The organism is Nonomuraea sp. NPDC049625, from assembly GCF_040675285.1.
Lineage (GTDB): Bacteria > Actinomycetota > Actinomycetes > Streptosporangiales > Streptosporangiaceae > Nonomuraea > Nonomuraea angiospora_A.
Map to the genome: position 1 here is coordinate 1 of NZ_JBFAOQ010000034.1, position 55,123 is coordinate 55,123.

Genomic DNA, 55,123 nt, shown 5'->3' on the forward strand with positions numbered 1-55,123 from the left:
CCTTCATCGACGGCAAGCTCGTCGAACGTCCCGCAGACTCGCCCGTCCCCACAGCCGCCTAGGAACTCACGATCCACAGGTCTTGACTATTGCTCGGAAGTTGCGGGCGGACTGAGTGGTCCACTGGCCTGTGGGATGAGCGGTGACGCCGAGCAGGTGGGCGCGGCGACTGCCGTGCTCGATCATGACCAGGGCATACAGGCGTTTGAGGTTGATGGTGTCCACATGCAGGAAGTCGACGGCGACGATGTGCTCGGCCTGGGCGGTCAGGAACTGCTTCCAGGTTGACCCGCTACGGCGCGGGGCGGGGTCGATCCCGGCCTGGTTCAGAATGTTCCACACACTGGAAGCAGCGACCGTGTGACCGAGGCGGGTCAACTCGTCGTGGATACGTCGGTGGCTCCAGGCGGGATTGTCGGCGGCCAGTCGGCGGCCATACGCAGAACAAGGCCTTACCGCCGTTGCAGTCGGAGGCCGGCCGGGGCAGCGACGCCGACTGTAGTCCCACTTCCTCGCCACGAGCTTGCGGTGCCAGGCCAGCAGCGTGGCCAGAGTGACTGAGAAGATCTTCGCCCAGCGATGGCGGGGTATCAGATGCGAGAGCGCCTATGCCGTGCCAAAACTCGCACACTGGCTCCCACCTGGTGTTTCACAAGATCCCTAGGCTGCTCTCCGGTACTCGTTTATCAACCCTCCGACAGCCTGTCGGCGCTGAATCGGAGCAGTCAGGTCGATCACCGGGCCGACTTCATTCATCGGCGGCTTCTGGTCCAAGGCCTGATGAGGGCGATGATCGTTATAATGCCGCTCATACTCAGCCAGGACAGCGCGCAGGTGCCGTTCGCCAAAGACCAGCAGTCGGTCGAGGCACTCTGCGCCTGCCGAAAATCACGTCCATGCACGTCAGGCAGACCATGCATCGCATCCGAGGTCCGCTGCGAGCCATCCTGCCTGTGGACGCAAATGACCAGGCGATGGCTGCTCGGTGGTTGCTCGCACACGTTCGATCCGCCGTAAAGTTCGAGTTCACCACGCAAGCCTGGCCCCAGACAGCCGCGCCGAGACGGGGGCAAATGGCACATTGCGCCGATGGTCAAGAACGCATGATTGCTCGGTGGTTGCTCGCGTGTACGCGATACAGCACGGCACGCGTCGGCACAGACCGACACGACGACGGGGATAATCCAGCCACGACAATACAGAACAGCACTTCATGACACTGAGCGACATCAACCGAGGATTCTCATAATCCGTGGGTCGTGGGTTCAAGTCCCACCCGCCCTACTCTTCAATACCGCGTTCGACCTGGGGTTTCTCGGCTCTCATCGGCCTCTGGATCTCGATTTTGGTCATGCGCCCGTGTGCCCAACCCTCCGGCCACCACCACCAGGCTGATCTCGGCACGTGACACGACCTCGTGGGATAGCGTGCCCGGGTGGTGAAAGTGAGGGTCACCGGCGTCGTCGTCGAAGACGATCGGATCTTGCTCCTTGACCAGGACACCGACACCGGCCGCTCGTGGTCGCTGCCCGGCGGGAAGGTCGAGGAGGGTGAGAGCCTCGCCGACGCCCTCGCCCGGGCGATGCGCGAGGAGACCGGCATCCAGGTTCAGGTCGGCCGGCTGCTGTACGTGTGCGACCACCTGCCCGGTGGCGGAACCCACGTCGTGCACCTGACGTTCGAGGCCACCCGGACCGGCGGCAGAGTCGGCGCGGTCGCCGAGGGCGCCGAGGGCGCCGACACCACGCCGATCCGCGGCGTGCGGTTCGTGCCGCTGGCCGACCTGCCGGCGACCGGTTTCTCCTCGCGTTTCGTCGAGCTGGCACGGGCCGGATGGCCCGGCGCAGGCTCCTATATGGGCGCCAAGTCCAACATCGGCCTGTGACCGTGTGAACGGGCCAGCAGGTCGACCGGCATCGGACGGTCCGGATCGTCCGCGATGAGGCGGATGCCGACGCCGCGGGAGCGCCAGGAAGTTGGGGTTGTCAGGCCAGTGCGTATCGCGCATCTCCAGGTGGATGGCGCTGCGAGTGGTGGCCGTGAGCAGCTCAGGGAACGGTGGGATCTTCTGCTTCGAGTTCGAGGAGCTTCTCCAGGACGAGTCTTCTCATGCGACGCGGAATGCGAACCCCTGACTCCCCTGAAGAGATCCCACTGCTTGCTTGCAGTTGCGCAAGGTCGTCAGGGTCGGTGATCGTCTCCCCGACAAAAGCCAGATCACCGGTTTCCTCGTCCAGCTGCATGGCCGGGCAGTGGCCGCCGTCGGTTTGGGGGTCGATCACAAGGAAGTGTAGCCGCATGAGCCCTCCCAGCCGCCTGGTGTGCCGGACCGTGGCACACACAGCGGAAGCCTGAACGCGGGCACGGAAAGCGTCAAGGGAAGCAATCCCCATGGTCCCGGTCACGCGCTAAAAGTCGTCTTGGCTGCGCTTCGCGGCTCGCTCCCGTCGGAGCTGCATTGCTCCCGCGATCCGTTGACCGAGGGGAACGATCTCCAGAATCTCTACCTTCAGCATGTCTTCGGGCTTGCAGCGCATGACGGCGCGACATGTCCACGCCTGTGGGCTTGTCTCGGGCCCAGACCCGCATGCCGGGCGCACCTGAGTCAGGGAATGATGAGCGGGGTAACGTGGCTGTATGAGAGGTGGGTCTAGATAGTTGGGGATGTGCGCTCCAGCCCCTCAACCGCTCCGTTGATTTCCCGAAAGGAGCGAATCCATGATCTTCCCGTACTACATGTCCGCTGCGAGGATCTTGCCCGTGGCCATAGAACCTCCTTGGCCAGGGCCGCGGCTGAGGCCGAGGAGGAGGGACGGCGGTGGCAGCAGCCGCCGTTCCATCCGCCGTCGTCGCCGTTGAGCGAGGATTGGATTGGCACGGGTTTCACTCCCGCGGGTCCCAGCATGTCGACCTGGTCACCTGGCGTGGTGGCCAGGTTCGTGCTTTAAGGCGTGTCGCAAAAAGTAGTTGAGCAGGCATCTTCCGCGTATGGGTGGGGCGTTACGGGCTGACCTTTTGTGGGTGGGACGTTCACTGGGCTGCGGATGAGCCGGTTTCCAGCGACTGCTGCGAGGGGTGCAGGAGCAAACCGGTGAACGCACTCGTCACCTCGCCGACGGCGACCACCGAGAGTCGCTCGTGGCTGACCCCGTCGGCAGGGCGCCCGAGCGTGTTCGGCAGTATCGAGATCGACGATCCCGTCGATGCGGCGTTCCCGGCGCGGCCTCGCTGGAGGAGTACCTCAAGTCCATCCGCGACGCTTCCGACTTCGTCCTGGAAGAGCGTCAGAGAGTGGCGGCCGGCGGCGGTGCGCCCGGCTATGTGCTGCGTAGTTCCTACGTCGAATATGCCTCCGACATGGAAAGCTTCCCCACTGGCGAAACCGTGCTGTTCGTTGTCACGGGACATGGTCAGCTGCTCAAGGTGCGCTACATCTGCGCACTGGTTTTGAGGAAGCCGCCATCTGCTCTGTCATGAAGTCGGTGGTGCCGATGTGACCGCGCATCCCCCGCTCGAAGGACTGGCCAGAACGACGATCACGCCCGGACTGCTGGTCTAGGGAGTGCCGGCCTCCGCGAGGAAGAAGTCGATGAACTCGTCCTCATGCAGTCCGGCAAGACACGCAAGGTCTGCCACTGCCAGCTGCCGCTCCTGCTGCAGATGCCGAATCAAGGCCGGGATCAGGGCCGGTTTCTCCGGCGGAAAAGTCTGGGGTTCCGCCGTGCGGTATCCGAGTGTGGACAGCTCGATGGTCAGCTGGCGGTGACGCCAGCCACTTACTGCCCCCAGGGTCTGGGCGCGTCGGAGGAGTGTCGCCATCGACACCCGCCAAACTTTCTTCAGCTCGTAGAGGCGATCAAGATCGATATGAGTCCTGAGGTCGGATTCGATGTCACGGGCGGGCAGCAAGAACTCTGCGGCGAATTGGTCCGCCTGCTGCTCTTGGAGGCCGTTCGGAACGACGTGCATTGCCACATGTCCGAGTTCGTGACTGAGCGTAAAACGCTGACGGTCGGCAGGTGCAAGGGCGTTGACGATGAAGATCGGATTTTCTCCCTCAGGCCACTGACTTACCGCGTCGAGCTCACGCCCTGCCAGTGGACGCCGAATAACCAGACCTCCGGCTGACTCGATGGCGCCGACAACGGATTCGATCGGGCCGGGAGGAAGATCCCACCTGGCGCGGAGCGTCTGCGCCGCATCTTCGGCGGTCTCGCGGTCATCCACCTCGATGCGCTCGAACAGGACGGCAGGACGTACCTCTACTGCCTGCAGAAGATTACGGAGTTGCAGCCGAACCAGATTGAGTTGAGCATGAACGGTCCGCAGCGAGGTCGTGGCGAGCGAGGCCTTCTTGCGGTGGTGAATGAGTCCGACACCCGCACCCTCGGCATCACCGTCGAAGCAGAGGAGGTGGGGCGTGTAGCGGAGAGCTTGCGCGTAGAGCGCGAGCCGGTCGCCGAACACTGCCAGGCGGCCTGACTCCGCCTTACTCACGTAACCCTGGCTTACCACTCCCTCGCCATCAAGAGCCTTCGTCATAGCTTCGGCAACGTCCGCCTGCGTCATGGCCCGCGACTCACGAGCCAGAACGAGCATGGATGGACGTGCGCTCTCCGTATCAACGCCCATGACACCACCTCCATCCATGCCTCAAACCACCACGAAACTGCGGATGTGTTCTGGATCGTCTCTGTTGGGCCCCTCGACGACACCGTTGCGCCTAGAGATCGCCCTGCGTTCTCAACCGCCGACCTGACAGCCGCCGACGTGTCGCCCGCTCGTACGAATCGATTGCCGAGGTGAATCCCCTCGAGATTGGCCCTGCGATCAGCGCGATTGATCAGGCTCTACGGGCTGCTCATTGCTCGGCGTGGCAACTTGGGCTGGGGCTGTGCCTGCAGCCAGTCGCATCGAAACCATCGAGCCTATCGTGAGGCGGTCAAGGTAAGCATCGCACTCGACGTTAGTTTCCCAGGTCAGCGCGTAGAAACCTGGCTGCGTCGCGAGCTGTTCGATTGCCCTGCCGACGGGCCGGGACGTACGTCGGTGGGGTTGGTGGCCGCCCGTTCTCGGGTGCTGGACCAAGCAGGCACCCGAATACGGACTGCCCCAGCGGCTCACGACAAGGGCGGGAGGCGGCCTCACCTCCCAGTACCGGCGCCCGATCAGCGCGATCGGGCAGGGCGGCGCCGGCTGGTGGCGCCGCCCTGCCCGTACTCCCCAGAACTAACCGCCCGCGCCGCGCTCGTCCGGTGCGCATGACTTGCACCGTCCGTAGATGACCAGCTGGCGCACGTCGGCGGCGAACTGACAATCTCTGAGCATCGCCGCGAACGCGGAGTCCAGCAGGTGCGGGTCGGCCTCGTAGATGACGGCGCAGTCTCGGCACACGAGATGCACATGATCGTCATAGCCGCCTATGTGGTAGGTGGCGTTGTGCCCGACGTGCGTGTGGTGGACGAGCCCGATCTTCTCCAGCAGATCGAGCACTCGGTAGACGGTGGACAGGCTCACTCCGGCGGCGTCGGGCAGGACCTGCGAGACCTGGTCGGGAGTGGCGTGGCCGAGGCGTTCCAGCGCGTAGTAGATCTGCTCGCGCTGGAAGGTCAGCCGGTATCCGAGCGCTCGGATACTGCCGATCCCGTTGGGGGGTTCCATGGGTTGAGCTTCCTTCCTTACCGGGGTGGCTACACAGGCAGCCCCTGCCGATGCAGCTCACGCCGTATCGAGGTCCAATCGGCGTCCCCCGCCTGCCACGTCCCTTGCCCGACGTTCTTGTCCTTGAATCCGCTCGAAGTACACAAACAGACGATTGGCCCATCAAACCGGGCACCGGACGCGATCATCTGGCGCAGTCCGGCGACGCCGGCGGACGCGGACAGTTCCTGCCACATCCCCGCGCGGGCCAGCTCCCGCTGCGCCACCGCCATCTCCTCGTCCGTGACCCGGATCGCCTGGCCGCCGCTGTCCCGCACCGCGACCGTCGAGCGGTAACCGCTGACCGTGGTGCCGATGGCGTAGGCGGAGGTGTCGGCGCTGGCGACTGTGGTGGCGGGCAGTCCCAGGTCGAGCGCCCTCGCCAAGGGGGCTCGCGCGGCGGGCTCGCACGCGTACATCCGTGGCAGCCTTGAGGTGAGGCCGAGTTCGCGAAGCTCGGCGAAGCCCTTGTGGACGCCGTACAGCAGCTCACCGTACCCGGTCGGCACGAACACCGCCTCGGGCGCGGTGCGGTCGAGCTGGAGGAACAGCTCGTAGGCGATGGTCTTGTAGCCCTCCACGCCGAACGGGTGCCCGGTGTGCGTCGTCGTCAGGTTGCTCACGGGGTGGTAGTGGAGCCTGCTGACGATGGCTCGGAGCACCTGCCAGCGTGCCTCGCGTTCGACGACGATCACCGCGGCCCCGTACGCGGCGAGGAACGAGCCGATCGCCGGGGGCATGCCTGTGGAGGTGATGACCACGCACGGCAGGCCGAGGCGAGCCGATAGCGCGGCGGCCGAAGCGCCGTGGTTGCCCGAGGAGGCCACGACCACTCCGGGTGCTCCGGTCAGGGCGGCGGCGCTGATCGTGCAGAGGTTGAGCCGGTCCTTGTGGCTCCAGGTCAGGTTGCGGCTCTCGTCCTTCAACAGGGTGCCGGCGCCCGTGAACCGGTCGATCGAGGGAACCGACAGCAACGGGGTGTCACCGATGCCGAGGTCCAACCGGTCATCGAGCGGCGGCAGCAAGGGCGCCCAGCCGTGCGGGCCCGCGGACGGCCGTTCCCGCTGGAACAGGTCAAGCGGGACGGCCTCGTAGTCGTAGGTCACCTCGACCGGGAAGCTCACGGCTTTGGTGCTGGTCTTGGGGCAGCCGGACGTCAGCGGCGGCCACAGGGGGTACTCGATCGCGGGATCGCCCATCGAACGCTGGGCGATCGCCGCGGACGCGACGGCCGTCATTTGAGCGACACGTAGAAGGTGAGCACCGGCTCCTCCGGTCGGTCGGACCAGATGGTGTGCGGGATCCCGGCCTCGATGACGAAGGCCTGACCGGCGGCGACCTCCAGCCGTTCGGTCGGCGTACGGACCACGCCGGTGCCCTGCGCGACGTAGTAGAACTCGGCGCGCGCGTGCCCCTCCCCGAGCAGGTCGGCCGAGGGCTCGTCGACCGGCGCGCGGTACTTGTAGGCGACGAGACCGGCGACGGCGCCGAGGTGCGCGCCGCAGGTTTCGGGGGTCAGCAGCCGCCAGATCCTCCTGGCGTCGGTGTCGTGCGGCACCACGTCTTCTGAGCTGAGTACGGTGGGCATGTCGTCCTCCTCGTGACTAGGCGGGGGAAACGGGCAATGATCTGTTCGCCGGGAACCAGCACGCGGCCGCGTGCGTGCCTGGCGACAGGGCGGGCAGGTCGTGGTGGCAGCGTTCCCGGGCCAGGTGACAGCGTTCGTGGAAGGCGCATCCGCGAGGGCGGTCGAGCGCGGACGGCGGCTCGCCCGGCAGCAGGACCCTCGCGCGGCGCGCCGACGGGTCGGGGGAAGGGACGGCGTCGAGCAGGGCTCGGGTGTAGGGGTGCCGGGGATGTTCCAGCACCTCGTGAGCCGGCCCGGTCTCGACGAGCCGTCCCAGATACATGATCCCGATGCGGTCGCAGACCTGCCGGAGCACGGACAGGTCGTGGGAGACCAGGATGACCGCGACCCGCGTCTCCTCGGCGAGACGCCGCAGCAGGCGGACGATCTCCCCGCCGGTGGACCGGTCGAGCATCGACACCGGCTCGTCGGCGAGCAGCACGCGCGGCTGGAGCACCAGCGCTCGTGCGATCGCCACTCGCTGCCTCTCGCCGCCGCTGAGCTCGTGGGGGTGGCGCCCGGCGTACCTCTCCGCGGGCCTGAGCTCGGCGGCTTCCAGGGCCGCCGTCACCCTGCGCTCCACCTCGTCCGCGGGCAGCCGCAGCTGGGCCAGGAGCGGCTCGGCGACCTCGCGGCGCACGGTGAAGCGAGGATTCAGGGACTGGTACGGGTCCTGGAACACCAGCTGGACCTGTGATCGCAGCGGGCGCCAGTCCGGGTCTCCGGCGCCGAGCGTCGTCCGGCCGATCCGGACGTCGCCGCCGGAGATCCCCGCCAGGCCCACCAGGGCCGAGACCAGGGAGCTCTTGCCACAGCCGCTCTCGCCGGCCAGCCCCATGATCTCGCCCTCGCGTACCAGCATCGACACGTCGTCGACGGCGGCCACCTGACGGGTTCCGCGCAGCGCGGCCAGGCCGCGGCCCGTCGCGTAGCGCACCCGCAGCCGGTCCAGGCTGACCGCGACAGGTATGGTCTCGGCCTCCTGCCGGCCGGGCTCGCTCCGGCGGGCCGCCGTTTCGTCCAGGAGCCGCCGGGTGTAGGCGTGCCGCGGCGTGCCGAAGACGGCCGCGGTGGATCCTGCCTCGACGGCGACTCCGTCCTTGAGCACGATCACCCGGTCGCAGATCTCGGCGGCCACTCCGAGGTCATGGGTGACGAGCAGCATGGACAGGCCCAGCTCGCGCCGCGCGTCGGCGAGCAGCGCCATGATCCGGTCCTGCACGATCACGTCCAGCCCGGTGGTCGGCTCGTCGGCGACCAGCAGGTCCGGTTTGAGCAGGGTCGCCATGGCGATCAGGGCGCGCTGCCGCATACCGCCGCTGTACTGGTGCGGGTACGCCGCGGCCCGGTCGGCCGGGATCCCGACCCGGTCCAGGGCCTCCCTCGCCAGCGCCATGGCCTGCTTGCGCGGAGTCCGCCGATGGATCCGGATCACCTCCGCGAGCTGCCGGTCGACCCGCTGGACCGGGTCCAGGCAGTTCATCGCCGCCTGCGGGACCAGGGACAGCCGCTCCCACCTGAGCCTGCGCAACCGCTTCTCCGGTACGGCGGCCAGGTCGGTGCCGTCGAAGTCGACCTGTCCGGATACCCGGGTGCCCCTCGGGAGCAGCCTCAGGATCGCCTTGGCGGCGGTGGTCTTGCCCGAGCCTGACTCCCCGATCAGGCCGAGCACCTCACCCGCGCCGATGGAGAACGACAGATCGCGCAGGGCGGCCCCCTGACCGGCGGGGTATTCCACCGACAGGCCGCGCACGTCCAGGATCGAGCTCACGGCATGACCTCCAGGCGACGTCGTTGCACGGACTCGTGGGCGCGGCCGAGGAGCGAGAGGGCGAAGACGAACAGCATGATCGCCAGGCCCGGGAACAGGGGCCACCACCAGGCGCGGCGCATCTCCTGCGAGGTGAAGGCATCGAACATGATCGTCCCCCAGGAGACCGCGTTCGGCGGGGCCATGCCCAGGAAGCTGAGGCTCGCCTCGGCGAGCACGGCCTCGGCGACCAGCAGCATCCCGTAGAGGAGCGCGAGCGCGGCGACGTTCGGTGCGATGTGGACGTAGAGGACACGCCTCCGGGAGGCCCCGCTGACCACCGCTGCCTTGACGAACGAACGCTCCTTCAAGGTCAGAACCTGGGAGCGCACCACCCGGGCGGTGGTCCGCCAGAAGAGGGCGGCGATGGCCAGGACCAGTACGGTGTCGGAGCGGCCGAAGATGCCGACGAGCACCAGCGCGAGGGGCAGGAACGGGATGGCGTAGGCGCTGTCGGCCAGTCGCATGAGGACCGCGTCCACCTTGCCGCCGAGGTAGCCGGCGATCAGGCCCACGTTGAGCCCGATCAGCGCGGTGGCGAGGGCCGCGATCCCGGCGATCGTGAGTGTCCTGCGGGTGCCCCAGACCACCTGGCTGAAGACGTCCCGGCCGAAGTTGGTGGTCCCGAACGGGTGGGCCGCGCTGGGTGGCAGCAGCCGGGCGAGACCTCCCTGCGGGCCGCGAACGCGCTCCAGCGGACCGTACATGGAGATCACCGGGGCGAGCGCGGCGATCAGCAGGAACGCGCCGACGATGACCACGGCCACCCGGCCACTGGGGGTCGACCACAGCGTGCGGCCCATCTGCAGTGCTCCCGCGGCGACCCTGCCCCGCCGCATGGAGCCGCGCACCGGCACGGACGGGCTGATCATGCCAGCCTCACTCGTGGGTCGAGATACGCGTACAGGACGTCGATGACGGCGTTGACGGCGACGGCCATGAGCGCCGTCAGCAGGAAGACGCCCTGCATCATCGGGTAGTCGAAGGTGTTGACCGCGTCCACGATGGTCCGTCCCATGCCCGGCCAGGAGAAGATGGTCTCAATGATCACTTGACCTCCGATGATCACTCCGGTGAGCGCCGGCATCAGGCTGACGACCGGGAGCAGGGCGTTGCGCGCCGCGTGCAGGTACGTGGTCCGCGCGCCGGACATGCCCTGCGCGCGCTCCAGCGAGATGAAGTCCTCGTGCATGACGTCGGCCATCGCGGTTCTCATGGTCAGCAGTGGCTCCGGCACGAGGTAGAGGGTCATGACGGTGAGCGGCAGCAGCAGGTGCCACCAGAAGTCCGGCGAGGCGAACAGGGCCGGCCCGGTGTCGGCGGATCCCTGGCCGGGCGTGGACATGCCGATCGACGGCACCCATTCGAGGCGGTAGCTGAACAGCAGCAGGCCCAGGGTCGCGGTCCAGAAGACGGGCGACGCCTTGGCGACGAACGCCCCGTTGCGCAGCAGCGCGTCGAACGGCCCCCGCCGCCTGGCGGCGACCGCGCCGAGCGCCGCCCCCAGCACCAGGGCCAGCGTGATGGCGGGCACGACCAGCACGGCCGTGTTGAACAGCTTGCCGAGCAGGATGCCGCTGACGGGCTGCTTGTACTGGAAGGACATGCCGAGGTCCCCCTGCAGCAGGCTGCCCAGATACCGGGTGAACTGGACGGCGAGCGGCTGGTCCACGCCGTAGCGCTCGCGCAGGGTCTCGGCGACGGACGGGTCGAGGTCCGGCCCGACCACGGCGGCGCTGGGATCGCCCGGCACGGCCCGGAAGAGCAGGAAGGTCAGCGGGACGATGATCACGATGGTGATCGCCATCTGCGCGATTCGCCTGATGGAGAAGTGCAGCAGCGCCATGGGGGCTCCCTTGCCGAGCGGCCGTTCAGCCGGCGACGTCGTTGTCGCGCAGCCGCTTGTCGGCGTCCGCCTTGGGGTAGTACAGGGCGCCGGCGCGGTCGAACGCGTAGCCCGCTTGGCGTAGCTCGTTCATCGCCGCCTGAAGGTCGTAGGGGAACGGCTTGAGCGAGGGGTCGTACCACTTGGTCAGCGTGGGCGCGATCGCCGATCCCGCCGGCTTGCCCTGACCGTCGAGCACCACGTCGATGATGTCCTGCACGGGGACGAGGTAGGACAGGGCACGCCGGAAGTGCCGGTCGTCGAACGGCGCCTGCCGCATGTTGTAGTGCAGCCCGGCCCAGCCGAAGCTCTCCACCGGGATCACGGTGATCCCGGCCTTGCCCTGCAGCGAGCCCAGCTGGGCGACGCTCTGGATGTCGCCGAGCATGTCGATGTCTCCCTGGGCCAGGCCGCCGACCTCGGCATCGAAGCTGCCGAGCACGGTCATCACGAGGCCGTCGACTTTCGGGGCCGAGAAATGCCCCTTGTTCGGGGCGAATCGCATCTCCGCGCCGAGCTTGCGGCCGGCGAAGGTGAAGGGCCCGGACCCGACCGGGGCGTCGTTGGTGAACTTCGCCGGGTCGTCCACGTCCTTCCAGATGTGCTCGGGAAGGATCGGCATCTGAGCCAGCACGGTGGGCACGAAGCTCGACGACGAGTCGGCCAGCGTGAACTCGACCGTTTCACCCTTGGCCCGCACCTCCCGCACGCCGGCGAGCTTGGGGCCGAACAGGGGCGACTTCTTGTCGATCAGGTAGTTGACGGTGAACGCCACGTCGGCCGCGCTGACCGGCTCCCCGTCACTGAACCGCATTCCTGGCCGCAGGGTCGCGGTCACGCGGTCTCCGCTGACCTTGATCGATGTCGCGGCCCAGTCACGCAGCTCGCCGTCCGGTCCGATCCGCACCAGGCTGTCGTAGATGTGTGACAGCGGCAGCTGCGCCTCGGTGGTCTCCAGGGTGACCGGGTTCAGCGTGGGCGGCTCGTAGATGGTGCCGACGACCAGCGTGCGCTTGTCGGTCTTCGGTGCGGCGTTGATCGAGTTCCAGATGTTGAACACCGGGTAGCCCAAGGCGCCGCGGATGCCGTCCCACCTGTCCGACCGGTACGCGCCGCCGACGATGACATGGGCGAACGGCCGGACGGGCTGCTGCTCGTACAGCAGGGCCTGGGCCTTCTTCACCGCGTCGACGCGATCGGCCTCGTTCGTGGCGAGCTGCTGGGCCTTGTACAGCGCGTCGTACTCGCTGTTGCGGTAGCCGGAGACGTTGGAGCCCGCGGTCCCTCCGCTGGCCGAGGTGAACCTCGCCAGGAGGTTGTCCGGGTCGAGCCGGTCGGGAGTGGGGTCGTAGACGACGAGGTAGGCGTCGAAGTCCTTGCTGGTGAAGGCCCGGCGGGTCACCTCCGCGCCGCGGACGGCGAGCAACTCGGCCGGGATGCCCGCCTGCTGCCATGCTTCTACGATCAGGCGGGCCTGCTCGTAGCGCCGCGGATCCTCGGCCGAGGTCTTGGTCAGTAACTTCACGGCCGGCACCCGCGTGCGGCCGGACACGTCGTCGGCGATCGGCTGGTATTTCGCCGCACCGGGGTCGCCCGCACCTTGAGCGCCGCTGGTGCACGCACCACAGGCCAGTGCCAGCGAGCCCGCCAGGGCCAGGCTCAGCATTCTTCGGAATGGGCGCACTTCGACTCCTCTCGCGTGGGGGCGCGATAGGCGGTGGGGGCACCTGTGTTGAGGGAACGCGGGACGGCATGACTTCATCAGCCGAACCACAAATACAATTGTCGGGGAAATGAATGAATCATGGCGGCGATACCGCCGCACCCGAAGACCTTCTACTCAACGTAGATTGCACGCGAATCGCATGTCAACATAGGGTCTTAAGATGGGAACGGTTCCCAACTGCGAGGAGCGCGCCGTTTAACTCCATATTTCATCCGGATGACAGAGAGACTACCTCGGCGATATCCCACACGGGGCCCATCTGGCAGGGTCGTGCGCACTGGAGAGGACCTGCCCACCGGTAGCGGGCTCGAGCATGCAGGTGCCCCCACCAGGGCAGGACGAGGTCACCCGAGAGTCGATATGTCAGGAGATCTTGATCGGGTAAGCGATATTACCCTATGACATGCTGCATATCGGGACAAAATCAGAGCTTTCTCGCGCGTGTTTCCTGCTCGACGAAGGCCCATGAACGCTGGATGCATCTCGCATCTGCCTCCAGCTCCCTTCTCGCATCAAGACGCTCTTGCGATGGCTGCGCAACTGTACACTGCACGCAGATGCCGCCTATTCCGATTTAACTGTATTGATTATCGAACCCTTGCGCGTTCCACAAAAGTTGAGCTTAACTCCAGACATAGGCGCGTTTACGCTGACTGGAGGAATACAGATAATGCCCGAACGTGTGCTGCTTATTGGCGTGTACGGGATGGAACTGGTGGAGTGCGGAGGAGCCCTGGCGGCCAACGTCGCCGCGGGCGGCCAGTCGTTCGCCACGCTCATGCTGTGCCGCGAGCGCATGCGCGCGGATGTGAGCAGGGCGGCGGACGTGCTCGGCGTCGAGGTCGACTTCCTGGGGTTCCGCAACGGGTTCGTGGCGGTGGACGAGGAACACAAGCGCGCCCTGGTCCGCGCGATCCGCACAGTCCGCCCGACGATCGTCATCACCCAGGACCCCGAGCACTCCCTGGCCGATCTCGACCCTGACCGGCGACCCGCGATGACACTCATCCTCGAGGCTCTGGGGCTGGCCTCCAGGAACTTCGCCGAGGACGACGGCCTGAAGCCGCATCCGGTTCCGACCATCTACTACATGACCCCTTCGCGTCCCAACTGTGTGGTCGACATCGCCCCTCACTGGCAGCAGAAGGTGGCCGCGATGGGCATGCTCGAGTCGCAGATGGAGTTCTCCGGGCGCCACTGGACCGAGCAGCTCACCCCTGCCGACCTCGAAGCCCTGGTGCCCGGCTTCGCCGCGTTGGACAGCGACCTCGAGCGCGGGCGAGCTGTCCATCAGGCCCTGGACAAAGCGGTGCACATCTACCACGGCATCGGTCATCACGGACGTTACGCCTTCGCGGAGCCCTACCGCCGGGAAGGCGACTTCCACCTGCCCACCTTGGTCCGCTGACGGCGATCGGACATCTCCATGACGCAACAAGACCAGCATTCAGCGCGCGAGCACGACCGCGACCACGGACACGAGACCGGACACGGACACGGACATGGCCACGCCCACGAGACCGAACATGGGCACGGGCATGGGCACGGACATGGGCACGGGGCCGGCCGGGGCCTCTGGTCGGGGGTGCGGCACCTCTTCACCCCTCATTCCCACGACGCTTCGGATTCTCTGGACGACGCGCTGGAGGCCAGCGGCGAAGGCATCCGTGCGCTGAAGATCAGCCTGATCGGGCTCGGCGTCACCGCCATCCTGCAGGTGGTGATCGTCGCGATCAGCGGATCGGTGGCCCTGCTGGCCGACACCGTACACAACTTCGCCGACGCCCTCACGGCGGTGCCGCTGTGGTTCGCCTTCGTCCTGGGGCGGCGTGCCGCCAACCGCCGCTACACCTACGGCTACGGCAGAGCCGAGGACATCGCCGGGATCTTCATCGTGCTGACCATCGCGGCGTCGGCCGCCCTGGCCGGCTACGAGTCGATCAAGAGGCTCTTCGATCCACAGGAAATCACCAACGTGGGCTGGGTCTTCGCCGCGGGTCTGATCGGCTTCGCGGGCAACGAGCTCGTAGCCGTCTACCGGATCCGGGTCGGCCGTCGCATCGGCTCGGCCGCCTTGGTGGCCGACGGCCTCCATGCCCGTACCGACGGGCTCACCTCCCTGGCGGTGGTGTTCAGCGCGGCCGGCGTCGCGCTGGGGTTCCCGCTGGCAGACCCCATCGTCGGGCTGATCATCTGCGCCGCCATCGTCATGGTCCTGGTCACCGCCGCCAAGGAGATCTATCGGAGGCTGATGGATGGCGTGGATCCGGCGCTGATCTCCCGCGCCGAGGAGGTCCTCTCCTCCGTGCCCGAGGTCACCGCGGTGCACACCATCCGCATGCGGTGGGTCGGGCACCGGCTGCGCTCGGAGGTGTCCATCCAGGCCACCGAGAGCCTCTCCTTCGCCGAAGCTCATCAGGTCGCCGATCAGGCGAGAGATGCCCTGCTCCACGGCGTACCGAAACTGGTCGATGCCCTGGTCCACGTCAGCCCTGCCACTCCTCCGCCGCCCGTCATGGCCGACGACACCGCAGCCCTCCGCCTGTGAGGCCCGTCCCGCCTCGCAGGCGGGACAGCCGGCCGCTCATCAACGCTCGGGCTGCCACCGGCGGCCGTTGAATCGTGCGCGATCTGCTGCCGCGCCGCCCGAGCGAGTCCAGCCGGTGACCGCAGAGCCGGAGCCGGCCACTACCGTCCGGTCGTACCGTCGATCTGTTCCCGCAGGATGTCGGCATGGCCGGCATGCCGGACGGTCTCGCTGGTCATGTGGGCAACGACCCACCGAACCGAGTGGAACGTGCCCTCGACCGCTATCGCGACAGGCTCGCCGAGGTCGCCGACAGACCGGATCGCGGCGTCGCTGGCCGCGATCGCCGTGCGGTAGTCGGCCAGGACCTGCTCGGACGCGCGACCGGCCGATACGTCCATGCCGACGTCCCCAGGATCGTCCGACTCCCGGCCGGCGACGTGATACCCGAACCAGAGCCGTTCGGCGAGAGTCAGGTGATGGACCAGGCCCAGCAGCGTGGTCCCCGATTCCACCAGGACCCGGCGCAACTGCTCCTCGGTCATGCCGTCGGTCTTCTTCATCACGCATTCCCTGGCGAACGACAGGAAAGCCATCGCGGTGTCCAGCTCACCGCCATCATTGCGGGGCACCGGGCGGCGCTGGGTCTCGGCCATACATGGGAATCTAGCGGCACCCCGCCGGCACCGCGTTGAGTTACAAGGCGCATGAACACGGCGTATGGTCCTGAACACAGTGTTCCGAATCCCGGAGGCCTTGATGCCGACGGCAGCAACGGACCGCAGGGTGCGGTGGGTCGAGGAAAGAGGAGCGATGTCGCGACGGAAGCTGGGACAGCTCGAGGCCGAGGTGCTGGCCGTGCTCGCCGGCGCCGACGGCTTTCTGCCGCCTCAGGAGATCTGTGATCGGCTGGACGGCGATCCCGCCTACACCACCGTCAACACGATCTTGTTCCGGCTGCTCGACAAACGCCTGGTGGAGCGGACCAAGCAGGGGCGGGCCTATGCCTACCGGCTGACCGCCGACGAGTCCGGGCTCGCCGCGGAGCGCATGTTCGGTCACCTCCGCCTGGCGCATAACCCGTCCGCAGTGCTCAGCCAGTTCGTCCACGGTCTGAGTCCGCAGGAGGAGGCGGCCCTGCGCGCACTGCTCGAAGGATCCGGAAACGACACGTGAATCTGGAGATCTACCTTCCCGTCGCGCTGCTGGCCCTGACCAACATGCTCATGGCCTGGCGGCAGCCGCGCATGCACCCGGCCTGGCACGCGCGGGTGCTGGTCGTGCTCACCGGCGCCACGGCGCTGACCGTGCTCGCCGTACTGGTGTTCGTCATCATGATCGCGGCGGGCACGCTGAAGGCGGCCGATGCCACCGTGATGGGCAACGTCCTCATCGACCACGGGCAAGTGCCCGCGCCCGTGGGCGGCGTCGCGATCGCGGCACTCCTCCTCATCACCGCCGCCGTCGTCCACGCGATCGTGCGCTGGCGCGGGGAGTTGAGGAAGGCAAGGGCTCTCGGCACGGGCGTCGTAGCCGACGAACACCCCTTCGCCGTCGCGGTGCCCGGAAGAGAAGGCGGAGTGGTCCTCTCCAAGGGCCTGATGACCCTGCTCTCACGGCGTGAGCTGGAGGTGGTGCTTCGGCACGAGGCCGCGCATCTCAAGCACCGCCATCACCTCTACCTGATGGCCGGCGCCCTCGCCACGAGGATCTTCCCGGCTCTCGTCTATCCATACCGGACGCTGGCCTACGCTCTGGAGCGCTGGGCCGATGAGGACGCCGCCAAGGCCGTCGGGGACCGGGTCCTGGTGGCACGTACGATCGCGCGAGTCGCCCTGGCGCAACCGGCGTCGTCCCCCAGCGCGTACCCGGCTCTCACCGGCTCGCACGTCACCCGCCGGGTCGAGGCCCTGCTCGGACAGACCCCACCGGACAACCGCTTCACGGGCCCGGCACTCCTCGGCGGCGCCTGGATGGCCACGGGAACCGCCATCTCACCCACCCTCACACACCACGCCACTTTCCTGGTGCTGCTGCTGTGAGCACCTCAGAAGGAGGCCACGAAGGTCGAGGCGGCGTACATGACCAGGATGAGGCCGACGATCACCAACACCGCGACGCCGACCCATTCGCACAAGCCGTACCATCACAGGTTGAGATCATGCACGGCCTGCTGTGCCGCCTGTCGCTCGGCAGGCGGGAAGAAGTCCCTGCGGGCGATCCGCCGCAACGTGACGCGGAGCTGACCCGCGGTACGCGCCCGCCGTGCCGCTCCGGCCTCATGAACGGCCGAGGCCCTTGGCGATGACCCTCTGATACTTGCGGGCGCCGTGCTGGCCCTGCGGCGGCGCACTGCTCGCCGCCGCATCGCCGCACCCGCACCCGCACCCGCACCGAGCTGAACCGCCCGCCCAGTATGCACAGCGTCCGCTGGTTGCCAGGCTCGAAGTGAAGCCGCCCAGGCCGGAGGGACATGCCTCGTGACAAAGATCGATGGACACCACTAGCGATGCGTCAGCAGAAGCGCGTGGTGATCCGTCCCGTGCGGGCCGTCGGGGTCGGCGTGCACGGTGGCGGCGTTCAGCCTCGGCAGATCGTGGATCAGCCGGTGTTCGGCCGCCACGGCCACGGCGTGCGCCTCGACCAGCGACAGCTCGTGATCGACCTGGATGTCCACCTCCGCGCGCATCGCGTGTCCGATCCAGCGCAGCCGTACGGATCCCACCCGCCTGACGCCGGGCACCGCGGCCAGGATCTGCTCGGCCTGCTCGACCAGCGCCGGGTCGACGCCGTCCATCAGCCGGTGGTAGATCTCGCGGGCCGCGTCGCGCAGCACGAAGCAGATGGCCACGGTGATCAGCAGCCCCACGATCGGGTCGGCGATGGGGAAGCCCAGCGCCGCGCCGCCGGCGCCGATGAGCACGGCCAGCGAGGTGAAGCCGTCGGTACGCGCGTGCAAGCCGTCGGCCACCAGCGCGGCCGAGCCGATCTCCCGGCCGACCTTGATCCGGTACCGGGCCACGAGCTCGTTGCCCAGGAACCCGACGAAACCGGCGCCGGCCACCCAGGCGAGCGCCTCGACGTTCTGCGGGTCGATGAGGCGCTTGACCGCCTCGTAGCCCGCCAGCCCCGCCGACGCCGCGATGAGCAGCACGATGACGATGCCCGCCAGGTCCTCGGCCCGGCCGTACCCGTAGGTGAAGCGGCGCGTCGCCGCACGCCTGCCGAGCGAGAACGCGATGGCCAGCGGGACGGCCGTGAGCGCGTCGGCGAAGTTGTGCAAGGTGTCGCCGAGCAGCGCGACCGAGCCGGAGTAGGCGACGATGACCGCCTGGGCCACGGCGGTGACCATGAGAGCGGCGAACGAGATGGCCAGCACCCGCATGCCGCGACTGCTGGACTCCAGAGCCGCGTCGGTCTTGTCCGCGCTGTCATGGCTGTGCGGGGTGATCACGTGCTTGAGAGAGCCCAGGGCCCGCTTGATCCCACGGTCATGCCCATGGCCGTGACCGTGCCCATCACCGTGACCGTGCCCATGTCCGTGTCCGTGACCGTGCTGATCCGACATGTCTGCCTTCCTTGCCTGAAACGACTCGCCACGGCAGTATATGTAGCCATGTACGCACGCGACAACGAATCAGGTGCCAACTCTGTGCAGGAGCAACCGACTGACAGGCAGGTCAGAGCGGCTGTCGATGCCTTCCGCCTGCTCAGTGACGGCACCCGGTTGCGGCTGATGTGGCTGCTGTCGTCCGGCGAGTACGACGTCACCAGCCTCGCCGAGGCCATCGCGGTCGCGCGGCCCTCGGTCTCCCAGCACCTGGCGAAACTCCGCTACGCGGGGCTGGTGGAGACGCGCAGGGACGGGCGTCGCGTGCTGTACCGGGCACGCGACGCCCACGTCCGCTCGCTCATCAAGGAGGCCCTCTTCCACGCCGACCACGAGGTGTCAGGCATCCCCCGGCACGACTGAGCGAGCCTCAACGGCCGGCGTGAGCCGGCACGGCTCTGACCGTGAGCACCCCTCCGCGGTTCAGCATGCCCACGACCAGGGCGCAGAGCGCGCCGAGGACAGCAAGCGCGACCCACACCCGGCCACTGCCGAGCAGGGCTCCGACCAGCAGGTTCCCCACGGTGATGCCGATCCCCGCGACGGTGTTGTACAGGCCGTAGTGGGTGGCGACGAGCCGCTCGCCCGACAGAGCCACGACGGTGTCCATCTCGAACGGGTACGTCAACGCGCCACCCAGGGCCAGCAGCACGACGCAGGCGATCACGGCAACCGTGCGCAGGCCGCCCGGAGCGGGCACCGTCAGGGGCACGAAAGCGAGCGCCATGAGCGCGACCCCGCGCACCACGGCCTGCGGCCCGCTCCACCGGCCGCGCGCCCACTCGGTGATCCGCACCTGCCCGGCGATGGCCACCAGCGCGGACACCACGAACAGCACGCTGACCGCCCCCCTGTCACCGAGCTCGAGCGGCAGGGCCAGATACACCTGGAACGACAGCACGTACGAGCCGGCCATGGCCAGCGAGAACAGCAGGAACGGCCGGTTCCCCGCAACCGCACGCCAGTCGGCCAGCACCCCCGAACGCGCTTCGGCCCTGGCCCGGCACGGCGGCAGAGCGAGCAGCTGCAGCACCGTGAGCAGGGCGAAGACGGCGGCCGCGGCCCCGCACACGAGCCGGAAGTCGACCGAGACCAACGCCAGCCCCAGCAGCGGGCCGATCAGGATGCCGGCCTGGTAGAAGACGTTGAACAGGGCGAACGCCTCCACCCTGCGCTCCCCCGAGTCATGCGCCAGGTAGGCGCGTACCGCCGGGTTGAACAGGGCACCTGCGAACCCGGTCAGAGCGGAGGCGGCCACCAGCGCGGGCACCGCGTCCACGAACCCCAGCAGGGCGAACCCCGCCGTCCGAAGCAGGCAGCCCGCGATGATGACGGGCCGGTAGCCGAGCCGGTCGGCCAGCGTGCCGCCGAGCAGGAACAGCCCCTGCTGGCTCAGATTGCGCACCCCGAGCACGAGCCCGACCGTCCAGCCCGCCAGCCCCAGCCCACCGGACAGGTGGCCGGCCAGGTACGGCATGAGCATGTAGAAGCCGATGTTGATGGCGAACTGGTTGACCATCAGCAGCCGGGCGCTGCGCTCGTAGGAGACGAACCGCCGCCACATCAGCGCATCACCATGCGGGTCCAGCGCGTGGCCTCGGCCTCGGCGGGATGTTTGATCTCGTCGGGCTCCTCGGCGGGCGGCCGTCCGAGCAGGTCATGCTCGGCGCAGTAGGTGTCGTCGTAGACGGTGGTGTAGTAACGCGCGGGCCCGTCGGGGAAAACTGCCGCGATGCGGCAGCCCGGCGGACAGGTCCTGGCCAGCCAGGAGGCGACCACGGTGACCGCGCCGACGCTCCAGCCGCCGGTGGTGTAGTGGGTGGCGGCCAGCGTGCGGCTGGCCCAGACGGCCTCGTGCGGCGCCACCCAGTGCACCTCGTCGAAGGCGTCGTGGGCGACGTTGCGCGGGTGGATGCTGCTGCCCAGCCCGCGCATCAGGCGTGGCCTGGCGGGCTGGCCGAAGATGGTGGAGCCGGTGGCGTCCACACCGACCAGGCGCAACTGCGGGTTGTGACCACGCAGCGCCTTGGCCACTCCGGCCGAGTGGCCGCCGGTGCCGACGCTGCACACCAGCACGTCGATCCGGCCGAGCTGGTGGATGAGCTCCCGTGCCAGTCCGGCGTAGGCGGCCACGTTGTCGGGGTTGTCGTACTGGCGCGGGCAGTAGGCGCCGGGATGCAGGTCGAGCAGTTTGGCCACCCGATCCAGACGGGCCTGCTGCCATCCACCCACCGGGTGCGGGCGCTCCACGGTGTCCACGCGGGCGCCGTAGGAGGCCAGCAGGCGCTGCACGATGGCCTCCATACCCGGGTCGGTGACGACGGTGACCGGGTGACCATGGACGATGCCGGCCAGCGCCAGGCCCAAGCCGAACGTGCCCGAGGTGGACTCGACGATCATCGCGCCGGGAGCCAGCTCTCCCCTGTCGCGGGCGCGTTCGACGATGTGCAGAGCGGGCCGGTCCTTCAGCCCTCCGGGGTTGGCGCCTTCGAGTTTGGCCCAGAAGCCCTGCCCGGCCGGGGCGAAGGGTTCGCCGATCCAGGTCACGGGTGTGTCGCCGACCAGGAGGGCCAGCGCGGGCGTGGTTGTGGGTGTGGAGACAGATGAGATCGATGACATGACGGACACACGCTTTCTCCCGCGTCCGTGCGCGGGACGTTATCGGCTGAGGACAGACCTGGGTGCAGGCGTGTCCTCAAGGCCGATAGACCTCGAGCGTGTGATGTTGGACGGCTCGCTGCCGATGGCCGCATTTGGGAACGTGTTCGGGTGGCGTGGGGCCGGGCCGGCCTGCGGGTTCGAGTGCCGCAGGCGGCAGCGGTGCGAGCAGGGGCATCGCCTTGACGGCGGCGGCCTTGCCGGCGGGCAGCAGGAAGGTGCCTCCGTGGCCGTGGTCGACCTGGTGGTCGTGGTCGTCGCCGTGCTGGCAGACGACCGAGGCAAGCGGCCTGAAGGGCTCCTCCTCCGCGGCCCTGGCATGTGCCCACAGATGGGCGATCACCAGCAGGCCGAGCAGCACGGACAGCCACGCCAGCCGGCGTGGCCCGCTCCCCACTCTCACCTGTGCGTACATGACTGATTACGGATCGTAACAGCGACCGAAAAGGCGTCACACCTCGGGGTCTGCAAGCAGGCGTGAACCGCCCCGTTACGCGCTGCGTATCCCCGTACATGCGCGCCAGCGGCTTCGGCAACGCATGGCTGTACGATGATGGCGCCATGCCTACCGCCGCCTCAGCCACCGCGCCGCTGCGCGTCGTTCGTGCGGCGGCGTTCGCGGTGGTCGCGCTCACGTTGGGTGGTCTGGCGCATGTACTCGCCGGTGGCTCGGTGTCACTCGGCGCCGCGCTGGCGGCGTTCGCCGTCTCTTTCCTTCCCGCCTGCCTGCTGGCAGGCCGCGAGCGTGGCCCGGTCGCGATCGTGGCCACGCTGACGCTCGCCCAGGTGGCGCTGCACCTGCTGTTCTCGGCCACCGAGGTCGTGGGGGACGCGGCGGCAGACATGCCGCATACGCACACGGGGCTCATACCCAGCCTCGGCATGCTGATCATGCACGGCTGGGCCATCGTGCTGACCTCGCTCTGGCTGTCCCGCGGCGAGGCGCTGTTGTGGTCACTGCTGCGCCGGCTGGCCGTACGGCTGCGCATCGTCGTCGCCTTCCTCGTCGATCCGGCGGGTCAAGAACCGGTCCCCACGCCGCTCCCCCAGCCCGCGACCCTGCGCACCCTGCTGCTCGAACACGAGCTGAGCAGGCGGGGCCCTCCCACCGCCATCTGCACGCACGCCGCCTGACCCAGTCGCAGCGCGGCCGTTTCGCGATCCCTTCCCACACCCCTTCGCCATGGGGTGCTTCCGATGTTCTCCGAACCGGAATCGCTTGCAGAGCAGTGGCTTGAAGAAAGGCCCCTTGATGTCCCCCCGTACGACCATCGTCGTCCTCGGCATGGCCGCGGCGCTGTCCGCCTGCGGCACCTCTCAGGCGGCTCCTGCCGCCGTCAGCGCACCGTCCGCCTCGCCCGCCCGCCCTGCGGGCGCGGCGGCGCTGGCCATCACCGACCCCTGGATCAAGACCTCCAAGAAGGGCATGACAGCGGCCTTCGGCACCCTCGTCAACAACTCCGACGCCGACATCACCGTGGTCTCCGGCACCACCCCTCTCTCCCCGAAGGTCGAGCTGCACGAAGTGGTGCAGTCCAAGGGGAAGATGGTGATGCAGCCCAAGAAGGGCGGGTTCGTGATCCCCGCCCGCGGCTCCCATCAGCTGCAGCCCGGCGGCGACCACATCATGCTCATGGGCCTGGCCAAGGAGGTGGAGCCAGGCGCCCAGATCTCCTTCACGCTCACCCTCGCCGACGGCGGCACGTTCTCCTTCACCGCGCTGGGCAAAGACTTCGCCGGCGGCAAGGAGGACTACCAGCCGGGCATGGACATGAGCGGCAGCGATGACTGACCGACCGAACCCCTCCGTGCGCGGCGTCAGCAGACGCGGCCTGCTCACCGGGGGCACCGTGCTGGCGGCGGGCGCCGTCGCGGCGGCCAGCGGCCCGACGGTGCTCCCTGCCGTACAGGGTGCACAGCGGGTATCGGCCGCCGTGCCCGTCGATGGGACGGCCGTCGAGCCGTTCCACGGCCCGCACCAGGCAGGCATCGCCACACCGCCGCAGGCACACGCCGTGTTCGTCGCCTTCGACCTGCGCACCGGCGTCGACCGCGAGGCCCTGTCGCGCTTGATGCGCCTGCTGACCGACGACGCCCGCCGTCTCACCCAGGGACGGCCGGCACTCGCCGACACCGAGCCGCACCTGGCGGCACTGCCCGCCCGGCTCACTGTCACCTTCGGGTTCGGCCCCGGCCTCTTCGAGGCCGCCGGGCTTTCCGAGCGGCGCCCGGAATCGGTGCGTGCCCTGCCCGCGTTCGCCGTGGACAAGCTGCAGGAACGATGGACCGGCGGCGACCTGCTGGCGCAGATCTGCGCGGACGACCCGCTGACCGCCAGTCATGCGGTACGCATGATCGTCAAGGACGCGCGTTCGTTCGCGCGTGTCCGCTGGACCCAGCGCGGGTTCCGCCGCGCCGCCCACTCCCAGCCCGGCGAGGTGACCCAGCGCAACGTCATGGGCCAGCTGGACGGCACGGTGAACCCCACGCCCGGCACTCCGGACTTCGACCGGGCCGTCTGGTCGGCCGACGGGGTCTTCCACGGTGGCACCACGCTGGTGCTCCGGCGTATCCGGGCCGAGTTGGAGACGTGGGACGCCGCCGACACGACCGCCAAGGAGTTCACCATAGGCCGGCGCCTGGCCGACGGCGCTCCGCTGACCGGCAGCCGCGAGCACGACGAGGCGGACTTCACCCGGCTCACCGCGACCGGATTCCCCGTCATCTCCGAGTACGCCCACATCCGGCGCGCCCGCGTCGACGATCCCAGCCTGCGTATCCTGCGCCGGGTCTACAACTACGACGAAGGCGTCAGCCCGGACGGCAAGGCCGACGCAGGACTGCTGTTCGCCTCTTACCAGGCCGATGTGACCCGCCAGTTCGTCCCCATCCAGCGGCGCCTGGCCGAGGCCGACCTGCTGAACGAGTGGACCACGCCGATCGGCTCGGCCGTCTTCGCCATCCCGCCGGGCTGCGACCCCGACGGCTGGATCGGACAGGGCCTGCTGACATGAAATCGACCCCCAACGCGCCGTTCTTGCCTTTGAAAAGGTTCACCATGATTCATCGCTCCTTGCCCATCCGCCTTCTCGTGCTACTGGCGATCACGCTCGCTGCAGTCGCCGGTTTCGGGGCTCCGGCGTTCGCGCACGCCGGGCTCAAGTCCAGCGATCCCAAAGACAACTCAACCGTGGAAGAGGCGATCTCCAGCATCGAGCTGGTCTTCACCGAGGACATCAACAGCAAGTACGTGACGGTGGTCGTCACCGGTCCCGGCGGCGCGAAGGTCGCCGACGGCAAGCCGGAGGTCAAGGGCGAAACCCTGACCCAGGCACTGAAGCCGGACCTGGCCAACGGACGCTACGCGATCGCGTTCCGGGTGGTCTCCGCCGACGGCCACCCCGTCGCCGAGGAGCTCCACTTCACGCTCAAGGCTCCCACGCCCGAACCCACCCCCACGGACACGGCCGGCGCGAGCACCTCGCCTGAGCCGAGTGCGGCATCGCCGCTGCCGCCGTCGCCGACTCAGGTCACGGCCACTCCTGCCGCCGCCGACTCCACCGGCAACGGCGGTGGAACATTCCCGATCGTCCTGCTCGTGGTGGTCGCGCTGGTGGTCGTCGTCGGCGTGTCCGTCTTTGTAGCAGGCCGAAAGCGCGCCGGCAGCTCGAAAGCATGACGACAGCGCCCGTGCCTCTGGGCACGGGCGCTCCCAGTCCGACACGAGCATCAGGAGCTGATCCCGGCGGCGGCGCGAACGCTGCTGTGGATACGGGTGCTCAACCAGCTCGGCTCCTAAGCCCTGGCCTTCCTCGCGGTGCTCACCGGCCCCGAGCTGGCGCCTCGCCGCCCTGGCGAGCTTCGGGATCGCCGCGCTCACCTCTGGATCGGAGCCTTCCTGCTGGACCGGCTGCCCCCGCGGACCATGCCATCCCAGGCGCGGTAGTCCTGGTGGGCCTGGCGTTCGAACTGTACGAGCCCGCCACCCAGGAGCTTCTCGCCCGCGTCACCACGGGAACGCGGCGCCTACAGGCATACGCCCTGCTGGGGTTCTGTTTGTCGGCAGGCGGGGCGGTCGCGGGCCTGCTCGCCGCGGTCCTGCTCCCCCGCGGCGAGGAACGCACCGCCGCGCCAAGGCGGCGCTGGCGCCCTCCCGCTCCCTTGCTCCGGCTGACACTCGCCAGCACCCGCGTTCGCGACGGGCTCGCTGGCAGTGATGATGTTCATCCCTCTGGCCCTGCTCGAACGCGGCGCTCCCTCCTGGGCCCCCGGCTCACCGACCGCGGCGGCCTATCTCGCCTCCACGGCCGCCAACGGGTTGCTGCATGGTTGCAACAACGAGTCCAGACGACAGTAGGCAAGGTTGAATGCCTTCCCCGAGGCCGGGACGTTGCCCGAGCCGGGGCCAATCTCACGGTTCCCTCAGGCTTGGAGGGCTTGGGACGGCGGTGCGAGTGTCGCCGGTCGATGATGACCAGGCTTTGCACGATGCCGTACGGCTGGAGGCCTACGAGTCGAGTCCGCCGGTGACGGCAGCGATGCTCTGGCGCGGCCGGCGAGCCTGCGGGCGGAACTGGTGGTGCCGAACGCGCTGATGCCGCGCCTCCCGCAGCCCTGACCTGCTCCAGTACGGGAGTCACATCCCGAGGCCAGGCATTACGCGAAAGGCAGTCGGCGGCCCTTGAACCGCGGGTGCTTGGTCTCCCAGTATCGCCAGCCTTCGACCCTGGCGGGCACGTTGGCGATTCCCGAATCGATCCGGACGCGGCGGCACGTGCCAAGGACGGCCCAGGCCGACCACCCGATGCGGTAGCCGAAGACGCGGTACGACAGGTTGCCGTACATGCCCTTGCTGACCTTTCTCTCATATTCGTGTCCGCCGAAGACCTTGTGCGCTTCTTGAAGAGAAGAAAACCCCATCCTTCGCAACTTGCGAACCAAGTCGCCGGTGCTGATCTCAGCTTGCCTGTCGTTAAATCCCTCGATGGCGGCGCGCACTTGGTGCTCCCGTGTGATCTCCACCTTCATCGACCCACCGGGGCCGTCGATGTAGCGGGTGCGAGGCACGAGGAAGTTCCTCGGTGAAAGCCGATCGGCTCTGATGAAGGTTCGCGGTGAGCACCGGCCGCGGCCAGGGTCGAGGCTGTCGTCCTGGTGGTCGACGCTTTCTGCGCGCGCCGAGAGGGGCAAGGCAGCGGCCATGACCATCGACAGGCAGCCGCCCATGGTCGACATGGTCATTCTTCTGGCGGAGCGACGCACTTTCGGCCTACCAGGAGCGACTACGGCTACTTTTCGGGGAATTGGCGTGGACATGTACCATTCCTTCCGAAATACGAGCCATGATCGCGACTGCCCGGCAGGCCGGAGAGCGGCGCTCTTCGCCCGCCGAGCGAGCCGACGAGACTCGTACGATGCTTCCAGCCGCCGTCAGCCGCTCCATGACGCCACGCCGCAGGCTTATCCCATTCAGGGGAAGAGCCGGTGAAAAGTATGAAGATCAAGTCGCCTGTCTACACAGATGCTCCCGATACCGAGCCATGCCCCACAGGGACCAGGCGACCCCGAGCGACGCGACGAAGGTCAGCATCCCGGTGGCCTCGAAGAAGGCGTCGCGAGGGACCTCGAATTTCACCGGAAACAGGCGGCGCAGGGATTCCTCGGAGGCGCCTACCAGGTGAAGCACCTGCTTGGCCGTATGGTTGTAGGCCCCTTCGAACAGGCCCCACCAGCCCACGTAGAAGAGGCTCGCGAAGGCGATGAATCCCCAAGGCGCACCGTCTCGCGTGCGGCGAAGATGCCGTCGCAGGAGCAGCGCCGTCACCAGCCCGGCGAACAGGACCACCAGCACCACGTGTGCCCCGAACAGGTCGGCTTCCAGAATCGCCCCGTACAGGTGATGAACGCCGGTGATGACGCTCTCGATGGCGATCGTGGTCGCGGTGACGGTCACGGCCATGGGGCGGGCGGTGTGCTTGTTGGGGGTCAACGCCGGCCCTCCAGTTCGTGTGTCTCGGGAGCGGCGGCCGGCTGACGGGTGAGCATCGCCAGGGCGCAGGCGACGCCCGCCACGGCCACGAGCGCGGCGCCCGCCAGCGCGAGCCGCAGTCCGTCCGCGAGCGCGCCACCGTGAGAGCCGGCCCAGCTCTGGGAGGCGACGAGCGCGGCGGTGACACCGAGCGCGGCACCGACCCGCTGGAAGGTGTTGACCAGCCCGGATGCGGCACCGGTCGCGTCCTTCGGCGCGGCGCGCACGGCGGGTGCGGTGGAGCCGACGAAGACCGCGGGCAGGCCGACGCCGAACACGACGCTCGCGGGCAGGACCGCCGTCCAGAACCCGGCCTGCGGCGTCAGCAGCAGCGCGAAGGCGGCCAGGCCGGTCGCCAGCAAGCCCATCCCCGCGGCCAGGACGACCCGCGGGCCGTACCGGCCGAGCGCCCAGGGCAGCAGCGTGCGGGCGGTGACCAGATTGGTCACCGCGATGGGCAGCACGGCGAACCCGGCCGCGATCGCGCTGTAGCCCAGCACGTCCTGCAGGAACAGCGACATCAGCACGAACGCGGGCACATGCGCCGCCCCGACCAGGACGCTGGCCACCGCGCTGGCCCGCACGTCGCGCAGGCGCAGCAGTACGGGCGGGACCAGCGGCGCGGGACTGCGTCGCTGGTTGAGCACGAACAGCATGGCCAGCAGGACAGTCGCGGCGGCCGCGGCGAGGGTGAGGGCGTCCCATCCACGGGTCGCCAGCTCGGAGACGAGGTAGACGAGAGCGAGGAGCGCCCCGGTCCCGCTGAGCGCTCCCGCCAGGTCGAGCCGACCGCCGCCGGTTCGCGCATCCCTCGTATCAGGCGGCAGGTAGCGGTTGCCCAGCGCGAGAGCCGCCAGGCCGACCGGCAGGTTGATCAGGAAGATCGCCCCCCATCCCGCGAGCTGGGTGAGGATGCCGCCGAGCGCCACCCCGGAGGCGGCGCCGGCCGCTCCCATGGCGCTCCACACCCCGAACGCGCGCCGGTACGCGGCCGGCGCGGTGAAGATGGCCGCCAGCAGCGCCAGCTGTGCCGGTATCACCACCGCGGCGCCGACGCCTTGCAGGGCTCGGGCGGCGATCAGCACGGCGGCGTTCGGCGCCACCCCGGCCAGCAGGGACGCCACGGTGAAGACGGCCAGCCCGGCCTGGAAGACACGGCGCCGCCCGGCCAGGTCGGCCAGGCGTCCGGCGAGCAGTTGCAGCCCGCCGAAGGTGAGCTGGTAGGCGTTCACCACCCAGGCCAGCCCGACTTCGCCCAGCGTCAGCGCCGCGCCCATCGCGGGGAGCGCGACATTGACGATCGACACGTCCAGGAACACCACCAGCTCGACCGAGGTCAGCAGTAACAGCGCGGGGAGCTGACCTCGCGCCCATGTTTTCGTAGTCACGCTACAAATATAGTTTTCGTAGTCGCGCTACAGTCAAGTCATGGCGGAAACGAAGACCGGCAAGATCGACGGACGCACCGCGCGGGCACGGCTCACCAGGTCACGCATCATCGAGGCGGCAACCGGGCTGTTCACCACGGCCGGATACGCGACGACCAGCGTGGAGGCGATCGCGGAGAAGGCCGGGGTCGGCGTGCAGACCGTCTACTACGCCTTCGGCACCAAACGGGCCATCCTGACCGAGGCCCTGGACCGGGCCGTGGCCGGCGACGACGAGCCCGTACCCACCCTGGAACGCCCCTGGCTCCGCCAGGCCCTGGCCACCCCCGACCCGGTCGACCAGCTACGGCTGCAGGTCGCCGGCGCCGCCGCCATCTACGCCCGCGCCGCCGCCCTGCTGGACGTCGTGCGCAGCGCCGCGGCCACCGACCCCGACCTGGCCCAGGTGTGGCGCACCAACCTCGAACAGCGCCACACCGTACAGCTGACCCTGGCCGAGGCCCTGGCGGGCAAGACGACCCTGCGCCATAGCGTCGACGAAGCCGCCGACATCGCCCTGGCCGTGCTCAGCCCCGAGACCTACCACCTGCTCGTCACCGGCCGAGCATGGACGCCGCAGCGCTGGGAGCATTGGGCCTGCGACGCCCTGACCTGCCAACTCCTCGACACGAGCGGCAGCTCGCCGTCTCACAAGTAGCTGAGGGCCTCACGTACGGTGATGCGCGAGGCGCGACCGGCGGCGGCCTCGGTGGCCAGCACCGCACCCAGGACGGACAGCGCCACCCAGATGCCGGCGGCCGGCAGCGAGATAGTGAACGGCAGTGGTGCCTTGGTGAACAGGTTGCCGAGCCCGACGCCGAGGACGGCGGTGAGCCCGAGCGCCGGCAGGATCGCCACCACGCACCCCGCCAGGGCGAGGAGCACTCCCTCCGTGACGACGACCCGGCGCACGGCCTTGGGGCGCGCGCCGATCGCGTGCATCACCCCGAACTCGCGGGTGCGATCGAGGACGTTCGCGCTCATGGTCGAGGCCAGCCCGATGGCACCGACCACGCCCAGCGGCAGCGCCACCCCGAGCAGGACCAGCAGCACCGGCCCCATGTGCCCGGCGGAGGCGGCATTGGTGCGGCTGACCGAAGCAGCGGTGCCCACGTCGATCCCCGCGCCGGTCAGCGCACGTTCGACGGCGGCGGCGACCTCCTCGCGGGTCCGCTCGTCGTGAGCGGTGGTGATGACGCGGAGCTGGTTGACGAGAGGGGGCTGCGCGCTCGCGGCGGCGTAGCCCTCGGCCGTGGTGTACGCGCCGCCACCGACGCCTTCCCTCTCCTCGACGATCCCGGCGAGACGCCAGGTGCTGGGCTTGCCGTCGATGAACAGCCGCACGGTGTCGCCGGCGCCGAGCCCGGGGACGGTGTTGTCGCGCACGATCTGGCTGAGCACGACCGCGCCGGTCTCGCCGGGGCGAAGCCAGCGCCCCTGACCGCCGCCCGCCCCGGACCTCGCCGACCAGGCCAGGCTCGACGCGCTGACCCCACGTGAGCGCGAGACCCTCGAACTCGTCGCCCGCGGCCTGTCCAACCGGGAGATCGCCGCCGCGCTCGTCGTCGAGGAGTCCACGATCAGGACCCACGTGAAGCGGATCCTGATGAAGCTGGGCCTCCGCGACCGCATCCAGGCCGTGATCTTCGCCTACGAGACCGGCATCAACCGCCCCGGCAACGCCGCCGGGACAGCACGGGAGAGTTCCGGGCCCGCTTGAGCCAGCCGGGCAGAAGCGAACGGGGACGCGTCGCAAACCTTTACCTGGCTCCGAACCTGCTACCGGCAAGGCGTTTCGGGCCCGATACACCGAAGATCGGATTTGTCCCGCTTGCACCATCCATGGGGAGATATATACCTTTACGTACCTGTGATAAGCGCAGTGACCAACCTTTCCGTCGCTGCGTTGCCGTTTCGTTGACCAGACCGTACGCCGCCCCCAGCGTCGCGTACGGCCGCCGAATCCGCCCCCTCGCGGAACCGGGGACCCATTCTCTTCGGGGTGAATCGGACGCCAGCCCAGGCTGCGCCCGTAGGGCACTTCCACGCCCGAACCCGTCAGCTAACCCGGTAGGCGGCATGGAAGCAAGGAGTCAATACCCTCATGCTCAAGCCCCGGCTTGCCGCACTCGCCCATTCCCTCAAGAGCCACCGCGCTCTTCCCGCCAAGCACCTGAGCCTCGCCATCACCGGCGCGATCCTGGCCGGGACCGCCGCCCTCACGGGCGCGACCGGCACCGCGCTCGCTTCGACCACCGACCACGACACGCGGCACGAAGCCCAGCAGGGGACCAGGGCATTCACCTACGGCGTGGACGTCTCCAGGTACGAGTCCCAGTACGACTGGGCTGCCAGCCCGGCCCAGTTCGGCATCATCAAGGCCACCGAGGGCACGTCCTTCCGCGACTCCTCGTTCGCCCGCCACTGGCGCGAAATGGGCAAGAAGGGAATCGTGCGGGGTGCGTACCACTTCGGCCACCCCAGCAACAACCCCATCGCCGAGGCGGAGTACTTCCTCGCCATGGTGAACTCGCAGCCGGCCAAGGCCGGCGACCTGCTGGTCCTGGACCTGGAGACCACCGACGGCAAGTCCGTGGCCGAGGTCAACGCCTGGGCCAAGACCTGGCTGTCGCACGTGAAGGCCAAGACCGGAATCACCCCGATGATCTACAGCGGCTGGAACTTCGCCAACACCTACGGCAAGGGCCTGGCCCAGTACCCCCTGTGGGTCGCCCACTACAGCAAGGCCAAGGGCGCCATCACCCCGCCCGCCGACTGGAAGTCCTGGGCCATCCACCAGTACACCGAATCCCCCATCGACCAGAACGTCTCCGCGCTGACCCCCGCCCAACTGCGCGGCCTGGGCCGTCCTGCCGCCTGAGCTGCGGCGCTACCGGGTCTCGCTGATCTCCCTGGTTTCGTTGTCAGGCGGGCCGCGCCGGTACCTCGGGTGACGAGAGCGTGGCGAGTACCGGCCAGGCCTGTTCGGCCTGCAGCGGATCCACGGGCAGCACGTGTCGGGCCCACCAGTTCGCCGCCTGCGGCAGCGGCGAGGGCTCGATCAGGCCGGGGGCGTAGTCGTCGAAGGGTGGATCGTAGATGTATCCGGTGATCACGCCTTGTCCCCGCAACGCTTCGATGGCACGCTCGCGGTTCTCGACCAGCAGAGGCACCCGGAACAGCGGCTGGTCGATGTGATCCCGTACGGCAGGGGCGGCCATGGGGAGAGCGGCAAGGCTCGCCACTCCTGCCAGGCGACGTTCCCTCTGGCGGTCCATCACCTGCATCCTGCGGAGCGCGTAACTCTCGGTCAGGCTGCCGGGCCTCGCGCGGTAGTGGTGGTTGTCGGCGCGGATCCAGGGATCCAGCGCGCCGACGCCCGCCGCCGATGAGGCCAGACCGCCCAGTCTCGGGGCGAGCGCGGTACGGCGTAGCTCGATGCGGTGGCCCTGTCGGCTTTCCAGCAGCCCAAGGGCGTGGGACATGTGCCACGCGGGCAGGGACAGCAGGGTCCCGGCCAGCGTGTTGCGGGCGATCGTCTTCAGCAGGGCGGCGAGTTCCACCGTGCGGTACCGGGGAGTGCTCCAGCGCTCTCGCATTTCCAGCAGAGCCGGCCGCTGATGCGGCGACGACAGGGCGATCATGCCACCGGGTGCCGCGCCCGCGTGCTTGGACAGGCTGAACACCCCCGCCGCGCCGAAGGTGCCGACGGGAACGCCGCCGACGGTGGTCTGCAGGGCGTGGGCGGCGTCCTCGATCAAGGGGATCCACCGTTCGGCGCAGAGCCTGCCAAGAGCATGGACGTCGTCGGGCAGGCCGTACAGGTTGGTGGTCAGCACCCCGTCGAAGTTCAGTTCGTCGATCCGGGTGGCGTCGATGTTGCCGCTCTGCCGGCACACCGGCGCCATGATCGGTCGGAGCCCGGCGGCGAGCACCAGGAAGAGGATCTCGTCAGCCGTGATCGGTGACATCAGCAGGCGCTCGCCCGGAGCCATCAGGTGCTTCAGGACCATGAACAGGCCGAGCCTGTTCGACGGCACGGCGAGACAGTCTCGTCCGAGACGAGAGGCGAATTCCGTTTCCAGGTGCTTGAACATTCCCGTCACCGTGGTCACAACAGCACAAGCAGCAAGCTGGCATGGTGGGTAAGAGTGGGTGAGATGGCGCTTCCCGTGGCCATCCAGGCGCCGCTGAGCAGCACCGGACCTGTGATGCGGTTGTCCGGTGGGCTCTGTCCGAGCAGGGCCTCGACGCGGCGGGCGATGTGAGAGCCGGTCAGGGAAGGAAATGTGCGGGCTTCCCCTGCCGGCTGTGCCAAGGCGACTCGGGCGATCGTACGCGCCGTCAGCTCGCGGTCTCCGACTGCGGCGGCGGCCTGTTCATCGGCCCAGCGTTCGATGGCGAAGCACAGTGCCCGATAGGGGTAGATCAGCGCAGGGAAGATCCTCGTGGCGATGGTGCCGGCCATCAGATAGAGATGATGGCCGTACTGGATGTGCGCGGCCTCGTGACGGAGCACCACTTCCAGCTCCCGCCGGGACAGCATGCTCAGCAGCCCTTTGGAGAGGATCACTCCTCCACGCCTTCCCGGTACCGCCATGGCGAAGGGGCGCTCGTCGGCCACCACGCCCGTGCCCAGCGCCTTGGCATCCCGCAGGTCCCGATGCCAGCGTGCGACGGCATGGATGACGGCGCCGCCCATGATCAGCAGGAGCACGATCACCACACCGGCGACAGCCGCGGGGACCTGCCCGTGGCCGATGAGGACGCGGCCCATCACGGTGGCTTTGGCCGCCGTCAATGTGCCTATCGCGATCATGACGACGAAGGCGAGCATGCCCAGCACGGTCAGGGCCGTGGCTCCGATGAGAAGGATCAGCAACCGGGCGTGCCAGGCCGGGTGCATGCGCGGCTGCCGCCAGGCCATCAGCGTGCTCGCCATGGTGAGCAGCGCGACGGGAAGGTAGATCTCCAGATTCACCTGTCGCTCCCGGATCCGTCGAGCAGCGCGCGCAGGGCCGCCTCCTCATCAGGGCTCAGACCGTGGACGAACTGGCTGAGCACCGCAGACGGGTTGCCCTTCGAACGACACGGGCTCGGCACCGGCAAACCGATCGGGGCCGGACTCACCGACGCCCAAGGCGCCATCCTGGCCCCCGAAGCCGACCTCGACGTACCGTCCCTGCTCAAAGCCTGCGGACTGAACGTCTGGGAATTCGACCACCTCGACACCATCAAGAAGGAGTCGCTGGAGCGCCCGGGTCAGAGCAGTGCTTCGGCGGTGATGGGCAGTTCGCGGATGCGGCGGCCGGTGGCGTTGAAGACCGCGTTGGCGATGGCGGGCGCCACGCCGACGTGCACGACCTCGCCCAGTCCCTTGACGCCGAGCGGGTCGGCCTCGCTGTCCTCGCCGTCCAGGTAGATGGTCTTGATGTCGGGGACGTCGGCGTTGACGGGGACGAGGTAGTCCGCCAGGTTGGCGTTGACGATCCGGCCGTCGCGGTGATCGGTGACCGTGTGCTCCAGCAGGGCTGTGCCGATGCCGCCCACGATGCCGCCGATCGCCTGGCTGTGGGCGAGTTTGGGGCTGATGATGCGGCCCGCGTCGTACACGCCGAGCATGCGCCGCACCCGCACCAGGCCCAGCGTCGCGTCGACGGCCACCTCGGCGAAGGTCGCGTTGTAGGCGTAGAAGGAGTGCCGCTCGGGACCGGACGGCCCGGCGAAGGAGCCGAGCGCTTCCAGGTGGGAGCGGTTGTTGCGGGCCAGGAGTTGCTGGTACGTCTCGCCGCGCGCGGGGTCGTCCTCGACGTGCATCCGGCCGCTGCGGACGACGACGACGTCGGCGTCCGCTCCATACAGCGGCGAGTCACGGTCCTCGACGGCCAGCTTGATCGCCTGCCGTCGCACCTGGTTACACCCGTCGAGCACAGCGGAGCCGACGCTTGCCATGGTCATCGAGCCGCCGTGCGGCGGGGTCGGCGGGAAGAGCGAGTCACCGAGCCGGAAGGTCACCGTGCGCATGGTCAACCCGAGGGCGTCGGCGGCGACCTGGGTCTGGGAGGTGTAGGTGCCCGGCCCCATGTCACTGGCGGCGGCCTCTGCCACAGCGGTGCCGTCGGCGTTCAGGCGGACCCGGGCCTGCGCGGCGAAACGCGCGGTGTCGTAGACGCCGGCGGCCATGCCCATGCCGATCAGCCAGTCGCCCTCGCGCCGGGAACGCGGCCTGGAGGATCGGCGGCGCCAGCCGAACTCGTGGGCGCCGACGGTGTAGCACTCGCGCAGCCGGCGGGTGGAGAACGGCAGCTTCTTCGACTCGTCCTGCGCCGGTTCGTTGCGCCGGCGCAGCTCGATCGGGTCGATGCCGAGCTTGTGGGCGAGTTCGTCCATGGCCGACTCGATGACGAAGGACGCCGTGGCGAAGCCGGGGCCGCGCATCCACAGCGGGGTGTTCACATCCAGCGGCACCGTCCGGTATGCCTGCGAGACGTTGGGCATGCTGTAGAGCATCTGCCCCGGAGCCAGGATGGACTCGGTGAACTTCTCGTACGACGAGGTCTCGGCGTCCATCTCGTGGACCATGCCGGTCAGGCGCCCCCGCCGGTCGCTGCCCAGACGCAGCCGGTACTCATAGGAGGGCCGGAAGCCGGTGCCGAAGTACATCTGCTTGCGGCTCAGGACGAGCTTGACCGGACGAGCCGTCTCGCGGGCGGCCACCGCGGCGACGACCACGTGCGGCCAGCACCGCAGCCCCGAGCCGAAAGCGCCGCCGACGAACGGGGAGATCACCCGTACTGCCTGCGTCTGGATGCCGAACACCGCGGCGAGCTCGGTCTGCGTGCCCACGACCCACTGGGTCTTGTCCCAGACGGTGAGCCTGTGGCCGTTCCAGCGGGCGATGGTGGCGTGCGGCTCCATCGGGTTGTGATGGTTGCGCGCCGTCCGGTAGGTCAGGTCCATTCGTACGGCCGCGGAACGCAGGCCGGCCTCGGCATCGCCGCGCGCATAACGCGTCGGCTCATCCGCTTCGGCCTCGTGCAGATCAGTCGAGGACGGCTCGGCGTCGTAGCGGACCTCGACCAGGCCCGCACCGTGCTGCGCGGCCTGAAGGGTGGTGGCCACCACGACGGCGACCGGCTGACCGTAGAAGAGCACCCGGTCGTCCTGGAAGACCCGCAGCCGCCGCCCGGGCGGGTTGTTCGACCCGGAGTTGTCGCGGTACGGCAGCTTCGGCGCGTTGAGGTGGCTGATCACCCGCAGCACCCCCGGGTGGGCCAAGGCGGCCCGGGTGTCGATCGAGGTGATACGTCCACGGCCGATGCCGCTGTCGACGATGACCGCGTGCACGACGCCGTCGACGTCGTGCTCGGCGGCGTACAGTGCCTTGCCCGTGACCTTCAGCCGCCCGTCCACCCGGGACAGCGGCGCGCCCACGGCTGCCTGCGGCTGGGGGCTCACTTCATACCTCCTACGACGCGCAGCTGGCGTTCGACGGTGCGCTTGAGCAGTTCGATCTTGAATCGGTTGTGGTGCAGCGGCCGGGCTCCGTCGACCGCCTGCTCGGCCGCCTCGGCCCACAGCGCCTCGGAAGGCCGCTCGCCGATGAGCTGGCGCTCGACGGCGGGCAGCTTCCACGGCACGGTGCCCACGCCTCCGGCGGCGACCTTCGCCTCACGGATCACTCCACCCCGCACATGCAGGGCGACGGCCGCCGACGTGAGCGCGAACTCGTACGACTGCCGGTCGCGAACCTTCAGATATCCGGATCTGAGCGGGCGCGGATAGGCCGGGATCTCGACGGCTGTGATCAACTCCCCTGGCTGCAGGGCCTGTTCCCGGTCCGGGGTGCTGCCCGGCTGCAGCAGGAAGTCGGCGAAGGCGACGCCGCGTTCCCCGTCCGGGCTGAGCAGGTGCACGGTGGCCTCCAGCGCCGCGAACGCGACGGCGACATCCGACGGGTGGGTGGCCACGCACTGGTCGGAGGCGCCGAGGATGGCGTGGCTGCGGTTGAAGCCGCCCACCGCCGCGCACCCCGAGCCCGGCTGCCGCTTGTTGCAGGGCGCCGTCACGTCGCGGAAGTACGTGCACCGGGCGCGCTGCATGATGTTGCCGCCGATGGTGGCCATGTTGCGCAGCTGGGGCGAGGCGCTCAGCTCCAATGCCTGCGAGATGACGGGGAACGTGCCGCGCACCTTGGGGTGAGCGGCGGCCTCGGACATCGACACCAGCGCGCCGATGCGCAGGCCCCCGCCCGCGGTGGCAGTCACTCCTCTCAGCGGAAGGGCGCTGATGTCGACCAGCTCGCCGGGGCGCTCGACGCTCTCGCGCATCAGATCCACCAGGGTGGTGCCGCCGGCGATGTAGCGGCCGCCGCGACGCCCGGCGGCGATCGCGCCACCGACGTCGGAGACCTTGGTGTAGGAGAAGGGATACATCGGCACTCACTTCCCGCCGGCGGCCTGCTCGACCGCTTTGACGATCTTCACGTAGCAGCCGCAGCGGCAGATGTTGCCGCTCATCCACTCCCGGATCTCCTCCGGCGAGCCGGCGTGCCCTTCCCGGATGCAGCCGACGCCGGACATGATCTGGCCGGGGGTGCAGTAGCCGCACTGGAAGGCATCATGGTCGATGAACGCCTGCTGCAACGGGTGCAGGTCGTCGTCCTCGTCAAGGGCCAGCCCCTCTACGGTGGTGACCTCGGCGCCCTCCAGCCGTACCGCCAGCGTCAGACAGCCGTTGACCCGGCGACCGTCGACCAGCACGGTGCAGGCGCCGCACGCCCCGGCGTCGCAGCCCTTCTTGGTTCCGGTCAGCCCGAACTGCTCACGCAGCAAATCCAGCAGCGACGTCCGGTTGTCGATCGACGCGGCGTGCCGCTCGCCGTTGACGGTCAGCGACACCCGCCCGCTGAGCGGCACCTCAGTGGCGGCCGCCGGATCGGCGCTCACCGGAGACTGCGGGATGAGCCCGCCGGCCGCGACCGCGCCCCCCACGGTAGTGGCGGTCGTGATGAAGGTACGCCGGCTGAGCGTCGAGGAGGACCCGTCGGCTGTGGCAGAGGCTGGACCAGCAGACGCAGGGGCTTCATCAGACATATCTATTCCTTCCCGTCACAAATGAATCAGCAGCGCAAGAGGAGGCGGACGGCCATCGCCGTAGAACCTGGATGACCGCACGCTTCGCAGCGGCGGCCGGTCGCGCGGAGAGTCCGGCATCGCCGGTCAGGGCTTGATGAGGACCTTGAGGCTCTTGCGGTCGGCCATGTCCTGATAACCGGCTGGGACGCCGTCGAGGTCGGTCGTGGCGTCGAAGACCTTCCCCGGCTCGATGGTGCCGTCCAGGATGCCGGGCATCAGTTCCTCGATGTAGGCCCGGACCGGTGCGGGTCCGCCGGCCAGGCGGAGGTTGTGGCGGAAGAGGCTCCCGAAGCCGATCGGGGCCTCTTCGTACTGCGGGACGCCGACGCGGCTGATGACGCCGCCCGGGCGGACGATTCCGAGGGCCTGCTCGTAGGCGGGCATGGTGCCGACGGCTTCGAGCACGACGTGCGTACCGTGCCCTCCGGTGAGGTCGCGGACCTGGGCGATGCTCTCCTCGCCGCGGGCGGAGACGACGTCGGTGGCGCCGAACTCCCGGCCGAGGTCGGTACGCACCTGGTGGCGTCCCATGAGGATGATCTGCTCGGCGCCGAGGCGCCTGGCCGAGAGCACGGCCAGCAGGCCGACGGCGCCGTCACCGATCACGGTGACCCGGGTGCGCTCGTTGACGCCGCCCGCGACCGCGGCGTGGTAGCCGGTGCCGAAGACGTCCGAGAGCGTGAGCAGGGACGGAATGAGGGCCGAGTCGGCCGCGACGGGGAGCTTGACGAGGGTGCCGTCGGCGAGCGGGACACGGACGGCTTCGGCCTGGCCGCCCTCGTCGGGCTCGCCGTCCCAGAAGCCGCCGTGGACGCAGGACGTGTACAGGCCCTCCCGGCAGAACTCGCAGGTGCCGTCCGAGATGGCGAACGGGGCGACGACCAGGTCGCCCTTCTTGACGGTGGTCACCTCGGAGCCGGTGTCCTCGACGATGCCGATGAATTCGTGCCCCATCCGTGCGGGGCCGTCCGCCGGGGATCTCGAGCCGTACGGCCACAGGTCGCTGCCGCAGATGCAGGACGCGGTGACACGGACCAGCGCGTCGGTGGGCAGCTTGATGACGGAGTCCGGGACGTCCTCGACTCGAACGTCGCCGGCGCCGTACATCAGGGTTGCGCGCATCAGATGTCCTTCATTTGATGATCAGGTATCCAGAAAGCAAAGTTTTCCCAGGTAAAGACGGAATTCCCGCCATAACGCCACAGTCGCTCCTGGCGATCAAACGCGGGGCAAAGGGCTGGGAAAGGCCAACCTCGTCCAGCTGCCGCCGTGCCCGCGGCTCACGCGGCCTCGACGCGTGCGGCAGCACCCTCGACCGTCACTCCTTGTGACAACGTCCAGGAAATCGGTTCCATCGCGCGCGTGGGAGTCCCGGTTGATGGAGGTACTGGGAGGGACTCCCTCAGGGACCGGCTCTCGCCTACCGTGGAAGGTATGGACAATCGAGCGGAGGTGCGCGAGTTTCTCACGTCCCGTCGTGCCGGAGTCACACCGGAGCAGGTCGGTCTCCCCGCCGGGACGAATCGTCGGGTCGCAGGACTGCGCCGTAGCGAGGTCGCGACCCTGGCCGGCGTCAGCGTCGAGTACTACACCCGGCTGGAGCGCGGAGCGATCAGCGGCGCTTCCCCCGAGATTCTCGACAGTCTCGCCAAGGCGCTGCGCCTGGACGACGCCGAGCGCGCGCACCTGTTCGACCTCGCCCATGCGGCAAGCCCGGTTGCACGCCCACCGCGGCGGCGCAACTCCAAGAGCTGGGCGCCGCACCAGAGCCTGCAATGGGCGCTGGATGCAATCACCGCCGGTCCGGCATTCGTCCGGAACGGTCGGATGGACGTTCTCGCCGTCAACGCTCTGGCCCGGGCGTTCTACAAGGACGTGTACGACATGCCCGGACAGCCGCCGAACATCGCCCGATTCACATTCCTCGACGAACGCGCGCATGAGTTCTACCCGGACTGGGACGCGTTCGCGGACGTGACCGTATCGATCCTGCGTACCGAGGCGGGCCGTGACCCGCACAACAAGGAACTCCACGATCTCATCGGAGAGCTCTGCACCCGCAACGACGAGTTCCGCCGCCGTTGGGCCGCGCACGATGTGCGACACCACGGCACCGGCTTCAAGACCTTCCACCACTCGGTCGTGGGCGACGTGACGCTCGCCTACGAAGGGCTGGAGATGGCAGCCGAGCCGGGATTGACGCTCACCATCTACACCGCGGAGCCCGGCTCGCCTTCCGAGGACGCGCTGCGGCTCCTCGCATCGTGGGCCGCCGGCGAGTACGGAGCCGAGGAGCCGGCGCGGCCCGCGCCCGAGCGGTTCGAGCGCTGACGTCAGCGCACGACGTCCACCGTGACCTCTTGGCTCTCGAGGAGTTCAAGTTTGTTGAGCGTGGCGTCGTACGTGCCCAGATGGATGGTCTGGTCGGAATACCCGACGCCATCGGTGTTGTAGTAGAAACCGATGTTGCCCCACGGGATGTAGTAGATGAGATCGCCGTCTTCGGGATCGGAGCCCGGCGACCCCTCGTAGGCGAGCTTGCGGGGCAAGTTCGCGATCTTCTCCCGACCGTTGAACTCCTCCAGCGTAAGTGTCAGCGGCAGCATCGAGAGGAAGTCACGGACTGCGGGATTGTCCTCGCCGATGGTGACGTCCACCGAGGTGGATCCCGCCGAGAACCGCACGACTGTGCCCGCCGCCCGCTGATCGCCGGGTTCTGGTGAGCTCACGGGCGGGCTGGGCGGCGCCGAGGATGTCCCCGTGGAGGTGGACGCGGTTGGTGGCGCCCCGTCGTTTGTCGCCGGCCGGCCGCAGGCGGTGAGGGAAAGCGCGATGACCAGGGCTGCTGCCGCCGGGAGGGTCCTCAGGCGCATGGGTGTGCGGATCCTTTCTCCGGTATGGGGTTCCGTCGGTGGGTGAGCTGTTCGATGGTGGGCCCGGCAGCAGTTCACCCTGGCGGACCCGCGCTCATCGTGGCGGCCTCACCGGCGGCGGCGCGTTCCTTGACCCCCAGCAGGAGCCCGAGCGGCACGAAGTAGAGTGCGGCGATGACGGTGCCGACGACGACGGGTCCGGTGGCACCGAGCGTCGATTCGAGCGCGTATCCGGCGATCCACGATCCGATGGCGGTGCCGAGGTTGAAGGACGACGTGCTGAGCGCCGACGCGAGTGTCGGGGCATGGCCGGCGTAGCGTACGGCCATACCGATGAGGATCGGGTTCGTCGACATCCCGAACAGGCCCAGCAGGGCGATGAGCGCCACGGTGACGACAGCGTTGTGAGAGGACACGCACAGAGCCGCGAGGACCAGGAACGTCATCCCAGCCGAGGCGAACAGCACCGCGTACGGGCGATCAGCTCCCAGGTGGCCGCCGAGGTTGGATCCGATGAACGCGCCGATGCCGTAGCCGACGAGGATGAACGGCACCGCGCTGCTGTTCAGGCCGGTGTTGGTCGTGAGCAGCGGGGAGACGAAGCTGTAGGCGGCCAGCGACGAGCCGCACACGATGGCGCATCCGGCGAGGACGAGCCAGACACGGCCGTCTTTGAGGCTCGCGAGCTCCGCGCGGACCGACGGCGCCGGTCCCGATGCGGGATCCGCCGGGACGAGCCGGTAGACCGCGACGGCGGCGAGCACGGCGAGGACGGCGAGTGCCCAGAACGGGCCACGCCAGCCGATGGCCTGGCCGGCGAACGCGCCGAGCGGCACGCCGATGACGTTGGCGAGCATGCCGCCGCCGAGCACGATGCCGAGGGCACGAGAGCTCGCCGCGGGGCCCGCGGCCTTGGCACCGACGACCGCGGCGACCGCCCAGAACGCCCCGGTGGCGAGAGCGGTCACGAATCGGGCGCCGAGGACGAGCGCGAAGTCCGAGGTCGTCGCGACGATGACGTGCCCCATCGCGAACACGAGCAGCGACAGGCCCAGCGTCACCCCCCGTGGGAGCTTGAGCGTGGCGATCGCCATCGTCGGAGTACCGACGATCATGCCGATCGCGAACACCGTGATCGTCAGCCCCGCGTTCGCGACCGTGATGCCGAGGTCGTGAGCGATCTCGGGAAGAATGCCCGCGACGACGAACTCAGTGGTACCCATCAAGAACGTGCCGGCGGCCAGCACGTACGTGACGAGTGGGAGTCGAGCCTTGGCAGCAACGGTCAGGGCAGTATCGCTGGACATGACGCGATGAAGTGCTTTCTGCTGGACGGTGAGGTGACACGCACCCATACGGCCCGGTTGTACCGGGGTGCAGGAGGGGTGCCCAACCAGAGAATCAGGCCCTGGAGCGTCCAGGGAGTCCCGGTGGATGGAGGTACTCGCAGGGACTCCCACCTCCCGGTACGGCCTGCCTACCGTGGAACGAGCCGAGCGCTCGCCGAAGCAGGCGCGTGAGTTCACCGGCGATACGCAGCAGTGACGTCGAAGCAGGAGGGTCATGACCACGTTCGCGATCATCGGTGCCGGTCCCGGGTTGGGGATCGCCGCCGCCGAGAGGTTCGGGCGCGAGGGATTCGCCGTCGCGTTGCTCTCCCGGAACCAGGAAAGACTCGCGGGCCTGGTCGACGGACTGGCAGCACAGGCAATCACGGCTCGCGCATACGCTGCTGACGTGCATGACCGGGACGGACTCACCACCGCGCTGGCGTCCGCGGCCGATGATCTCGGCCCTATCGAGGTCCTGCAGTACAGCCCCGTCCCGCGACGCGAGTTCCTTCTCCCGCTGCTGGAGACCGGTGTCGAGGACCTCAGTGCTGCGGTCGAGTTCTCCGTTCACGGACCGGTCGTCGCGATCCGGCAGGTCCTCCCCGGTATGACCGCGCTCGGGCGCGGCACGATCTTGTTCGTCAACGGCTCCAGCGCCGTCACACCGAACCCGAACGTGACCGGCACGTCCGTCGCGTTCGCCGGCGAGTCCGCCTATGGGCTGATGCTCCATGACACGCTCATTGGGCAGAACATCCACGTGGGCCAGCTCATCGTCCCCGGTGCCATCCGGCCCGGCGACCCGGTGTTCGCCCCGAACCTGCTCGCCGACCGCCTGTGGCAGATGCACATCGGCCGCGGTGCATACCGCGTTACCGTCGGCGCCGAGCCCTTGCGGTGACCGGGTGCACCACGAACGCACCGGCCGGAACACCCCCGCCCGTCCCTGGCGCGACCGAATCCTCCCCCGCGGTGGTGGCGCGCGGCCTCGACGCACCATGCGCAATCGCCATCTCCGGCACGAACGCTCTGAAACGGCCGGACGGGCGTCCCTGTCGTAGGAGGACCGTCCGGGGAACAACCGGTCGATGTCGCCGGGCACGCCGAGTTCGGCGCCGACCGCGAAAGCCTGGCCGCCGTTCTTCTCGATGAGCTCGACGGTTTCCTGCGCGGCCTGCTCGTTGTGCGCGTAGTGCACGGCGACCAGGGCTCCCTCGCGGGCCAGGCCGACGGCCACGGCGCGGCCGATGCCCCGGCTGGAGCCGGTGACGAGAGCGGTCCTGCCGCTGAGCTTCTCCATGATGGTGTCCTTTCGGAGTTCCGGTCGAACCGCGGTACGCACGACGGGGGGAAGCGCCTGCCGCCCGGCGGCGCTTCCCCCCGTGTGGACCGTCAGTTGGGGATCGAGATGAGGATCTGGTTGCCGGGCCGGTAGTGGTCGGCGAGTTCGACGACATGTCCGGCGGTTGCCGCTGGATGGTGAGCAGGGCCTTCGCCGGTGGGGGTGGCGCCGGCGTAGGCGATCACGGAGGCGGTAAAGGCCGTGTTGAGCCGGGCCGGCGACCAGGCCGTCGCGTCCTCCGAGGTCATGCGGGCCCGGCCTTCGGGGTGATGGTGTCGGGGCTGGTGCCGGTCTTGAGGAGGAAGTCGAACGCCATCGTCCTGTAGGGGCCCTGGAAACCGTGTTCGGCGATGTCTTCGGGGTCCTCGTGCAGGACGGTGTCGGCCTGCAGGGCGGGAGGGGCCAGTGTCCCGCCGACGAAGTCGACCGGTATGACGGGATCTCCCTTGAAGTAGATCTCGCCTCGCCAGGGAGTGAGCAGGTCGGCGTGGTGGACCTCGTAGTGGATGTGGGCCGGGCGGTAGAGGCTGCGGCCGAGGGCCGCGACGGCCTCGGGGACCCCGTTGACCTGCATGGTGTGGGAGTCGGCGTAGGCGACCGGCGTGATGGTGGTGAACGTGTAGCGGCCGTCGGCATCGGTGAACAGATGCCCGCGCAGGTTGTACGTGGGCACTCCGTCGTCGAACAGCCCGGAGTAGTTGCCATTGTTCGCCGCGTGGTAGATCTCCAGCTTGGCGCCCGCGATCGGACGGCCGTGACCGTCCAGGACACGACCAGAGACGATCAGCGGGGTTCCGGGCTCGTCCGGACGCATCGGCAGGGTGCCGGGGTTGTCGATGCGCGGGGAGCCGGCGATGTAAGTGGGGCTGTTGACCTCTTCTGAGGGGGTGTACCCGTCCTGGCCACCCTGGAAGATCTCGCTGTACAGGGGCATGGCGGCCAACGCCAGAGGGACGCCGGTGGCTGCCTGGATCCTCTGCAGCAGGTCGGCGGCCACGTTGAGGTCCTCGAAGGTCAGTCCCTCCTCGTCGCGCATACGGGCCAGAGCGTCCTTGAATGCCTGGACGAGACGTACCGCACGGGGGTTGATCAATGCCGGGTCGACATAGGACGGATCGGTGGTCGTGGTCATTCCCATCTGCTCCTCGAAGGCGGGCCGGCTGATGAGGCATCAGCCGGCGACGGATGCCAGGGATCGGTTGCCCTGGTCTTCAGGGGGTGCGGGCACGCCGCGGCACAGCGGTGTCAGCCGCGGAAGACGAGCTCGGCCTCGTCGCGCTTGGTGGTGTGCAGATCCCAGTAGAGGGGAGTGATCTGCTCGGGCTGGACCGCCTCGACGCCGGGGAGGATGGATACGCCGACGGACGCGTCGATGCCGACGTGGGCGGCCTGGATACCGGTGCCGGCGTCGGCGAGCTCCTTGTGCAGGTTCATCGCCCAGTTGCGCAGCGCCGCGGCGGCGGCGTTGACGTTGGCGACCCGCGGGTCGGGCCAGATCGAGCCGGCGCCGGTGGTGTAGAGCAGGGTGCCGGCGCCCGCCTCCCGCATCGCGGGCGGCACCGCGTTGGTGGCGGCGACGGCCCCGTAGAGCTGGAAGTTCATCTCGAACTCCACATCCGACGGTTCGGTCCCGGACGGAGAGGTCAGTGTGGTGATGCCGAACTGCCCCACCGGGGAGTACTCCAGGACGTCGATTCCGCCGAACCTCGCGGCGGCCTCCTTGAGCGCGCGAGTGAGCCCGGCGCGGTCGAGCACGTTCGCGGGAAACGTGGCGGCGGTGATGCCGTCGGCGGCGAGCTTGCCGACGATACTGTCGAGCTTCTCCCCGTTACGCGAGATCAGGGCGACGTCGAAGCCCTGGGTGCCGAAGGTGCGGGCGATGGCCAGGCCCAGCTGGGGGCCGGCTCCTACGATGGCGATGCTGGTCACAGCGATCCTTTCGCATGAACGTGATGGCGAAGCGGTGCGTCAACTCGGATGGGCTCATCCGTTTCAAGATCGGCACCGCCCAGCCCCTGCGCAGCGACGCCGAGCGCAACCGGGCGCGGGTCATCGCCGCCGGGCGCACGGTGTTGGGACGCGACGGCCTGAACGCCTCCATGGCCTCCGTGGCTCGCGAGGCAGGCGTGGGGATCGCCACCGTCCTGCGCCACTTCCCCACGAAGGAGGAGCTGGTCGCCGCCGTCTTCGCCGACCGCATGGACGCCTACGCCGACGCCGTCGCCGTGGCTCTCGACGACCCCGATCCCTGGCACGGTTTCACCGGCTACATCGAGGCCGCCTGTGCGATGCAGGCCGCCGACTACGGTTTCGCCGACGTGCTGACCATGACCTTCCCCACCGCCAAGGTTCTGGAGGAGCGTCGCAACGAGGCGTACGAGGGCATGGTGGAGCTCATCGGCCGCGCCAAGGCCACCGGCCGTCTGCGTGCGGACTTCGACCCCTCGGATCTGGTGCTGATCCACATGGCCAACGCCGGCGTCGTGAACGCCACCGGCGATGCCGCTCCCGACGCGTGGCGACGCGTCGTCGCCCTGTTCGTCCAGTCCTTCGAGGCCCCGGCCCGTGGCCCCCTGCCGGCCTCCCCCGAGCACGACGCTCTTTACAAGGCCATGCTCCGCGCCGATCCAGGGGGGATCACTTCGCCGGCGCCGGGCAAGAGCAGCTGACCTCAGGATCGCAATCGCCCCGCTCTGGCGTGACAGGGCGGCCGCATGTCGGGTAAAGGCCTTGCCCGTCAGCTCGACCAACGCATGGGGCGCCGCCAACCGGACCATGACGGGCATCACCTTGAGCTTCCCTCGCAGCTTGTCGCACTGGTCGGCCGACGACGGGGGTCAGAAGCCGTAGGGGCCGAAGCGGCCCCAGGCCACCAGGGCGGCCAGGACCAGCAGGACCGCGTTGAAGGCGATCGCGGCGGGTTCCTTGCGGCGGGCGTGGGTGAGTGCGGCCAGGATCATCACCACGGCCAGGCCAGTGGCGGCCAGCGGGGTGAGGACGGGGGCGATGCCGGTGGCCGCGGGCAGGATCAGCCCGAGCGCGCCGGCGAGTTCGGCGATGCCGATGAAGCGGACGGTGCCGGCGGAGAAGTCCTCCACCCACGGCAGCTTGGCTTGGAGCTTGTCCTTGGGCTGGGTGGACTTCATGAGCCCGGCCATGCCGAACATGACGGCCAGTACGGCCTGCACGATCCACAAGACGATGTGCATGAGACTTCCTTGGGAAGACGGGGGTGAGCGTGAGGGGACGGGTCCTCCGGCTTGCCAGTGCTTGCCGCGAGCCGCCTGTCAGCCGTTGAAGATGACCTCGGGCTGGTCGCGGCGCTCGTGCAGGTCCCAGTACAGCGGGGCGATCTGCTCGGGCGTGGCCGTAGGGAAGCCCTCGGGGCCGCCCTCGCCGATCCAGGTGTTGATCGCCACGTGCGCGGCGTACACGCCGCTGCCGGCCAGCTCGTTGTGCAGGTTGAGCACCCAGTTGCGCAGAGCCGCGGCGGCGGCGTTGACGTTGCCGAGCATGGGGATCGGATGCACCGAGCCGCCACCGGTGGTGAACAGCAGCGTGCCCGCCCCGGCCGCGCGCATCGCGGGCAGCACCGCGCCGGCGGCGGTCACGGCGCCGTAGAGGTTGTACGCGATCTGCGGCTGCAGGTTGTCCACCGTCACCTCGGAAGGCACGGCCATCGTGAGGCCGGGGACCGGCGAGTGCGGCGCCGGAGAGTACTCCAGCACGTCGATGCCGCCGAACCGCTCGGCTGCCGCGTCGAGGGCGGCGGACAGGGAGGGGCGGTCCAGCACGTCGGCGGGGAACGCGGCGGCGGTGATGCCCTCCTGGCCGAGCCGGCCGATCAGGGCTTCCAGCTTCTCTTTGGTACGGGCGATCAGGGCGACGTCGAAGCCGCGGCTGCCGAAGGTGCGGGCGATGGCCAGGCCCATGCCGGGGCCGGCGCCGACGATGGCGATGGTGGGCATGATCAGATCTCTTTCGTGGGCGGGGGTTCAGGAGCAGGTGACGGCGAGCTTGCCGAGCGCGCCGGCGCCGAAGGCGGCGAACGCCTCCGGGGCCTGCTCCAGCGGGAAGGTGGCGGTGACCGGGACCCGCAGCGCGCCCGAGGCGACCTGGGCGGCCAGGGCGGTCAGGGTCTGGGGATTGGTGTCGGCCATGATCGTGTGGACGGTGACGCCGGAAGTCTCGACGGCGTCGGCGGTCAGGCCGAGGGTGGAGGCGAGGCGGCCGCCCGGACGCAGCAGGCTCGCGAGCCCGGCGCCGTCGCCCGCCAGGTGCAGTACGGCGTCCACGCCTGCCGGGGCGAGCGCGCGGACCTGGGCCGGCAGGTCGCCGGTGTAGTCGACGAGGTCGAGTTTGGCGTCGGTGAGGCCGGTGACGAAGTCGGCCTCGGCGCCGGGACGGGCGGTGGCGATGACGCGGGCGCCGCGGGCGGCGGCGAGCTGTACGGCCAGCGCGCCCACTCCGCCGGTGGCGCCGGAGATCAGCACGGTCTCGCCGTCGGCCGGGGCGACGGCATTGAGGCTGTCCAGCGCCGCGGTGCCGGCCAGTCCCAGCGCGCCCGCCTCCCGAACGCCCAGGCCCTCCGGGATGGGGGCCACGCCGTAGCCGGCGGACACGGTGACGTACTCGGCCAGCGAGCCGGTGCCCACGAACGGCTTCATCACCACCCCGAAGACCGGCTGGCCGACCTCGAAACCGTCCACACCCTCGCCCAGATCCTCGACGGTGCCCGCGAAGTCCTTCCCGATCACCAGCGGGAAGCGGTGCTCCATCACCCCTTGCAGGTAGCCGGCCACGGTGGCGGCATCGAAGCCGTTGATCGAGGAGACGGTCACCTTCACCAGCAGCTCACCGGCCTCAGGACGGGGAGTGTCGACCTCGGTCACGGCGGGAGTCGCGGGGACGGAGTCCAGCGTCACGGCACGCATGTTGTACACCTTTCGAAAAGTGGAACGGGGTGCCCAGTTCCACGTCGACAGCCTAGCAATGAAACTGGGCAGCCCGTTCCACTTGGGTAAGATAGGGCCATGACCTCCACCGCAGACCCCGACTCGACCCTGGACCGGCAGCCCGAACCGGGGCTGCGCGCCGACGCCGAACGCAACCGCGAGCGCATCCTGGCCGCCGCCCGCCGCCTGTACGCCAGCCACGGGATCGGCGTCTCCATGGCCTGCATCGCCCGCGAGGCAGGCGTCGGCAAGGCCACCCTGTCACGCCGCTTCGCCACCCCCGAAGAACTCATCAACGCCGTCTTCGCCGACCGCATGGACGCCTACGCCGCCGCCGTCGCCCAGGCCCTCACCGACCCCGACCCCTGGCACGGCTTCACCGGCTACATCCACACGGTGTGCGCCATGCAGGCCGCCGACCGCGGCTTCGCCGACGTGCTGGCCATGACCTTCCCCACCGCCAAAGCCCTGGAAGCCCGCCGCGCCGAGGCCTACAACGGCTTCCTCGAACTCATCGCCCGCGCCCAGGCCACCGGCCACCTGCGCGCCGACTTCACCTCAGAAGACCTCGTCATCCTGCTGATGGCCAACGCCGGTGTCATCGCCGCCACCCAAGACGCCGCCCCCGGCGCCTGGCGCCGCCTGGTCGGCCAGATGCTGCGCGCCTACGCCGCCCCAGACGCCGACCTCCCGCCGCTGGAGCAGGCTCCCGCACCCACCGCGCTGTACCGCGCCATGGTCCGCCTCACCCGCCCCGCCTCCAGCACCGGCGGAGACATGGAGCAACCGGACGGCCGGTGACGTCGCCGGGCGATCATGGCGAGTGTCTCGTCCACCTGACTCCGCCGCGCGCCGGCCATGCCTTGACTCTGCCTCGCCATCCGCGAACCGCCGGCGCCTACATTCCGCGCTTGGCTACCGGCCACCCGTGGAAGCGCTAAGGCGGCTGTCCGGAATCACCGTGGCCCCTCAAGGGACAGCGACGTGCAAGTTGGATGACAGTGCCGCTTGAGAGGCTCCGGCGTGATGGGAGTTTCGGACATCTTGCGCGCAAGCCCATGGAGGAGGACAAGACCAGAGTGAGCGACAACTCGGAACGTCAGCAGGTGACCTTCCGACCTCGTCCAGGACGGCGGATGGTCACATGTGTCGCTCCCATCGCGATCATGACTGCAGGTGCGGGTGTGTTGGGCGCGTGGAAACTCACCCTGAGTGGTCTGCCGTTGCTTGGCCTGATGGCGGTGGGACTCGTGGTGGGCGGCGCCTTGGCCGTCCGCAATGCCATGGTCGGCGTCACCGTCGCGCCTGGCGAAGTAGTGATCATAAATGGGCGCAAGACCATTCGGATACCTGTTGAGAAGCTTGAGGGCTTCGACTGGGGAGACTACGGTCTCGTTGCCGTATGGGACGACAATGGTGGCAGGCAGGTGACCCCGGTCGCGGCGTTCAACAAGATCGCCAACCCTATGGCCGACCTCGAGCACGGCCATGAGGTCTGGGAGCAGTTGAAAGACTTGTCCAGGAGGCCGGTACGGCGTCCGCAGCGACCACGGCCGCGCAGGCGGCTGAACTGAGCGTACGCGCCCGGCGTGAAGGCCAGTCCCTTGCCACCGCACCTCACGTTCTTGTGCTCGGCGAACAGGGTTCCGTCGAGGGCGATCAGGAGGTCCGCGTCGGCGTCGATCATCCGTCGGCGGGCACGCTCCAACTCTTCCCGGCCGAGGCGGTCGTGGACGTGGGCCAGGACCGCGGAACGGAACACGAGCACTGGCTGGTCGGTGCGCTGCTCCAGCAGCGAGGCCCTCCATCCGGGCGATCAGCCACCCTGGAACCGGGATCAGCAAGGTCCGTACGGGACGGGGGCCGCTCGGCGATGCGGGCGGGACCAGAAGAGCAGCTTCGTGCAGCGGATCGACGGCACCGGCGGGCGGCACGTCGAGGTCTTCGGCTACCCGACCTCGCTGTCGCTGACCCCGGCCTTCGATCGGTTCGCCTATCTGCGCGACGGCATGTACGACATCAGCACCGGCCAGGTGGCCTCGATCAGCCTCTTTGTCGACGCCAGCGCCAACGTCGCAGCTCCGTGACGCAGGTCATGCAGCCGCACCGGCGGCAGCCCGCTGGCGGCCACCAGCTTGTGGAAGCGGTGAGTGAGATAGCTCGGCTGCACCGCCGTTCCATTTCCGAGGGTGAAAATTGGGCTGGTTGGAGACCAGCACTCCCGCAGCAGCCGACGCTGCGCACGCTCATGCCGGCGCAGCAACCGCACGCTCTCCGGATCCAGCGCCACCGTCCGCCGGCTGGCCTCACTCTTCGGCTCACACAAGGCCAGCCCATCATCGGTGTGCACCAGCTGATGCGCCAGTGAGCTCACGCCGCCCCAGGTCGACGTCCACCCAGCGCAGACCAGCCACCACAACAGAACAACGGGTCTTCGTGTGCGAGACGCAGGAAGGCAGCCAGTTGCTCCACCGTCCACACCGCCACAGGCGGCCGCTCTCCTCCGTGTCTGCAGGCCGCCTCCCGCCGAGCCGTCCACACCACCGGATGCATTCAGCCGTACGCCCTGCGCGGGGTTGGCGGCGATCAGGTCCTCGCGCACCGCATGGTTCACGGACCCGCTCCAACGTGGATGCGCTGATCGGCTCACCGTACGGATTCCGCCGCCGTCCCAGCGCGACGAACATGCGCGTCACATCCCGCCGGGACAACTCGGCCAGAGTCAAGTGCGTTCTCCATGGCGAGGGCAGCGTCGATATACCGTGCCTCGTCGCGCAACCAGTGTTGGGCCCGGCGAAGCGCATCTCCGGCTGCCTTGCCACCCGCGATCTCACGGTGGAAACGCAGGTCGTCGCCCATCCGTGCCGCACTCAGTACGCCTGGGGCGCCTGCGAAGACGAAACCACCGGCTCTAGCCACGGAACGGGACCCTTCCCATGAGCGGGCGTCCTGGCGGTGCCGCTCGCCGATTGGAATGATGACGGGATGGAATATCGCGAGCTGGGACGATCGGGGCTGCGGGTATCGGTGCTCACCATGGGCACGATGACGTTCGGCGGCGGGGGCAAGTTCGCTTACGTCGGCGACACCGGGGTGGAGGAGGCGCGCAAGCAGATCGACATGTGCGTGGACGCCGGTGTCAATCTCATCGACACCGCCGACGTGTACTCCACCGGCCTGTCGGAGGAGATCGTCGGCAAGGCGATCCAGGGCCGCCGTGACGACCTGCTGCTGGCCACCAAGGTACGCATGCCGATGGGTGACGGCCCCAACGACGCCGGGCTGTCGCGCCACCACGTCATCACCGGGGCTGAGGCGAGCCTGCGCCGCCTGGGCACCGACCACATCGACCTGTACCAGGTGCACGAATGGGACGGCCGCACCCCCGTCGAGGAGACCCTGGCGGCGCTCGATCACCTGGTGACCGCCGGCAAGGTACGGTACGTCGGCGTCTCCAACTACACCGGCTGGCAGCTCATGAAGGCCCTGGGCACCGCCGACAGGCTCGGCCTGCCGCGCTTCGTCAGCCAGCAGATCTACTACTCCCTCCAGGCCCGCGACTCCGAGTACGAGCTGATCCCGGCCGCGATCGACCAGGGCCTCGGCGTGCTGGTGTGGAGCCCGCTGGCCGGCGGCCTGCTGTCCGGCCGCTACCGGCGGGACGCCCAGCCGTCCGAGGGCCGCCAGCTCACCGAGTGGAACGAGCCTCCCGTACGCGACCAGGAGCAGTTGTACGACACCGTCGAGGTGCTGGTCGACATCGCCGGGGAGCACGGGGTGTCGGCGGCGCAGGTGGCGCTGGCCTGGTTGCTCGGGCGGCCCGCGATCACGTCGCTGGTGGTGGGCGCGCGCACCAGCGAGCAACTGGCCGACAACCTGGCCGCCGCCGACCTGAAGCTGACGGCCGAGCAGCGCGCCCGGCTGGACGAGGTCAGCCGCCAGCCGCTGCTCTACCCGTACTGGCATCAGGCGGCGACCGCTTCCGACCGGCTCTCGCCCGCCGACCTGAGCCTGCTCGGACCGCACCTGTAGAGAGACGTCGCCGCACCTGTAGCCAGGTTGTACGTACGCCCGCCGACGCCGGGCTTGGGCCGATCGGGCCGTTCTCGCTCGATCACGTCGGTGAGGTCTTGGCGCGCCATGGCGAGGACCTGCCAGAACCGCAGACCGGCGCGCAGGCCATCCCTGTGATCTCGACTCCGTACAGGCTCTGGTACTTCCGGGGCTGTGCCGGGGTGGCCGACAGAGTAGGTTCGCGCCTGTGAGTGATATTCGACTTCTCGGTCCCGAGGAACTGCCCCTGTGCCAGCGGCTCGAAAGCGATCGCGAGTGGTCCACCGACGAGGCCAAATGGCGGCTGATGTTCGAGACGGGTGAGGTCTACGCCGTCGACGCGGCCGACGGCGACGGCCTGGCCGGGTGCGTCGTGGTGACCCGCTACGGCGACTCGCTGGCCGACGTCGGCATGATGTTGGTCGCCAGCAGGTACGGCAGGCAGGGGCTCGGCACGCGGCTGATGGAGCACGCCCTGGAGGCCGCCGGAGACCGCGTCGTGGAGCTGACCGCGACCCGGTTCGGGCGCCCCGTCTACGAACGGCTGGGCTTCCGGCCCACGGGCAGCCTGACGATCACTATGGGCCCGATGGAAGGGGCGGCGGGGTCGTCCGGAGTCCGCGTGGCGACACCGGACGACCACGCCGCGCTCCTCGACTTGGACGCCGAGGTCACCGGGGCCGACCGGAGCAAGGCGCTGACCGCCCTGCTGGCCACGGCCGAGCGTACGATCGTCACCGACGGCGGCTTCGCCGTGGCCTGGAACGCCGGCCCCCACCGTGTCATCGGTCCCGTCGTCGCGCCCTCGGAGGAAGCCGCCCGCGAGCTCATCCTGGCCGCCGCCCACGGCGCCGACCGCGACGTGCGGATCGACCTGCTGGACGCCTACCCGGGCCTGCGCCCGTGGCTCACTGGGCTGGGGCCCACCGAGGGCCCCGCGGCCCTGCCGACGATGGTTTACGGCGCCCACCGCCACCCGGGCGACCGCGGGCGATACGTCGCGCCCATCCTCATCTCGATGGGCTGACCGGCCATCAGGTCGGCCGCCGCCCAGGCGAAGACGCGGACCCGCGCCGCCGGCCGGCTCGCCAACTCTGACGCCCGGATTCGTGCGCGACACGGCCGGGATGGTCCTTGCCTGCCACACCGGATCACCGTTCTGGAACGGCACCTCGGCGTCGGCACCAGGGGTGAGATTCGCCCCGGGAGCCCGGACCCTCCTCGCAGCTCTCCTGACGCCGCTGCCGCGCGAAGTCCTGCGCGGGCTCCGGCTACTCCCCCGCGCGGGTCGGTGGTGTCGGCCGGGTCGGCTCCGAGGCGGCGGGCCGTCTCGGGGCGGAGGAGTTCGTGCCGGCGTCGGCCGCCGCGCCGAACAGGGCCTCTTCCTTGGAGCGGAAGTACCGGAAGAACGTGCTGCGGGAGATCTCGGCGGCCTGCTTCTACCCGGGCGACGTCGTGACGAACTTCGCCTCCGACACCACTGGCCCGCGCCGCGTCGGCACCCATCAGGGCACCCCCGGCCGGCACGGTCGGTTCCGGATGGCCCCCTCGCGGGTGTGGGTGCAGGTGGTGGTTCAGGCGACGCCGTGATCGAGTACGACGCCGGCGCGCAGGCCAGGGCCGCGGCGGTGCCCCTGAGATTGCCGCGCCACCATCCTCGGGGTACGTTCTCGGCGAGCTTGTTGGACGACGGCATTGCCCGGAGGCGGCTTTGACAGAACAGTCCAGCACCACCCCGACCTGGCCAGACCTTCCCCCAGGCCCGTACGGCACCCTCTCGCCCGATCTGGTGCGGCGGCACGCCGAGGCCCCGATGGAGCCGGCGACGTTGCCGAGCGGCGACCGGGTCCCGATGATCGTCAAGTACGCGGACGTCCGCGGCCTGCTGATGTCGCCGGCCAGCAGCCGCAACCTGCGCGAGCCCGGCCTGCCCCGGCTGGTCAAGGGCCCCTTCCTGGATGACGACCCGGCGGCGCTCATGAACCAGGACCCGCCGGAGCACACCCGCTACCGCCGCATCATGCACGGCACGTTCACCCCCAAGCACATCGAACGCTGGCGGCCCCGCGCCGCGGTCATCGCCGAGGAGCTGATCGAGGCGGCCGGCGCGGAGTTCGACCTGGTGGCGGACTTCGCGCTGCCGCTGCCCGCGCGGGTGATCTGCGAGATGCTGGGCGTGCCGATGGACCGCTACGAGCAGTTCAGGGGCTGGACGGACACCTTCCTGTCCACCACCGACGCGAGCGCTGAGGCCAGGCACGAAGGGCTGGCGGAGTTCACGGCGTACACCCGGGAGCTGATCGAGCAGCACCGGGTCAAGCCGGGGGAGGATCTGATCGACCTGCTCATCGAGGCGCGCGACGAAAACGACGGGCTCAGCGAGGACGAGCTGACCAACATGGTGTTCACGCTGATCGTGGCCGGGCACGAGACG

At 69.1% G+C, this 55,123-nt stretch carries 57 protein-coding genes, 3 pseudogenes and 1 riboswitch (1 of these 61 cut by a window edge); of the genes and pseudogenes, 25 read left to right on the top strand and 35 right to left on the bottom strand.

The features are described 5' to 3' along the window. Positions 1-66: 66 nt before the first annotated feature. On the bottom strand, positions 67-342 hold the full coding sequence (locus tag AB0J87_RS61495; protein WP_363984896.1) for a hypothetical protein: 276 nt from the start codon (positions 340-342) through the stop codon (positions 67-69). Between the two features lie 318 nt (positions 343-660). Then, positions 661-861 (bottom strand): annotated as a pseudogene (locus tag AB0J87_RS61500) (integrase core domain-containing protein); the annotation flags it as partial. A gap of 574 nt (positions 862-1,435) precedes the next feature. Here AB0J87_RS61500 and AB0J87_RS61505 point away from each other — a divergent pair. Further along, positions 1,436-1,885: an NUDIX hydrolase gene (locus AB0J87_RS61505; protein ID WP_363984898.1), complete on the top strand. Its 450-nt coding sequence runs from the start codon at positions 1,436-1,438 to the stop codon at positions 1,883-1,885. A 163-nt stretch (positions 1,886-2,048) separates the two neighbouring features. On the opposite strand, the gene AB0J87_RS61510 is transcribed toward AB0J87_RS61505, so the two are convergent. Continuing rightward, positions 2,049-2,300, bottom strand: a complete 252-nt coding sequence (locus AB0J87_RS61510) for a hypothetical protein (RefSeq protein WP_363984900.1) — start codon at positions 2,298-2,300, stop codon at positions 2,049-2,051. 838 nt (positions 2,301-3,138) lie between these two features. On the opposite strand from AB0J87_RS61510, the gene AB0J87_RS61515 reads away from it, so the two are divergent. Then, positions 3,139-3,477 (top strand): hypothetical protein, encoded by a 339-nt coding sequence (locus tag AB0J87_RS61515; protein WP_363984902.1) that lies wholly within the window; start codon positions 3,139-3,141, stop codon positions 3,475-3,477. 78 nt (positions 3,478-3,555) lie between these two features. Here AB0J87_RS61515 and AB0J87_RS61520 read toward each other — a convergent pair whose 3' ends face one another. The 8 genes from AB0J87_RS61520 to AB0J87_RS61555 form a co-directional block, all read right to left on the bottom strand. Then, a complete protein-coding gene (locus AB0J87_RS61520; protein WP_363984904.1) occupies positions 3,556-4,632 on the bottom strand; it encodes an XRE family transcriptional regulator in 1,077 nt (358 codons plus the stop codon). Positions 4,633-5,229: 597 nt separating this feature from the next. Further along, a complete protein-coding gene (locus tag AB0J87_RS61525; RefSeq protein WP_363984906.1) occupies positions 5,230-5,661 on the bottom strand; it encodes a transcriptional repressor in 432 nt (143 codons plus the stop codon). A gap of 29 nt (positions 5,662-5,690) precedes the next feature. Then, a complete protein-coding gene (locus AB0J87_RS61530; protein ID WP_363984908.1) occupies positions 5,691-6,938 on the bottom strand; it encodes a pyridoxal-phosphate dependent enzyme in 1,248 nt (415 codons plus the stop codon). Next, the gene (locus AB0J87_RS61535) at positions 6,935-7,288 is read right to left on the bottom strand and encodes a cupin domain-containing protein (protein ID WP_363984910.1); all 354 of its coding nucleotides are present in this window, start codon (positions 7,286-7,288) and stop codon (positions 6,935-6,937) included. The genes AB0J87_RS61530 and AB0J87_RS61535 overlap by 4 nt, the downstream gene beginning before the upstream one ends. Before the next feature lie 16 nt (positions 7,289-7,304). Further along, positions 7,305-9,098, bottom strand: coding sequence for an ABC transporter ATP-binding protein (locus AB0J87_RS61540; RefSeq protein WP_363984912.1), 1,794 nt, complete (start codon positions 9,096-9,098; stop codon positions 7,305-7,307). Next, a complete protein-coding gene (locus AB0J87_RS61545; RefSeq protein WP_363984914.1) occupies positions 9,095-10,009 on the bottom strand; it encodes an ABC transporter permease in 915 nt (304 codons plus the stop codon). The genes AB0J87_RS61540 and AB0J87_RS61545 overlap by 4 nt, the downstream gene beginning before the upstream one ends. Then, positions 10,006-10,983, bottom strand: a complete 978-nt coding sequence (locus tag AB0J87_RS61550; RefSeq protein WP_363984915.1) for an ABC transporter permease — start codon at positions 10,981-10,983, stop codon at positions 10,006-10,008. The genes AB0J87_RS61545 and AB0J87_RS61550 overlap by 4 nt, the downstream gene beginning before the upstream one ends. A gap of 25 nt (positions 10,984-11,008) precedes the next feature. Beyond that, entirely contained in the window at positions 11,009-12,706 is a 1,698-nt protein-coding gene (locus tag AB0J87_RS61555; RefSeq protein ID WP_363984917.1) for an ABC transporter substrate-binding protein, read from the bottom strand. 712 nt (positions 12,707-13,418) lie between these two features. Here AB0J87_RS61555 and AB0J87_RS61560 point away from each other — a divergent pair. Together AB0J87_RS61560 and AB0J87_RS61565 are read left to right on the top strand one after the other, a co-directional pair. After that, positions 13,419-14,156 (top strand): hypothetical protein, encoded by a 738-nt coding sequence (locus tag AB0J87_RS61560; protein WP_363984919.1) that lies wholly within the window; start codon positions 13,419-13,421, stop codon positions 14,154-14,156. A gap of 177 nt (positions 14,157-14,333) precedes the next feature. Next, positions 14,334-15,296 (top strand): cation diffusion facilitator family transporter, encoded by a 963-nt coding sequence (locus tag AB0J87_RS61565; RefSeq protein WP_363984921.1) that lies wholly within the window; start codon positions 14,334-14,336, stop codon positions 15,294-15,296. Between the two features lie 140 nt (positions 15,297-15,436). On the opposite strand, the gene AB0J87_RS61570 is transcribed toward AB0J87_RS61565, so the two are convergent. Next, positions 15,437-15,931 carry a DinB family protein gene (locus AB0J87_RS61570; protein ID WP_363984923.1) on the bottom strand — a complete coding sequence of 165 codons (495 nt, stop codon included), beginning with the start codon at positions 15,929-15,931 and terminating at the stop codon, positions 15,437-15,439. A gap of 157 nt (positions 15,932-16,088) precedes the next feature. On the opposite strand from AB0J87_RS61570, the gene AB0J87_RS61575 reads away from it, so the two are divergent. Continuing rightward, positions 16,089-16,451 (top strand): BlaI/MecI/CopY family transcriptional regulator, encoded by a 363-nt coding sequence (locus AB0J87_RS61575; protein WP_363984925.1) that lies wholly within the window; start codon positions 16,089-16,091, stop codon positions 16,449-16,451. Then, complete coding sequence (locus AB0J87_RS61580; RefSeq protein ID WP_363984926.1) at positions 16,448-17,317, top strand: M56 family metallopeptidase; 870 nt, start codon at positions 16,448-16,450, stop codon at positions 17,315-17,317. The genes AB0J87_RS61575 and AB0J87_RS61580 overlap by 4 nt, the downstream gene beginning before the upstream one ends. Positions 17,318-17,778: 461 nt before the next feature. On the opposite strand, the gene AB0J87_RS61585 is transcribed toward AB0J87_RS61580, so the two are convergent. Continuing rightward, the gene (locus AB0J87_RS61585) at positions 17,779-18,729 is read right to left on the bottom strand and encodes a cation diffusion facilitator family transporter (RefSeq protein WP_363984928.1); all 951 of its coding nucleotides are present in this window, start codon (positions 18,727-18,729) and stop codon (positions 17,779-17,781) included. Between the two features lie 198 nt (positions 18,730-18,927). Here AB0J87_RS61585 and AB0J87_RS61590 point away from each other — a divergent pair, with 198 nt between their 5' ends. After that, positions 18,928-19,248, top strand: a complete 321-nt coding sequence (locus tag AB0J87_RS61590; protein ID WP_363984930.1) for a metalloregulator ArsR/SmtB family transcription factor — start codon at positions 18,928-18,930, stop codon at positions 19,246-19,248. A 7-nt stretch (positions 19,249-19,255) separates the two neighbouring features. Here AB0J87_RS61590 and AB0J87_RS61595 read toward each other — a convergent pair whose 3' ends face one another. The 3 genes from AB0J87_RS61595 to AB0J87_RS61605 form a co-directional block, all read right to left on the bottom strand. After that, complete coding sequence (locus AB0J87_RS61595; protein WP_363984932.1) at positions 19,256-20,449, bottom strand: MFS transporter; 1,194 nt, start codon at positions 20,447-20,449, stop codon at positions 19,256-19,258. Further along, positions 20,449-21,504 (bottom strand): PLP-dependent cysteine synthase family protein, encoded by a 1,056-nt coding sequence (locus tag AB0J87_RS61600; RefSeq protein ID WP_363985028.1) that lies wholly within the window; start codon positions 21,502-21,504, stop codon positions 20,449-20,451. The genes AB0J87_RS61595 and AB0J87_RS61600 overlap by 1 nt, the downstream gene beginning before the upstream one ends. A gap of 76 nt (positions 21,505-21,580) precedes the next feature. After that, the gene (locus AB0J87_RS61605) at positions 21,581-21,958 is read right to left on the bottom strand and encodes a hypothetical protein (RefSeq protein ID WP_363984934.1); all 378 of its coding nucleotides are present in this window, start codon (positions 21,956-21,958) and stop codon (positions 21,581-21,583) included. 146 nt (positions 21,959-22,104) lie between these two features. Here AB0J87_RS61605 and AB0J87_RS61610 point away from each other — a divergent pair, with 146 nt between their 5' ends. The 5 genes from AB0J87_RS61610 (at position 22,105) to AB0J87_RS61630 (ending at position 25,900) form a co-directional block, all read left to right on the top strand. Continuing rightward, on the top strand, positions 22,105-22,677 hold the full coding sequence (locus AB0J87_RS61610) for an MFS transporter (RefSeq protein ID WP_363984936.1): 573 nt from the start codon (positions 22,105-22,107) through the stop codon (positions 22,675-22,677). Positions 22,678-22,795: 118 nt separating this feature from the next. Next, a complete protein-coding gene (locus AB0J87_RS61615) occupies positions 22,796-23,335 on the top strand; it encodes a copper chaperone PCu(A)C (RefSeq protein WP_363984938.1) in 540 nt (179 codons plus the stop codon). Continuing rightward, positions 23,328-24,557 (top strand): Dyp-type peroxidase, encoded by a 1,230-nt coding sequence (locus AB0J87_RS61620; protein WP_363984940.1) that lies wholly within the window; start codon positions 23,328-23,330, stop codon positions 24,555-24,557. The genes AB0J87_RS61615 and AB0J87_RS61620 overlap by 8 nt, the downstream gene beginning before the upstream one ends. After that, entirely contained in the window at positions 24,554-25,222 is a 669-nt protein-coding gene (locus tag AB0J87_RS61625; RefSeq protein WP_363984942.1) for a copper resistance CopC family protein, read from the top strand. Before AB0J87_RS61620 ends, AB0J87_RS61625 begins: the two co-directional genes overlap by 4 nt. Positions 25,223-25,759: 537 nt before the next feature. Next, entirely contained in the window at positions 25,760-25,900 is a 141-nt protein-coding gene (locus AB0J87_RS61630; RefSeq protein WP_363984944.1) for a hypothetical protein, read from the top strand. Positions 25,901-26,199: 299 nt separating this feature from the next. On the opposite strand, the gene AB0J87_RS61635 is transcribed toward AB0J87_RS61630, so the two are convergent. The 3 genes from AB0J87_RS61635 to AB0J87_RS61645 all read right to left on the bottom strand — a co-directional run bounded on the left by AB0J87_RS61635 (position 26,200) and on the right by AB0J87_RS61645 (position 28,959). Beyond that, positions 26,200-26,778, bottom strand: a complete 579-nt coding sequence (locus tag AB0J87_RS61635) for a hypothetical protein (RefSeq protein ID WP_363984946.1) — start codon at positions 26,776-26,778, stop codon at positions 26,200-26,202. A gap of 265 nt (positions 26,779-27,043) precedes the next feature. Continuing rightward, on the bottom strand, positions 27,044-27,502 hold the full coding sequence (locus tag AB0J87_RS61640) for a hypothetical protein (RefSeq protein WP_363984947.1): 459 nt from the start codon (positions 27,500-27,502) through the stop codon (positions 27,044-27,046). Positions 27,503-27,528: 26 nt separating this feature from the next. Further along, a complete protein-coding gene (locus AB0J87_RS61645) occupies positions 27,529-28,959 on the bottom strand; it encodes an MFS transporter (protein WP_363984949.1) in 1,431 nt (476 codons plus the stop codon). 40 nt (positions 28,960-28,999) lie between these two features. Here AB0J87_RS61645 and AB0J87_RS61650 point away from each other — a divergent pair, with 40 nt between their 5' ends. Further along, the gene (locus AB0J87_RS61650) at positions 29,000-29,656 is read left to right on the top strand and encodes a TetR/AcrR family transcriptional regulator (protein WP_363984951.1); all 657 of its coding nucleotides are present in this window, start codon (positions 29,000-29,002) and stop codon (positions 29,654-29,656) included. Here AB0J87_RS61650 and AB0J87_RS61655 read toward each other — a convergent pair. Further along, positions 29,647-30,060 carry an ABC transporter permease gene (locus tag AB0J87_RS61655; protein ID WP_363985030.1) on the bottom strand — a complete coding sequence of 138 codons (414 nt, stop codon included), beginning with the start codon at positions 30,058-30,060 and terminating at the stop codon, positions 29,647-29,649. The genes AB0J87_RS61650 and AB0J87_RS61655 overlap by 10 nt on opposite strands. A 415-nt stretch (positions 30,061-30,475) precedes the next feature. On the opposite strand from AB0J87_RS61655, the pseudogene AB0J87_RS61660 reads away from it, so the two are divergent. Both AB0J87_RS61660 and AB0J87_RS61665 read left to right on the top strand, forming a co-directional pair. Then, positions 30,476-30,718: pseudogene (locus tag AB0J87_RS61660) on the top strand (helix-turn-helix transcriptional regulator); the annotation flags it as partial. Positions 30,719-30,944: 226 nt separating this feature from the next. Further along, positions 30,945-31,090, top strand: a riboswitch (cyclic di-AMP (ydaO/yuaA leader). Positions 31,091-31,102: 12 nt separating this feature from the next. Further along, positions 31,103-31,879, top strand: a complete 777-nt coding sequence (locus tag AB0J87_RS61665; RefSeq protein WP_363984953.1) for a GH25 family lysozyme — start codon at positions 31,103-31,105, stop codon at positions 31,877-31,879. A gap of 43 nt (positions 31,880-31,922) precedes the next feature. On the opposite strand, the gene AB0J87_RS61670 is transcribed toward AB0J87_RS61665, so the two are convergent. From AB0J87_RS61670 to AB0J87_RS61695, 6 genes are all read right to left on the bottom strand, one after another. Continuing rightward, positions 31,923-33,095: a DegT/DnrJ/EryC1/StrS family aminotransferase gene (locus AB0J87_RS61670; RefSeq protein ID WP_363984955.1), complete on the bottom strand. Its 1,173-nt coding sequence runs from the start codon at positions 33,093-33,095 to the stop codon at positions 31,923-31,925. 14 nt (positions 33,096-33,109) lie between these two features. After that, positions 33,110-33,979: a M48 family metalloprotease gene (locus AB0J87_RS61675; RefSeq protein WP_363984956.1), complete on the bottom strand. Its 870-nt coding sequence runs from the start codon at positions 33,977-33,979 to the stop codon at positions 33,110-33,112. A gap of 281 nt (positions 33,980-34,260) precedes the next feature. After that, the gene (locus AB0J87_RS61680; protein WP_363984958.1) at positions 34,261-36,456 is read right to left on the bottom strand and encodes a xanthine dehydrogenase family protein molybdopterin-binding subunit; all 2,196 of its coding nucleotides are present in this window, start codon (positions 36,454-36,456) and stop codon (positions 34,261-34,263) included. Then, entirely contained in the window at positions 36,453-37,433 is a 981-nt protein-coding gene (locus tag AB0J87_RS61685) for a xanthine dehydrogenase family protein subunit M (protein WP_363984960.1), read from the bottom strand. Before AB0J87_RS61685 ends, AB0J87_RS61680 begins: the two co-directional genes overlap by 4 nt. Before the next feature lie 6 nt (positions 37,434-37,439). Next, on the bottom strand, positions 37,440-38,093 hold the full coding sequence (locus AB0J87_RS61690) for a (2Fe-2S)-binding protein (protein WP_363984962.1): 654 nt from the start codon (positions 38,091-38,093) through the stop codon (positions 37,440-37,442). Between the two features lie 126 nt (positions 38,094-38,219). Then, the gene (locus AB0J87_RS61695) at positions 38,220-39,257 is read right to left on the bottom strand and encodes a zinc-dependent alcohol dehydrogenase family protein (protein WP_363984964.1); all 1,038 of its coding nucleotides are present in this window, start codon (positions 39,255-39,257) and stop codon (positions 38,220-38,222) included. Positions 39,258-39,569: 312 nt separating this feature from the next. Between AB0J87_RS61695 and AB0J87_RS61700 the strand changes: the two genes are divergently transcribed. Continuing rightward, positions 39,570-40,466, top strand: a complete 897-nt coding sequence (locus tag AB0J87_RS61700; protein WP_363984966.1) for a helix-turn-helix transcriptional regulator — start codon at positions 39,570-39,572, stop codon at positions 40,464-40,466. A 2-nt stretch (positions 40,467-40,468) separates the two neighbouring features. Here AB0J87_RS61700 and AB0J87_RS61705 read toward each other — a convergent pair whose 3' ends face one another. Continuing rightward, a complete protein-coding gene (locus tag AB0J87_RS61705; protein ID WP_363984968.1) occupies positions 40,469-41,008 on the bottom strand; it encodes a cyclophilin-like fold protein in 540 nt (179 codons plus the stop codon). A gap of 74 nt (positions 41,009-41,082) precedes the next feature. Then, positions 41,083-42,315: an MFS transporter gene (locus tag AB0J87_RS61710; protein ID WP_363984970.1), complete on the bottom strand. Its 1,233-nt coding sequence runs from the start codon at positions 42,313-42,315 to the stop codon at positions 41,083-41,085. A gap of 256 nt (positions 42,316-42,571) precedes the next feature. Here AB0J87_RS61710 and AB0J87_RS61715 point away from each other — a divergent pair, with 256 nt between their 5' ends. Beyond that, positions 42,572-43,240 (top strand): SDR family NAD(P)-dependent oxidoreductase, encoded by a 669-nt coding sequence (locus AB0J87_RS61715; protein ID WP_363984972.1) that lies wholly within the window; start codon positions 42,572-42,574, stop codon positions 43,238-43,240. 192 nt (positions 43,241-43,432) lie between these two features. Here AB0J87_RS61715 and AB0J87_RS61720 read toward each other — a convergent pair. The 4 genes and pseudogenes from AB0J87_RS61720 to AB0J87_RS61735 all read right to left on the bottom strand — a co-directional run. Continuing rightward, positions 43,433-43,639 (bottom strand): annotated as a pseudogene (locus AB0J87_RS61720) (SDR family NAD(P)-dependent oxidoreductase); the annotation flags it as partial. A 92-nt stretch (positions 43,640-43,731) separates the two neighbouring features. Next, on the bottom strand, positions 43,732-43,929 hold the full coding sequence (locus AB0J87_RS61725) for a hypothetical protein (RefSeq protein ID WP_363984974.1): 198 nt from the start codon (positions 43,927-43,929) through the stop codon (positions 43,732-43,734). Further along, positions 43,926-44,813 carry a hypothetical protein gene (locus AB0J87_RS61730; protein WP_363984976.1) on the bottom strand — a complete coding sequence of 296 codons (888 nt, stop codon included), beginning with the start codon at positions 44,811-44,813 and terminating at the stop codon, positions 43,926-43,928. Before AB0J87_RS61730 ends, AB0J87_RS61725 begins: the two co-directional genes overlap by 4 nt. Positions 44,814-44,926: 113 nt before the next feature. Further along, positions 44,927-45,610 carry an SDR family NAD(P)-dependent oxidoreductase gene (locus tag AB0J87_RS61735; RefSeq protein WP_363984978.1) on the bottom strand — a complete coding sequence of 228 codons (684 nt, stop codon included), beginning with the start codon at positions 45,608-45,610 and terminating at the stop codon, positions 44,927-44,929. 23 nt (positions 45,611-45,633) lie between these two features. On the opposite strand from AB0J87_RS61735, the gene AB0J87_RS61740 reads away from it, so the two are divergent. Beyond that, on the top strand, positions 45,634-46,350 hold the full coding sequence (locus AB0J87_RS61740; protein WP_363984980.1) for a TetR/AcrR family transcriptional regulator: 717 nt from the start codon (positions 45,634-45,636) through the stop codon (positions 46,348-46,350). A gap of 168 nt (positions 46,351-46,518) precedes the next feature. Here the strand turns inward: AB0J87_RS61740 and AB0J87_RS61745 are convergent, their stop codons facing one another. The 3 genes from AB0J87_RS61745 to AB0J87_RS61755 form a co-directional block, all read right to left on the bottom strand. Then, entirely contained in the window at positions 46,519-46,890 is a 372-nt protein-coding gene (locus AB0J87_RS61745; RefSeq protein WP_363984982.1) for a DoxX family protein, read from the bottom strand. Between the two features lie 78 nt (positions 46,891-46,968). Beyond that, the gene (locus AB0J87_RS61750; RefSeq protein WP_363984984.1) at positions 46,969-47,649 is read right to left on the bottom strand and encodes an SDR family NAD(P)-dependent oxidoreductase; all 681 of its coding nucleotides are present in this window, start codon (positions 47,647-47,649) and stop codon (positions 46,969-46,971) included. A 27-nt stretch (positions 47,650-47,676) separates the two neighbouring features. Then, positions 47,677-48,615, bottom strand: coding sequence for an NADP-dependent oxidoreductase (locus AB0J87_RS61755; protein ID WP_363984986.1), 939 nt, complete (start codon positions 48,613-48,615; stop codon positions 47,677-47,679). A gap of 99 nt (positions 48,616-48,714) precedes the next feature. Here AB0J87_RS61755 and AB0J87_RS61760 point away from each other — a divergent pair, with 99 nt between their 5' ends. The 7 genes from AB0J87_RS61760 to AB0J87_RS61790 all read left to right on the top strand — a co-directional run. Further along, positions 48,715-49,437 carry a helix-turn-helix domain-containing protein gene (locus tag AB0J87_RS61760; RefSeq protein ID WP_363984988.1) on the top strand — a complete coding sequence of 241 codons (723 nt, stop codon included), beginning with the start codon at positions 48,715-48,717 and terminating at the stop codon, positions 49,435-49,437. A 257-nt stretch (positions 49,438-49,694) separates the two neighbouring features. After that, positions 49,695-50,210 (top strand): hypothetical protein, encoded by a 516-nt coding sequence (locus AB0J87_RS61765; RefSeq protein WP_363984990.1) that lies wholly within the window; start codon positions 49,695-49,697, stop codon positions 50,208-50,210. Positions 50,211-50,537: 327 nt separating this feature from the next. After that, on the top strand, positions 50,538-50,723 hold the full coding sequence (locus AB0J87_RS61770) for a hypothetical protein (RefSeq protein ID WP_363984992.1): 186 nt from the start codon (positions 50,538-50,540) through the stop codon (positions 50,721-50,723). An 898-nt stretch (positions 50,724-51,621) separates the two neighbouring features. Next, positions 51,622-52,668 (top strand): aldo/keto reductase, encoded by a 1,047-nt coding sequence (locus AB0J87_RS61775; protein ID WP_363984994.1) that lies wholly within the window; start codon positions 51,622-51,624, stop codon positions 52,666-52,668. Between the two features lie 229 nt (positions 52,669-52,897). Further along, positions 52,898-53,716: a GNAT family N-acetyltransferase gene (locus AB0J87_RS61780; protein WP_363984995.1), complete on the top strand. Its 819-nt coding sequence runs from the start codon at positions 52,898-52,900 to the stop codon at positions 53,714-53,716. 320 nt (positions 53,717-54,036) lie between these two features. Continuing rightward, the gene (locus tag AB0J87_RS61785) at positions 54,037-54,279 is read left to right on the top strand and encodes a hypothetical protein (RefSeq protein ID WP_363984997.1); all 243 of its coding nucleotides are present in this window, start codon (positions 54,037-54,039) and stop codon (positions 54,277-54,279) included. A 121-nt stretch (positions 54,280-54,400) separates the two neighbouring features. Next, a protein-coding gene (locus AB0J87_RS61790; RefSeq protein ID WP_363984999.1) for a cytochrome P450 crosses the window boundary here: on the top strand, positions 54,401-55,123 show its 5' portion. It continues 492 nt past the right edge of the window; 723 of the gene's 1,215 nt are visible here — the first part of the coding sequence; it begins with the start codon at positions 54,401-54,403; its stop codon lies beyond the right edge, outside the window.

Bases quoted from the DNA above. Each gene is read 5' to 3' on its own strand.
- AB0J87_RS61740 (WP_363984980.1), top strand. From the start codon at position 45,634: ATGGCGAAGCGGTGCGTCAACTCGGATGGGCTCATCCGTTTCAAGATC.
- AB0J87_RS61725 (WP_363984974.1), bottom strand. From the start codon at position 43,929: ATGACCTCGGAGGACGCGACGGCCTGGTCGCCGGCCCGGCTCAACACG.
- AB0J87_RS61640 (WP_363984947.1), bottom strand. From the start codon at position 27,502: ATGGCCGTGACCGTCACCGCGACCACGATCGCCATCGAGAGCGTCATC.
- AB0J87_RS61530 (WP_363984908.1), bottom strand. From the start codon at position 6,938: ATGACGGCCGTCGCGTCCGCGGCGATCGCCCAGCGTTCGATGGGCGAT.
- AB0J87_RS61655 (WP_363985030.1), bottom strand. From the start codon at position 30,060: ATGGGGCCGGTGCTGCTGGTCCTGCTCGGGGTGGCGCTGCCGCTGGGC.
- AB0J87_RS61750 (WP_363984984.1), bottom strand. From the start codon at position 47,649: ATGCCCACCATCGCCATCGTCGGCGCCGGCCCCGGCATGGGCCTGGCC.
- AB0J87_RS61695 (WP_363984964.1), bottom strand. From the start codon at position 39,257: ATGCGCGCAACCCTGATGTACGGCGCCGGCGACGTTCGAGTCGAGGAC.
- AB0J87_RS61620 (WP_363984940.1), top strand. From the start codon at position 23,328: ATGACTGACCGACCGAACCCCTCCGTGCGCGGCGTCAGCAGACGCGGC.
- AB0J87_RS61545 (WP_363984914.1), bottom strand. From the start codon at position 10,009: ATGATCAGCCCGTCCGTGCCGGTGCGCGGCTCCATGCGGCGGGGCAGG.
- AB0J87_RS61600 (WP_363985028.1), bottom strand. From the start codon at position 21,504: ATGTCATCGATCTCATCTGTCTCCACACCCACAACCACGCCCGCGCTG.
- AB0J87_RS61615 (WP_363984938.1), top strand. From the start codon at position 22,796: ATGTCCCCCCGTACGACCATCGTCGTCCTCGGCATGGCCGCGGCGCTG.
- AB0J87_RS61630 (WP_363984944.1), top strand. From the start codon at position 25,760: ATGATGTTCATCCCTCTGGCCCTGCTCGAACGCGGCGCTCCCTCCTGG.
- AB0J87_RS61705 (WP_363984968.1), bottom strand. From the start codon at position 41,008: ATGCGCCTGAGGACCCTCCCGGCGGCAGCAGCCCTGGTCATCGCGCTT.
- AB0J87_RS61670 (WP_363984955.1), bottom strand. From the start codon at position 33,095: ATGTTCAAGCACCTGGAAACGGAATTCGCCTCTCGTCTCGGACGAGAC.
- AB0J87_RS61520 (WP_363984904.1), bottom strand. From the start codon at position 4,632: ATGGGCGTTGATACGGAGAGCGCACGTCCATCCATGCTCGTTCTGGCT.
- AB0J87_RS61760 (WP_363984988.1), top strand. From the start codon at position 48,715: ATGACCTCCACCGCAGACCCCGACTCGACCCTGGACCGGCAGCCCGAA.
- AB0J87_RS61605 (WP_363984934.1), bottom strand. From the start codon at position 21,958: ATGTACGCACAGGTGAGAGTGGGGAGCGGGCCACGCCGGCTGGCGTGG.
- AB0J87_RS61535 (WP_363984910.1), bottom strand. From the start codon at position 7,288: ATGCCCACCGTACTCAGCTCAGAAGACGTGGTGCCGCACGACACCGAC.
- AB0J87_RS61700 (WP_363984966.1), top strand. From the start codon at position 39,570: ATGGACAATCGAGCGGAGGTGCGCGAGTTTCTCACGTCCCGTCGTGCC.
- AB0J87_RS61685 (WP_363984960.1), bottom strand. From the start codon at position 37,433: ATGTATCCCTTCTCCTACACCAAGGTCTCCGACGTCGGTGGCGCGATC.
- AB0J87_RS61575 (WP_363984925.1), top strand. From the start codon at position 16,089: ATGTCGCGACGGAAGCTGGGACAGCTCGAGGCCGAGGTGCTGGCCGTG.
- AB0J87_RS61610 (WP_363984936.1), top strand. From the start codon at position 22,105: ATGCCTACCGCCGCCTCAGCCACCGCGCCGCTGCGCGTCGTTCGTGCG.
- AB0J87_RS61595 (WP_363984932.1), bottom strand. From the start codon at position 20,449: ATGTGGCGGCGGTTCGTCTCCTACGAGCGCAGCGCCCGGCTGCTGATG.
- AB0J87_RS61550 (WP_363984915.1), bottom strand. From the start codon at position 10,983: ATGGCGCTGCTGCACTTCTCCATCAGGCGAATCGCGCAGATGGCGATC.
- AB0J87_RS61665 (WP_363984953.1), top strand. From the start codon at position 31,103: ATGCTCAAGCCCCGGCTTGCCGCACTCGCCCATTCCCTCAAGAGCCAC.
- AB0J87_RS61570 (WP_363984923.1), bottom strand. From the start codon at position 15,931: ATGGCCGAGACCCAGCGCCGCCCGGTGCCCCGCAATGATGGCGGTGAG.
- AB0J87_RS61715 (WP_363984972.1), top strand. From the start codon at position 42,572: ATGACCACGTTCGCGATCATCGGTGCCGGTCCCGGGTTGGGGATCGCC.
- AB0J87_RS61510 (WP_363984900.1), bottom strand. From the start codon at position 2,300: ATGCGGCTACACTTCCTTGTGATCGACCCCCAAACCGACGGCGGCCAC.
- AB0J87_RS61690 (WP_363984962.1), bottom strand. From the start codon at position 38,093: ATGTCTGATGAAGCCCCTGCGTCTGCTGGTCCAGCCTCTGCCACAGCC.
- AB0J87_RS61730 (WP_363984976.1), bottom strand. From the start codon at position 44,813: ATGACCACGACCACCGATCCGTCCTATGTCGACCCGGCATTGATCAAC.
- AB0J87_RS61710 (WP_363984970.1), bottom strand. From the start codon at position 42,315: ATGTCCAGCGATACTGCCCTGACCGTTGCTGCCAAGGCTCGACTCCCA.
- AB0J87_RS61765 (WP_363984990.1), top strand. From the start codon at position 49,695: ATGGAGGAGGACAAGACCAGAGTGAGCGACAACTCGGAACGTCAGCAG.
- AB0J87_RS61635 (WP_363984946.1), bottom strand. From the start codon at position 26,778: ATGTCGACCATGGGCGGCTGCCTGTCGATGGTCATGGCCGCTGCCTTG.
- AB0J87_RS61755 (WP_363984986.1), bottom strand. From the start codon at position 48,615: ATGCGTGCCGTGACGCTGGACTCCGTCCCCGCGACTCCCGCCGTGACC.
- AB0J87_RS61625 (WP_363984942.1), top strand. From the start codon at position 24,554: ATGAAATCGACCCCCAACGCGCCGTTCTTGCCTTTGAAAAGGTTCACC.
- AB0J87_RS61775 (WP_363984994.1), top strand. From the start codon at position 51,622: ATGGAATATCGCGAGCTGGGACGATCGGGGCTGCGGGTATCGGTGCTC.
- AB0J87_RS61745 (WP_363984982.1), bottom strand. From the start codon at position 46,890: ATGCACATCGTCTTGTGGATCGTGCAGGCCGTACTGGCCGTCATGTTC.
- AB0J87_RS61560 (WP_363984919.1), top strand. From the start codon at position 13,419: ATGCCCGAACGTGTGCTGCTTATTGGCGTGTACGGGATGGAACTGGTG.
- AB0J87_RS61525 (WP_363984906.1), bottom strand. From the start codon at position 5,661: ATGGAACCCCCCAACGGGATCGGCAGTATCCGAGCGCTCGGATACCGG.
- AB0J87_RS61650 (WP_363984951.1), top strand. From the start codon at position 29,000: ATGGCGGAAACGAAGACCGGCAAGATCGACGGACGCACCGCGCGGGCA.